Raw genomic sequence first — 57,671 nt, 5'->3', positions numbered from 1 at the left:
GGATATCGGGGCGCTCGACTATGCCGAGCTGAGTCACTACGTCGATCCGCGAACCACAGGCCCTGAGGGGCGTGTCAGCAGGCTCGACGAAGTCTACGAGCTTCTCCGGCCAACGGGCATGCGGCTGAACATCGAGGCAAAGAACCTCGAACGACGCTACCCGATGATGGCCGAGACAATCGCAGCCTCTGTCGCGGCCTCCGGCATGGCAGACCGCATCGTGGTGAGCGCATTTCACCACAGGTTGCTCCTCGATCTGCGCAACCACGCACCGGGCCTCGCGCTCGCGGCGCTCTATGCGGACGGCCTCATTCGTCCGTGGGACTATCTCGCGGGCATCGATATCCAGGAGGCGCATCCGCACTTCACTTCTCTCCGCGACAAGCAAACCGTTGTCGGACTACTGGAAGCAGGAATTACCATCCGTGCCTGGACTGTCAACGATTCAGCCCTCTGGTACGAACTTGCGAAATTGGGAGTCCACGCGATTATCACAGACTTCCCGGTGTCTGCACGAGCTGCCATCGGGCGACAAGGAGAATTGCTCTCCGCCCAACGCTCGTAGCGTGCCGCCCGGAGCGCCCTAAGCGCGATAGCATTTAACCCCGAATCCGCCTTAAAGGATTGAAGCGCGATTTGAAGGGTTGCGCAATGCGCATAGGGAGCCCTATACCTGCTGTCATGTCTACTGACCTAGATGTGAGTACTTGAACCAGACCGGTGACAGGTGCCGCGATCTAGAAACGCACTTGGGAGTCAGCGTAATGTTCGGGCACTACAGATCTCGCGAGAGCACCCTCCACTACACACCTGGACGCGGCAGCTAACCGAGGCGGACATCATCTGAACCTGTTTGGTCCATGCGACGTTGCTCCATTTGATGACGCCACCACCACTGCCGCCCCAGCCGCACCCGCGGGAACCATCGTACTTACCCCACATGTTGCCGCGGCCAGGTAGGTAACGGGCTTTGTACCCTTTTCCACTATAGGCAGCCCGCGCCCCGGGAGTTGAGGACGACAGCCCAGTCGTACCTGACTCTCGTATCTGAGGAGATGCCGATCACCTAAGAACCCGCTCTGAGGTCTACCAAGTGCCCGCTCCTGGCACCACCCAGCGTTCCAGCAACTTGAAAGTGCTGCTCTACTCGTGCCGAGAACGACCACAAGCTGGTGCGTCTCTCCTTCTTCGCTGGCAAAGGAGATCTCGCCGAGAATTGCCGGCTGGCTATTTCCATCGAGTACTACTGCAGGCACGGCCGGGCCAAGGCCCGGCATAGCCGCAATGTCGCTGGCTTCCGCACCGATGATAACTTCGCCAGCTAGACGTGCGTCAGAACCAACTCATCGCGCGGGCCCGGTTAGGTCGCCATTCGCCACCAGACGCGCTGAGGCCCCACCGAGGAGTTCCCTTGCCAGTATCGAAGATCTCCGAGCTCAGACCGCGCGTAGGGGACTGTCAGCACGTACTCGCCGGGGGCCGTTGCAGGCTGGTTAGTGGCAAGCGCTCCCAGTGCGGTCGATTGAATGTTCACCACCTGGTTGAGGGTCGGGGTATCAAGCCCCGTGACCCGAATCGTGGTTTGTTGCGGTGCTGTCTGTTCAACACTTATCGCAAGACCCCTACCAACCTGATAGGTCCCGATGGTGGCGATAGCATCTGTGACCTCGGAGCCTTTGTGCAAGTAGGTCTGGACGCCGGTGACGGTGATTGTTCCCATCAATTTCGTAGGTGTGAAGACCCAACGTCCTTGCCCGTCAGCCACGACACTCTGGCTAAACGCCTCACCTCGTTCATTGGTTACCGTGAGATCGATACGAGCATGTGGGGCTCCGGATCCAACGAGTCTGGGGTAGACGCCCACCTCGATGCCATCTGCTGGTATCGCGCTTAAAGGCGACGGGGCCACCGCCGCCGACTGAGGAGGCGTGAGAGCATCAGTGGCACCTACGTCTGAAGGCGTTGCATTGTCGTTTAGAATCGGGTCTTGGCTTGCAGCTTCTGTTTCGCTTGAAACCGCCGACTCACTATCCGCAGCAGCGTCTTCCTGATCGTTGGCCGCGTTGTCATTCTGATCCTCAGCGGTTTGTTCGGATCGTTTTGCATCGATGGACGTTGGAGTTCCCGGTAGACGACTAATCGGAGCGGTTGTGGGTGCTGCTGCCGTCGCAGAGAGAGCAAGGGTCGCAGCAAGGGCTCCCGCCGAGATCAGCGCCATGGGCGTCGTAAATGACTTGATCGCGCCTGCTTTAGCGAGGCTGCCCTCGGGGGACAATAGTGAAGGCTGCGACGCAAGTGCGGCCGCGAAGCTTTCAGCTGCAGCAGGTGATGAAGCTCCCGATTGAAGCCATGCTACAAACTGTTGAGCACCCACTCCACCGAGAATTCCTGGCAGCAATACAAGCGCGAGGCGCGAGTGGACTTCCTCGGATTGCCCCGCAAGGATTGAGCACCTTCTGCAGTCTACGAGGTGGGCGTCCAGCTTCCTCTTTGCGGCGGCGCTAGCTTTTCCACGCGCGAGCTGCGGGAGTTTCTCAACAACCCGCCTGCACCCCTCGGGGAGATCTGATTGAGGTTCAAGATTCGCTGCAATCCATGCTTGCTTGAACCCTTCTCGCGCGCGAAGCAGCAGTGCTGAGGTGCTGTTCTCGCTCATCCCGAGGAAGACGCAGAAGTCTTTTACAGGGAGGTCTTCCACCTCTCGGTACCAAAGAACTTCCTGCCAGCGCGTGGGGAGTGTATTGAACACTTGGTAAGTGAATGATTTCTCAAGGATGGTGTCGCCAATATCTGGCGATCCAGCTGAGGAAAGTTCAAACACGTCGTCGTTGTTGCCTGTGATCTCTGATTCGGCGTTACTCCGGGACATGTTTGTAGCAATATTTCGCGCAGTCATCATCGCGTACGCCCGGAATGCTGTTTGCGGGCCTTTCCCGGCCTGGATCTGCTGGAGGATGCGCATGAACGTCTCTTGGGCAATATCGTCCGCGTCGAACCCAGTGAAGCATCGAATCGCGACGGTGAGATTCGATGAGTGCCGTTTCCACAACTCTGCATATGCGTCATTGATGCCGCTTCGCGTGAGCTCGACAAGAGCCATGTCGGATGCGTTTGAGATGTCAATTTTAGGCATTGTTGTCTCTGTGGGTTTGGTCCAGCATAAACCCATGCTGGATGGTTGTTTGGACTAGTGCTTGAAGTATTTTCAGAGTCGCGTCAGATTCTGTGCGTCATGTGCGTCTATGTATCTGGTCGGGTGATGAATCTATCTGGTTGGTTCAGCGCCTTGCCTGTTGTGTGAGCGAGATGTCCGCGCCCCCCAGTGGAAGTTTCGCATAACCACGCCGCATGCCCGCTTGCCGGGGACCCCCCGTCCCGGCAAGCGGGCACTTTCGTTTTAGCGGGTTTCACGGGTAGCGATCTGCAGGTGAAAAGAAAGCCGGATCCGCTCCGTGAGGAGACAGACCCGGCTTTCATAGCAGGCTAGTTCCGGACTGCCTGACCTCGACGGCGTTGCAGCCACAAGCCAAGAAGCACGAGTATTCCAACTCCACCAGCTCCGAGGAAGATGGCGAAGGTGCCCATGCCACCCGTCAGGGGGAGCACAGGGCCCGTTGACTGCTCGTTCTCGATAGGCTGCTCGATCACTGTCGCGCCGAGCACATCGATGTAGCGAGGTGTCGGGTCAAGTTGATATCCCGCTGGTGCGCGAGTTTCAACGAGCCGGTAGCGGCCGTCATCGAGCGGCTTCACCAGGAACTTGCCTGGCTCTGGATCGGTATCCACGCCACCACAGTCAGCAGCTGACGTAACGACACAGTCCTTGACTGCGATCGTATCCCCAGCGGGCTGACCCTTGGAGTCGACTGGCGTAAGTTCCCACTCGGAACCTACGAGACGCTCGACGTCAGTCGTACCGGCAGCAATTTTCTCCCAAGCAAGCGAGGAGGGCAGCACCGTTATACCCGCAGGGTCGCAGTCCTCTTCGAGCGTACCTTCAGCTTCTGAGCCAGGGACAACGCAGGCGTTGTTCACGAGATTTCCCTCGCCGGTGCCAGCGGCAAGGGTGACCTCATACTCGATCACCACTCGGTTATCCTCTCCCTGGAGCAGTTCCGCAATCACCGCCTTGCCGTCAAGCAGCGTGAGACCAGCTGGGAGCGGGTCGCGCCTCGCGAGATCTACCTTATCGTCCTCGATCACAAGGTTCTTCAGGGTTTCGTCACCAGTGTTCGTCACTACGAGCCGGTACGGCACTGTGTCGCCAGACCGGTGCTCCGGGTAGTCATCAATGTCGTTCGCATCATGCCAATTACCCTGACTGTCCTGCACGTACTTCTTGAGAGTCACGGATCGCTTCGCGCCGATCTCAAACTTGCTTGACGTGCGCATAATTAGCTTTGTTCTATCCGCCCGCGCTTCGGCCGTGTTGACAAAGACATCTTGATACGAAGCGCCTTCAGTGACCACTGGAATCGCGAATTCGTAACTGGCTCCTGGCACCAGCTTTGGACCTACCACCCGAATCGCCGTAGCGTCCGCCATAAAACTTGTCGACCAGATACTTGAACCGCTTGGGTTCCCGGCTTCACCGTTGCTTGGGTGGGCAGGATCAGCATCGATTGAGGCGGGATCCTTCGACGTGTAGTACACCGTTGCCCCAGCGGCGACCACGGGTCCACTCAACTTGTATGTACCGTGGAAATCAGTTCCCCGATGATCTCCGTTGTAAGGGAGAATATCGATGGTGTCAGTGAACGCTTGGACGCGCGAGTCGGTTGAACTAAGTCGCACTGTCCACAAACCATTGGCGACACCATTTTTCTGAGGCACAATCGATTCGGCTGCGGTCTTGGTAATCATCGTGATACCGCCATCAACAATTCTGGTCGACGCACTGTCTTTCGCAGTCATGCATTTGTCTTGGTTTCGTAAATCCTTGACCGTACAAGTCGCGGCAGCTAGCGCCTGATTGGTAAACACGTCCCCGGGTTCGGCCGTACCAGAGATACGCGCTTTGAACGTCACAAAATAGTCAGTGTTCGTTCGCGCGTCTGGCAACGTCCAACTAATCACGCCAGTTCCGGTTTCTACAGCAGTGGGCTCAAGGGAGGCGCTGCCCTGCAAATATTCAACACCGTTCGGCAGAACATCCTGCAGTTGAATATTCGCTATCACCTGGTCCGAAAGGGATTCAGCGCGGACTCGAAGCGTGTAGTCAACGGTTGCCCCGGGCAAAACCTCTCCCTGAGCCACGGACTTCTCAACGACAGGCTTTGCGGATACGACTCGAAGCACATCTCGGCCGGGCCCGGCGAAAGGGTAGCGCAACCCTGGGGTAAGAACACCATACCCAGGGTGCTGATCCGCTCGTGTCTCACGCGTACCCGTAAACCATTCGTCCCAATGGTAACCAGAATCATCCGTTATTTTGAACGACGTCCACGACCAGATATCTTGTCCAACCCGGACATCATCTTTAACCTTCGAGTCAACGTATAAGTCCGCCCCATGGGAACTGCGCTGTTGAACAGACGCAAGAATGCCGTGAGGGACATTCACTCGGACGGCCTTTACAAGACTCAAGTCCGAAGGAAGTGTCTGAGTCCACCCTGTGGTTCCTCCGCAGTCAACAAAGGTATTGGGGTTATAGTTCGGGTGATTGGGGTTGAGGTTGTTGTTAATCCCATTACCGATGTAATACCAATAGCGCACGTTTTGACTGCCAGCGTATGGCTGCGTGCGACCTTCCTCGTCCACCCAACCGAGCGTTGCGGACTGAAACTTCACATACTTTGTATCAAGAACCTGGCAGAGCTGCGCGTCGGTGTAGCCTGAGCGGATAGGCACAGCTACCCCAGATACAGCACGCACTGTATCCTGTGCCATGGCAAGAGACGTATTCTGCCAAGGAGCTCCCGGAAGCGGCTCGGGCAAGGTGCCCAGGACCCAGCCTCCCGTCCAGCTTCCGCGAAGTGCGGAAGCGCTGGCCGAGTTGTTCGCAGCATCATCGGCTACAACAGCACCGCTTCCTGGCGCAACGTAGTTAATTTGCGGAACGGTAAGGGAGATATCTCCAGGACGTTGATACGTGAATGAGAACTTGATCAGCCCCGACGCCACCACATCCCATTTGGACGGGAGGTCGACGCCCGCTCCGTCTTTTGTGGGTACCTGTTGTTTCGAATAATCAATACCAGCGAGAGTCAAACGAAATTGATTGGTTCCGGTGCGAGTAAGTGAACAAGTTCCCGGAAATGAGGCCTTCCGATCTGCTGGGGCATCGGAGCTAGAGTATGGGTGTCCTGATGACCCGTAATTAAGCGGTTCACACCCCACGGCCTGAAGCTGTGTTCCGGCAGTGTTGGTTAAGTTGATTGTGTAAGTCAGAGAGCTGGGTCCGCGCTCCCCGCCTGGAGAATGCCGCAAAGACCACGGAAACATCACTGTGTCATCAGGCGAGCCAGGAGTAGCGATCGGGTTTCCGCCATCGAATTTGATGTCCATTCCAAACGGGTTCACAATATTCAGCGCAGGCGCCGTGGCGCTCACTCCCCCCACACTTCCCCGAACCAACACTTTGTCGCCGCTGGAGCCCGTGACCTCTATGCCACTCACCATCAGTTCCGCCGTGCCCTGATCTCGAGTACCGAAATTACAGATCAGCCTCGAGCCGTCTGTTGAGATTTCGGAAACAGGGTCTAGAGGCACCGAGGGATTCACGGTGTCAGTAAGGCAAGAAGCAGGCAGCTTGGTAAACGCCCCGTTTTCAACTGAGAGCATAAGCGTGACGTTGTCGACAGGATCGTTCGAAGGCGCAGGAGAATCATCATTGACGTTGTACCTCCAAACGGACTCCACTGTGTCTTTCGTCGACACTTCGTTTGGGGTACTCGCTTGCCACTCACCCTCGAGCTCGTAAACCGTGGCAGCCTGAGCAGGCTGCGACTCCACAATCCCTGCTGAGCAGACGAGTGCTGCACTTACGCTGAGAGCAACGACAGTCTTCCTCGACGCTCTCAGTTTTTGCTTGAGATATCTCGGTCGTTCCGTTCTCCGCTTTTGCATTCTTTCCCTCCGCACACTTGTCATGCTGTCTGCTTGTTCCGTTTTAAAGTGGGGTGTCAGGGGAGAGGGAGGAAATAGGCCTCCGCTCCCCCCCCCTTGACAACGCTCGGCGCTCCTACCGGAGCTCAGTGCTGTCACCCACCACAGCCATGAACTACTCCTGGATGGAGGTCTTACGACGGTTCATCAGCACCAAGCCGGCAGCAACTGCGACTGCAGCAACACCACCTGCGATGATCAGGAACTGACCCGACCCACCGGTGAGCGGAAGCTCAGGGACTTCCTGCTGCGTGTTCAGGATCTCGACGTTATCCGATACGGTCGTCTCGCCCTTCTTGACGGTCACTGCAGTGAACGGGTTGTCCGGGAGGACGTAACCGGCGGGAGCAGCGATCTCCTTGAGGACGTAGCAGCGCTGCTGCGCGTCGATAACGGGGTTCTCGCTGTCGCTCACGAAGAGGCCAGGGATCGAGATGACACCGGTACCTGCCGAGGTGAATGAAGTCTCACCTGCAACGGCGATTGCATCACCGGTTGCTTCAGCAGCCGAGCAGTCGTCTGCGTACGGGTCAACTGCGTTGTACACCTCGAACGTTGCGCCGTTCAGGCGACCCTCGGTACCAGTGGTGCCGGCGGCACGCTTCTGAACTTCGAGGCTGCCCCAGTTGCTCTTGACCTCGTTCGAAGGTACCGGCGGGTTGGTGTTCGGATCGAAGCCGGGGTTGTTCGGCCACAGCTCAGCCTGGTTAGTGATCGTACCGTTGCCGAGTTCGGTGACGGTACCTGCGAACACGACCTGGATCTTCTTGCCGGCCTGGGCGTTCGGGCCCTCGTTCAGCCATGCAAGACCTGCGGCGGTGAAGTTCATCGTAACCTGCTGGCCATCAACAGTGAGCGTGTAGTACGACGCATCAAGTGCCGCACCATCGACGGTCACAGCCATGTCAGCGGGGTCAACCGGGGTGAGGCGTGAATCAAGGGTGTCTCGGATAGCGAACCCAGTCCAGTCCTCGCCCGTGGTGGGGATCGGAGCGGTAACCGGGAACTTCACGACTGAGCCAAGGCCCATGTCCTGCTGCGGGTCGATCGTCTTCTCGATCGATGCTTCGCCGTTCTTCGGGTATGCGTGTACGTCGTATACCCAACCGTTTTCGTGCGGCATTGGGACCGTCACGATGAACGGCGCTGCCGAGTCAATGATCTGTGCCGGAGCATCAGTCTCACAGACCTGGTACGCGCCAATCGGGAGTGCTACGTTTGCTGCACCCTTAGCGTCAGTACCGGGCAGAGTGATTGCGCTACCGAGCTCGTAGCCTGCGGGTGCCGTGCAGTTATCGCCAGGGGTGAGGCTTGCGACAGCGTCCCAGTTCGATGCCACGGAGAGATCAACTGCTACGCCGTCCTTCAGCAGGGGGTAAGCGGTGAAGATCACACCTTCGACTGGATCGGTGAAATCACCGTCAGCAGGAGCCTCGCTGATGTCACCTTCCTTCGGGGTGACCTGGTGCAGGTACTTGTGTACCGTGAGCGACCCTGTGCGGTCGAAGTCGATATCCCCGAAGCTCTGCGGTGCAGCAACTGCTGCGCTGCTGGTTCCGAAGAGAGCGGTCAGCCCGATGGCGGCTGCGCCAATCGTTGCGGCGATCCGCCGCGGTGTGTTTCGTTCAGTCAACTGAACGTCTCCTTCCTAATAGAGAGTGCCCCTCTGGCTCTCGGGAAATTGACGCAGCTGCATTCAACAGCGTCCCCCATTGAGACCATACAGGTGGTAGCAATCTGACGCGCGTTACGTTTTTGTTACCTTTTTGGAGATGCGCGCTATTGGGCCTTCAGCTGCAGGTCACATTAATGTAGAGGTCAAACAAAAATTTCAATTATTCATTGCATAGACTGTGTTGTTTCAGTGAGTTCGCCCGTCGCGGCGCATGCCGCGACTGTCAATGAACCCCCGCTGTACGACGTATCCAGCAATCACCAGCACCCCGCCCGCGCCAATAACGGCCCACCAGGGGGTCCCTGGGATAGTCGGTGCTTTGCCCGCGGCAGCGAGATCTCGAGATGGCGTGGGTGTGATTCGTTTGCCCGTCACCACGATTCGATGGCTGTTGACCCCCAAAGGGGTACAGGTGATAAGTGTGACAAGGTCTTCGCCTTCTCGAGCGCGGAGCGAGCTCGTCTCGGTAGGTTCGATGACTTCCACTTCGAAGACTTCATAGGTGAACACCTCACCCATCACTTCCACGGAGAAAGTGTCACCCCTTCGCACTTCGTTGAGGTTCGTGAACATGGTGGAATTTGCGAGCCCGCGGTGAGCGGTAATCACTGATCTGGTACTGGGCCCGCCGACGGGAAGGTGGGATCCTTCAAGGTGCCCGGCCCCTTGAAGGAGCGTCTCGTCCAACGTCCCGTGATAGACAGGAAGATCCACGTTGATCGCAGGAATCCGGATTCGGGCCATCAGCCCGTCATCGCTTGCCCGGAGCATCTCGTTGTACTTGAGATCAGTGCCGGCAAGATTGCCAGTGCCTACGGGTACATTACCGCCCGCTTCAAGCTTCACTCCGGCGGCGAGAGCATCGTTGTATGCCCTTGCGAACTCAAGCTGCTCGGCCTTCCCAGGGTTGAGGCTCTCAAGATCAAACGTGGTATTTTCGATTACCTTCGACTGGTTGTACGAAGACAGCCAGGATGCGGTCATTGGATAGAGGGCTGTGACCATGCCACCGATAGCCAGGACGGCAATACTCCAGGACAGGAGGCTCGGACGCCAGCGCTTCGATTTGCTTGTTGGTTTCTTCACACAGTTCCTCTAGACCTTGAGTGATGGTTGCTTCTCTTAGATATCAGACAATTTGCTCCCCAGTAATCTGACGTGAGTTTGCTGCGGGTCGACCTGCTCAATGAAACAAAGGGGACCTGGGCGCCCTGCCGGCTCGATCTGTGCATTTTGGGATCGGTAAGATGGCGCAAACCGACGGCGCGGGCACATCCGGCCAAGGGCCCTTCACGAAGTCCTCTGGCCGGTCTGCTGCGGGGGTCACGCACTGATCCACGGCTTACTCGCCGCGACGAGGACCTGGCGAAAGTTCACCGCGAGCAGGCAAAACATGTAGCACTCGAGTACGCCCAAGACCACCACGAAAGAGACCCGGCCTCCCCGTTCTCTCGAGGCGCGTCAGTGTTGCGAGAGTACCCCTGATCAGGGATTTACGTGCCAGCCGGAGTCGATTCGGGAGGCACACAGCAAGGGCGCTGAAGCTGAACGAAACGATTTACTACAGGCGTCCGTGACTCCGACCGCGCTCGCCTCCGAGACGGACATAGTTGCCCGGCGGGAGTTCGAGAGACGCATTACGCATCTATGCGTGGCCTGGTCCCGCATTCAAGCCAGCGGCAGGATAGGCGTCGCACAGCCATTCGTGCTGAAGACCCGCGACTTCCCACGGGTAATCGAGGCTCACTAGAACACGCCCGCAGCTACTCTTGAAGAAGCTACAGAGTTGAAGCAACTCGAACAGGAAGCCTGACCCGATAGGTCAGGGGTTCGAATCCCTTGGGGCGCACGTCTGAATCCCCCGTCGCGGAAGCGGCGGGGGATTTTTCGTTTTCCTGCTTCCGGCTTCGGAAGCCGACGGGCCTGCGAATTCGCAGGTTGCCGGGTTACCGGCCAGAATGTGTGTGAAGGTCCGGGCAGGTCATGACCGTCCGCCCCACCCAGTAGGTAGCCAGAGCCCTTCAGTAGCGTCCAGGCCTGTTCCGCAAAGCTCGGGGCCGGGGTCAGGATCTAGGGTCGAACCTGAGTTTCAGAGAGGTGGAATTGGCACGGCGCCGCTTGAACGGTCGCTGTGACTCATATCGGAGCGCGCCGGCTGCGGCATCGGGAACCCTGTTCTCGCCCAAGGAAAGACAGGCCGCTACGAGTAAGTCGGTTTTCAACGCAGCGACATGGTCGGCATGTCTAAGACGGTCACTCCTCGATCCAATGGCGGCAGCGTGGGGTGATCTCTCTCGCCGCTACGCTCGGCGCCGGATCCCGGATATCTCAATCACAACGACGAGAGCCACCATGATCGCGGCAGCGACAAGAGCCGTCAGCTGCGGGGCTGCCCCCAGCACCGATGCGAGCGGGCTCAGGCCGATAAGCGCGGCGCCGCTGACGAACATCCAGCCATATGGCCGCCTGAAGTGCGGGCGGAGCACCAGGGCCCACACCCCGAGTAGGAACACGGCGATCGGGCCCGCAAGCAGGACAGAGGTGAGCGTGCTGCCCACCTGCGCGTGCCCGACTTCGTAGTCAAGTAACACCTTGACTCCTGCCGAAAACGCGCCTGCCGCCGCGAACACGAAGTAGTGCCCGAACCCGAACACCAAGCCGCTTTGACGGCTCTGCAGCCACGCGCTCGCATCAACCGAAAAGTAGACCCACCACATTCCGGCGGCGAGAAGAAACCCGCTCACCCCGATGAGCACGAGATCAGCAAGGTGCGTGACTTGTTCGGCGGCACCCGCGGCAGCGGTCACCGAAGCGAGGACAGACTCGGCGAGCACGATCAGCGTAAATGATCCGAACCTGTCAACGATGTGACCAGCGTTCCACGGCGTGGTTCCTGCGCTCTCTGCGTAGACCGGCACCGCAAGTTCAGCGAGGACGAGCACGCAGAAGATGATCTTCGCCAGTGAGTCCGGGACGAACGCAAACAGCACCCAGAACACCTGCACCGCACCGATGCCGCATGCGAACCGCAACGCTGTGCGCCGCATTGATGGGTGGCTTTGAGCCGCTCTGATCCATTGGGCGACAAGCGCGAGACGCATAACAACGTAGCCGCCGATGATGAGGCCGAAGTCACCGTCGATCATGGCTGGTGTGGCGCCGACCGCGAGAACAATCGCACCAGCCATTTGCGTGAGGGTCAGCACGCGGTACAACCAGTCATCGGCGTCGAAGGCGCTCGCGAACCACGTGAAGTTCATCCACGCCCACCACACCGCGAAGAAGACCATCAGGTAAGACACAATGCCCTCGCCAACGTGCGCACTGGTCTCGGCCTGGAAGAGCTGCGCTGACGCGAGCGACACTGCGATCGCGAACACGAGGTCGAAGAACAGTTCGAGGGGGCTCGATGACCTGAACATTTCGAGGGGGTCCCGTGGCCGCATCTTGCGAACTCCGAGGCGGCGAGTGTGTTCGACAGCGCCCATACGCATCCCCTCAAGTCAAGCTCATTGAATTCTATGCAGGAGCTGGGCATCGCCATAGCTAGGCGAGGCTACGGGTGAGGGTTCTCGCCCTGAAAGATGGTGCCACCGGCTACGCCCCCACTCATCCTCAGAGGCCGCTCGGTATCCCCAAAGACCTGCTGCAGTTGCATGTAAAGCGTCAGTCGCAATGTCTCCCCGCTCACCACATCTCACTAGCTGAGCTTGGTCGGTACCTCAAAAACTGCCTCATGCCCCGGCTGCCGAGCAATTGCACCTTCTCTGCCGGTGGGCGCGTATCGCGCAACTGAACGGCGAACTGTCGAGAGCCACATGCACAGGCTCATGAAGAAGGCGAATGTTGAAAAGCGGCGCGACTTGGGTGGTGTCGACGCGCTTCGATCCTTCTCCTGCCCTGAGTAGCGGATACAACCGGCCACGCGCCTGCAGGCCCGGCATGGGAAGCGCAGCGAGCTCCGAGTTGACCCCCGACGTGAGTGGATACCTACAATAACGACGATTCCGAATCCTCATGATCCTGCAGGACTGCCCGGCCGCGCGGGACATGCGCGGCCGGGATGACTTGTGGCTCACCGAGGTGTGCGGGGTTGTCGGCTCACGCCGGGGGTCACTTCCAGTTAAGCCGCTATAGACGGCACGGATGCTGGCCAGCGCGCTAAGTGCGTAGCTCAGGGTGAGTGATTCAGTACTCAGAGCTCAGACATTGCACGTGCGAAGCCGGTATGCTCGTCCGCGCTCACCCGTGACGTGCGTTGGTCACAGCTGGCTGCGACGGGTCACACCGAGCCCGCGAGACTCCTCTCACGCTCACGCAGGTCCTTTCGAAGAATCTTTCCCGCACTCGACTTCGGAACTGCGTCGATGAACTCGACCCGTCGCACCTTCTTGTATGGCGCCACGCGCTCAGTCACGAACTCAATGACGTCGGTCTCCGCGAGCGCGCTCCCCTCGGCCCGCACAACGAATGCTTTGGGCACTTCCTCGCCGTCCTCCGCTGTCACACCGATGACGGCGGCGTCCGCGATCTCGGGGTGCGTGAGCAGCAGCGCTTCAAGCTCAGCCGGCGCGACCTGATAGCCCTTGTACTTGATGAGTTCTTTCGCGCGGTCCACGATTGCGTACCAGTCGTCTTTCGACCGCACCGCGATATCGCCCGTCCGCAAGAACCCGTCCTCAGTAATTGACTCGGCAGTCGCTTCTGGCTTGCCGAGGTATCCGACCATCACGTTCGGCCCCTTCACCCACAGCTCTCCGGGCTTCGTCAACCCGTCTTCGCCGTATTCGGTGAGTTCCTCGCCTGTCTCGGTGTCGACAAGCTTGCACACGACGTTCGGAATCGACAGGCCGATCGACGATCTTGGAATATCGGTGCGCTCGGCAGGGATGAGGTGCGAGACGGGGCTCAGCTCGCTCATGCCGTAGCCCTGGAGCACTTTCGTGCCGAGCCGGGCGGCTGCTCGCTCGGCTGTCGCGCCGTCGAGCGGCGCGGCGCCCGAGAAGAGCGTGCGCACGCTCGAAATGTCGTACTTGTCGACGATTGGGTGCTTTGCGAGCGCGACCATGATCGGTGGGGCGACGAAGACGTAGGTGCACTCGAACCGTTGGATGTTCTCGAGAAACTGCACGAGGTCAAACTTTGGCATTGTCACGAGCGAGGCCCGCGTGTGCAATGCGATGTTGAGGAGCACGGTCATGCCGTAGATGTGGAAGAAGGGAAGCACTGCGAGCACCCGATCGTCGCCGTTCAGATCCATCACGTGACGGCTCTGTTCGACGTTTGCGACGAGGTTTCGATGCGTGAGCATGACTCCCTTCGGGATCCCTGTCGTACCCGACGAGTACGGCAGCACGGCGATAGTTGTCGCCGGGTCGATCGTGATGTCTGGGGCGGGCGCACCGGTTGTCAGCAAGTCGCGAAGGTTCGGGTGGCCGGCGGCACCGTCAAGTACGACGAGTCGCTCGGCGGGGATCCCGACAGCCGCTGCCGCCGCCTGCGCTTGTGGGAGAAGCGGGGAGACTGTGAAGAGCCAGGTCGCTTTCGCGTCAAGAAGTTGCTTCTCGATTTCGGCGGGCGTGTAGAGCGCGTTCAGTGTCGTGACTGTCGCGCCGGCGCGCAGCGCTCCGTGGAAGACTGTGGCGAACTCAGGGATGTTGGGGCTCAGCAGGCCAACGACAGATCCTGGCCCGACGCCCTGCGCCGCGAGCGCACCGGCGACGGCCTCAATCTGGTCGCGCAACGTGCCGTACGTGGTCTCTGCCCCCGTCGCCGGATTGATGAGCGCGATCCTGTCGAGTTCGTCGGGCCGCAGGCTCCCAAACAGGTAGTCAAAAATACTGAGGTTCGGGATCTCGACGTCTGGATGGTGGCTCTTGAACATACGGCTTCTCCTTTGAATGGCGTGTTGAGCGTCGCTGACGATGATCGCTTGCGCGCTGTGCTGGGCGTGGAGACGCAACCGTTTCCTGCCCGTGCCTGCGTACACGCACAGTCTGGCGCGGCTTTCGCTCCCCGGCCAGATGCCAGGGCTCAAGATTTTGGGCCCCGCATTGTGCAGCGTCACAATTCTGCACCTCGGCGGGGTTAGACTCGCGGCATGGTCACGACGGAGTCCTCGAAGCGGCAGACGGCGACGCGCCCAGCGCCAGCGTGGTTTCTGCTACAAATATCGGCACGGCGTGAGCGCCTCGTCTCCCGTGTTGTCGAGGAGATCGTCGCGAACGAAGCCGTCTATCGCGATCATCGCGTCGGAGCGGAGCTCTACGAAATCGTCGAAGCGAACGTTACCGCGCTCATCGCCGAGTTGTGCGGCGGCCCAGAGTCGGCGGCTCCCGCGCAGTGGGCAGGGCGCGCAAAGGCGGAGAACGGGATATCGATGGCGAGCCTGTTGCACGCGTACAGGCTCGCCGGCCTCGCCGTGCTCAGCGATATCCGCGAGGTGACGGCGGGCACGAATGACACAGACGCCGTCTTTGGGGCTGTATCTGAGCTCTGGCAGATCCTCGACAGGTATTCGATGCTCGCGGTCGAGGCGTACCGCGAGGTTGTTGACGCGAAGGAGCGCCGAAGCGGCCAGTCGAGCCGACTGCACCTCCTTGCCCTCCTCTCGGGCACCGCGCACCCGGCTGATTCGGAACAGCTGCTTGGGCTTCCCACGCCTGGCTGGTACACGGTGCTCGTCGCCGCGCTTGGGGGCTCGGGCTACGACGCTGAACCGGCGGCCGGGATCACAACCCGCGGCGCGACTGTCGTGTGGACCTTCGACGCTGGGATGCACACGGGTATCGTCGGCGCGCGCACCCGCGATCTCCTCGAGGCAGCCCTCGAGGAGATCGCTGCGAGCACAGTCACTCGAACGGGCGCGAGCCGCCCCTTCGAGCGGCTCGCCGAGGCACCCCTCGGGGCAGTCGAGGCCCGGCGTGCGATGCGGTGCCTCGCGCCGGGCTCGCGCACACTGAGCCGCTACGGCGATCTGCCACTCGAGCTCGCAATTTCGGCTGGACCGGACGTCGCCCAACAGCTCACAGTGTCGGTGCTTGGCGGCGTGCTTGCACTCGGCGAGGCAGGCTCCCGACCGCTCCTACGAACGCTCGAGGCTTGGATCACGGCGGGTGGTTCGACAGCCAAGGCGGCGCGAATGCTGCACTGTCACCGCAACACAGTGCTGTACCGAATGCAGCGAATCACTGAGCTCACGGGCCGCCGGTTAACGCACCCTGCGGAATCGGCTGAGCTCGTTGTCGCCCTGCGCGCGCTGAGGCTGCAGGGCGACGCGGCGGCCGAGCCGGCCGAGTTTAGCGGCTAGAGGTAACGCTCGCCGCTTCGTCGAACACCTCCGTGCCAAACAGATTCGCCATCGTCACCGCTCCGAGATCAGGCCGCTCGGCGGCCTGAATCCCTGCGAGGGCGGCGAGCTCGCCTGTCGCGCGCGACTGCCCGAAACCGGAGGCGGCAAGGGACACACCGGTCCGCCGATTTGTAGCCGCCACACGCCACTTGTCGTCGCCCCAGTGCGGAGCCGCGGCGAGGATGCCGCGAAGCGCCGGCACCGCACCGACGAGCGCGAGGCCCGCGGTGGCGAGCGGGCTGCCGAGTGTCAGGTAGGTGCGAATGCGCGCGCCCGCAGCGTCGAGGAGCAGATTGTCGGGGAAGTCAGTGCGCAGGTGCGTCCGGGCCTTTACATCGATCTGGATCCTGCGCCGTTCGCGATAGTTCAGCACCGGCGCAGTCTCGGGCGCCGCATACACTGCAGTCCCGGCGAGAGCCGCCGTCCACTCCACTGCTGCTGGCCCGTGGACCTCCCCCGTGCCGAGGAGCACGGAGATGTCGATGTCGTCGCCGGGTCGCGGATCGGTTGCCGCGGCGAGAATCGTGCTCGCCCCGGGCGCGATTCCCGCGCCGAGAACGAGCGTTGCGACCCCGGCCGCCGAGCGGAGCGCGGCGAGGTATGCCGTGTTCGCCGAGGTGTCGACGTAGGGCACGCCCGTCAGGTCGCGGGCGATCGCGGGATCCTCGCGGCCCGAAGCGTCAATGACGACATCGCAACTACGCGCGACTTCCCGCATCCGCGCGCGACCCGCCTCGCTCGCGAGGTCGAGTTGCACACCGCTTGGCCCGTTCGGAGCTCGGCGGCTCCCGCGCAGGGCAACGTGTCCCCGCGCTTCGAGGGCCGAGGCGACAGCTGTCCCGACTGCCCCTGTGCCGCCGAGGACGAGCGCCCTCATGCGTCACCCGCGACGCTCGCGCGCCGTCCAGCGAGCGCCAGGTAGGCGCGGCTGAGCGCCGGTACCGCCACAGTGACGGCGGCAGGTACGACGACGGTCATCACAGCTGCGGTGACCAGCAACTGCGGCCAGTCTGCGAGCAGCGGCTGCAGAATCGCCTGCGCGATTGCGACGAGCGGGAAGATCGCAAGCCAGGTAATGATGAGGCGGGCGACGAGTGGAATCGGGGGCATAACATTCTCCAAATGATCGTTTGGAAATGACAATATGGGAATCTCGACGAATCTGCAAACGCTCGTTTGGAGTTGGGGTACCCTGGAGTTATGGCCTGGGACACCGAACAGACACGACGGCAACTGCTCGACGCAGGATCAACGCTTTTCGCGCGCCACGGCTTTGCCGGAACAACGATGGACGCCATTGGGCGCGAGTCGGGAGTCAACAAAGAGCGCGTCTATTCGTACTTCGGCTCAAAGAGCGGATTCTTTGCGGCAGTGCTCGACAACGAGCTTTCCGACATGCTTGCGGGAATTCCAATCGAGGGAGAGGGGCCCGAGGCCGTCGGCAATTACGCGCTCGCACTCTTCGATCGCCTTGAGGCGCGCCCAGGCCTTGCGCGCCTCCTGGCCTGGGAGAGCCTCGAACTTACCGAGGCCGTCGCACTCGAATGCCGGTCACTGAGCTGCCAAGAGCTCGCCACTGGCCTCGAGGCGGCACTCCCCACCCCCGATCTCGAGCACGCCGAGCAGCTCCTGCTCTCGATCGTGACACTCGTCGTCGGATGGTGGACCCTGTCGCGAGTCGCAGACACGATCCTGACCGGCGACACCACCCCGGAGACCCGCCGAGCAACCCTTCGCGCCGACGCCGAGGCGCTCGCTGGGGTGCGACGCTAACCCCGACCCCATTCTGTGAAGCGCAACCCGGCTAGGCTTGACCCATGCGCATCGCTACCTGGAACGTGAACTCGATCCGCACTCGATTCGGCCGCGTCGTTGACTGGCTACAGCGCGAGGATATCGACGTCCTCGCGATGCAAGAGATCAAGTGTCGCCCCGACCAGTTCCCAGCCGAAGCCTTCGAGCAGGCCGGCTACCACCTCGAGATCAACGGGCTCAACCAGTGGAACGGCGTCGCCTTCGCGAGTCGGCACGAAATGACCGATGTGGCACGGGGCTTTGAGGGCATGCCCGGCTTCGGCAAACCCATCAAAGGCCAAGAAGAGGTTCAAGGTATCGGCCCGAACGGCCTGCCACTCGAAGCCCGCGCGCTCGGCGTCACAGTCGGCGACCTGCGCCTCTGGAGCCTGTACGTGCCGAACGGCCGCGCGCTCGACGACCCTCACCTCGAGTACAAGCTTGAGTGGCTCGCCGCGCTGCGAAACAACACCGAGGCATGGCTCAACGAGGATCCTGACCTGCCACTCGCCCTCATGGGCGACTGGAACATTGCGCCGGTCGATGCCGACATGGGCGACCCCAGCTTCGTCCACGGCCGCTCGACGCACATCTCACCCGCTGAGCGAGCCGCGTTCGAATCGTTCGCTCCGCTCGTGAGCGACGTCGTGCGGCCGATCGTGCCCGAGGGGTTCACGTTCTGGGACTACAAGGCAGGCCGCTTCCCGAAGAACGAGGGGATGCGCATCGATTTCATTATGGGGTCGCAGGCATTCGCGGATACGGTGACAGGCGCGAGCATTCACCGCGATGAGCGCCGCGGTGATGCGCCAAGCGACCATGTTCCGGTCGTCGCCGAAATCGACCCAGCCCTTCTCGGCGGCACGTTCGAAGACGACTACGACCGCCCAATGGTCTTCTAGGCACGCGCTCGCCCCGGCCCCAGATTCGATTTTTCGGGATCGGGAATAGTTCTCAGCATTCCCCGTTACATTTACATGCAAGCGCATATAAATGTGCGGACGGGGCCTCCCGGACACCGCACTCGCGCACCAGACCGCACCAACCCCCAGGAGCACACAATGGAATTCGGGATCTTCTCCGTCTCTGACGTCACCCGCGACCCAGTCACGGGAGACACCCCGAGCGAGGCGGCACGCATCAAGGGCCTCGCAACAATCGCGAAGCACGCAGAAGACGTTGGGTTTGACGTCTTCGCGATCGGCGAACACCACAACCCGCCGTTCTTTTCCTCGACCCCCACGACGTTCCTCGCCTACATTGCGGCGCAAACGAAAACCCTGAAGCTCTCGACAAGCACGACGCTCATCACCACAAACGACCCCGTGCGCATCGCCGAAGAGTACGCGATGCTGCAGCACCTCGCTGACGGCCGCATGGACCTCATGCTTGGCCGCGGTAACACCGCCCCCGTCTACCCGTGGTTCGGCAAAGACATCCGCTCGGCGCTGCCGCTCGCGCTCGAGAACTACAACCTGCTGCACCGCCTCTGGCGCGAGGACGTCGTCGACTACGAGGGCAACTTCCGCACACCGCTGCAGGGCTTCACCTCAACGCCGCGGCCGCTTCACGACGTACCACCCTTCGTCTGGCACGGCTCGATCCGCACCCCAGAGATCGCCGAGCAGGCGGCCTTCCACGGCGACGGCTTCTTCTCGAACCACATCTTCGCGCCGTCAGCCCACTCGCTGCGCCTCGTCAACTTCTACCGCCAGCGCTACGAGCACTACGGACACGGTAAGGCGAAGCAGGCGATCGTCGGCCTCGGCGGGCAGGCGTACGTCGCAAAGAACTCGCAAGACGCGCTTCGCGACTTCCGCCCATACTTCAACGAGGCGCCCGTCTACGGTCACGGCCCGTCGCTCGAAGACTTCATGCACCAGACGCCACTGAGCGTCGGCAGCCCGCAAGAGATCATCGACAAGACGCTCTCGTTCCGCGAGATCTTCGGCGACTACCAGCGCCAGATGTTCCTCGTCGACCACGCCGGGCTCCCCACCGACACTGTGCTGAAGCAGCTCGACCTGCTCGGCTCGGAGGTGCTGCCGGTGCTGCGCGCCGAGCTCGCGAAGCTCCGCGACCCCGAGGTGCCTGAGGCTCCCTCGCACGCTGATCTCATCAAGGCAAAGTACGGTGACGCTGCACCCCGCGAGCCGCGCCCGAACCCGAACCGCGGCGACAACGTCACCGGCGGCTCACCCTACCAGGACAGCCCAGCGAAGGCCGGCTCGGCCTTCGGCCTGTAGCCCGCAGCCTGCACCTGCTGCCCCACGCGCCCACCACACTCTGAGAGGATCACGACAGTGCGCAGTCATAGAACCGATATCCGGCTCGCAAACGAGACCTGGGAGTCACTTATGACCGCGCACTCGCGCCTCTCGAGCGACTTCAGCGCAAAGCCAATCTGGGGTGAAGCCAGCATGCGCGAGTACGACGTGCTCTACACGCTCGTCAAACGCGGCGAGGCGATGCGCCTCTGTGACCTTCAGGAAGAGGTGCTGCTCAGCCAGCCAGCCCTGTCACGGATGGTGGATCGCCTCGCAACCCGCGGCCTCGTGCTGAGCAAGCCGGATCCAGAGGATGGCCGCGCGAAACTCATCGAGATTAGTGACGAGGGGGCGCGCGTGCAACGAGAGGTTGGGCGCGCGCACGGGCGCGACATCGGCCAAGCCATGCGCGCGCTCTCGCCCGACGAGCTCCGCGAGCTCCAACGCCTCACCCAGAAACTCATCGCTTCACGGTCCGAATGACCGCGAGCGACACAACCCGAACTTTCGATTGCAGAATGCAGGAGAGCCCAATCATGGCAGACACCAAACAGCTCGTCATCGTTAACGCCGGAACGAGCGACCCCTCGACCACTCGCCTACTTGCAGACCGCGCAACCACGAAAACGCTCGCAGAGGCGAAGCGCCGCGGCATCGAGATGGAAGCCCGCGTCATCGACCTTCGCCCGCTCGCAGGCGACATCATGGCGGCCCTCACCACACAGCTCGTCTCAGCGGAGCTTGAGCGCGCGTCAGACATCCTGCGCGACGCCGATGCGATCATCGCTGCGACGCCCGTGTACAAGGCAGCCGCGAGTGGCCTGTTCACTTCGTTCTTCCAGGTGCTCGACAACGATCTCCTCATCGGCACGCCTGTACTCCTCGCGGCCACCGCAGGAAGCCCCAGGCACTCCCTTGTCGTCGACGATCAACTCCGCGGCTTCTTCTCCTACCTGCGTACGGTGACGGCCCCGACGTCGCTCGTCAGCTCGCCTGACGACTGGAACAGCAGCGAGTTCGGCGGGCGCGTCGACAGGGCGGCGACTGAGCTCATGGCACTCGTCGCGGGTGGATTCCGTGAGAACGCGCGCGGCGAGGGCTGGGACTCCTATCAGCACTCCTACGGCAGCGCCGGTGGAACCGAGCTCGGCATCAACCTTGACTCAGATCTCATGCGGTTGGCGGCTGGCGGGCGCTAACTCGCGTCTCCCACGCACTACCGGAGCTGCGAGGCCCAGAGCTTCGTCGCGCACCAAATCCGAGCTCTCCACCCGCGGCCGACCTGGCCAGGGTGGAGAGTTTTCCACAGATATCGCACTTCACCCCCCATCCTGGCCACAACAGGCGTAGCGTAAAAGCAACTCGATCGCGGCGATAGGAGGGCATCCTTGGAATATCTCGATACGGTGGCGAGCCTGCTCGGAATCGCCCTCGCGGCCACAACCCTCGGCGGGCTCATGACCCAGGGCTTTCGCCGCCTGGAACGGCGCCTTGCGACGAGGCTCGACGAGGCCGTATCGGGGCTTGATGCGAAGCTCACTCGCCAGATGGTGACACTCTACGTGAGGCTTTCGGGGCAAGCCGACACTCTCGACGCAAAGCTCACCGGTTGGCTCGGAGCGGTCGGCGCGAGAATCGACACACTCGACACAAACGTCACCGCAAGAATCGACGCACTCGACACGACCTTTGCTCTGCGAACCAACGCACTCGACGAGAAGTTCACACGCAGGATCGACGCACTCGATGCGACCTTCACTGCACGGCTGGACGGCTTCGAGGAGACCTTCACCGCACGGCTCGATGGCTTCGAGGCGCGCCTCATCGCCACCGATGCACGCCTCGAGAAGCTCGACGATCGCGTGTACGTGCTGGCTGCTCGGCTCGGGCAGGTCCTTGAACAACGCGATGCGGCGCACTCGCCGGTGGCACCTGGCCGCTAGCTCGCGTCTCCCACGCCAACAGCCTGGGCTTCGGCAATCTCCGACGGCACCGAGCCTCCGTCGCGCTCTTCGCCGATGTGAGCGAGATGCTTTCCCATCAACGCGAGCACAAGGATCGCCATGACAACCGCCGCGGCGCCTATCCAGTATGGGGCAGGCGCACCGAGCGCTGCCGCAACAGGGCCGGCGATGGCGGGCGCAACCGCTCCACCGATGAAACGCACACTCGAGTACGTTGATGAGGCGACACTTCTTGGCAGGTCAGTGGCCTCCATAACCGCCTCGGTCAGCGCAGTGTTCATCACACCAAGCAAAAGCCCACTCACGATGACGAGCGACACAAGAGCTGCAAGCGAAGCAACACACACGCCAAGCAACACGAGGCAGACCGCGAAGAGGCTGAGCGCCACGAATAGCACGGGCCGAAGCCCCAGCCTGCGAGTCAGCATCGGCGCGACGACGACCGAGGTGACGGCGAGCGCGAGGCCCCACCCAAAGAACACGAGGCCAAGCTCGTGCGCCCCGAAGTCCAAGCCGGCCGCCTGCGCCGCTGCCTCGACAGGGTACGGACTGTAGGCGAGCAGCGTGAAGAACCCAAAGTTGTAGCAGACCGCGACGAGCGACAGCGAGAGCAGCGCGGGGTTACCGAGCGCCCGAAAGCTCGCAGTCACCGACGGTGCCGCCGCGCGGGCGGCCGAGCGCTCAGCCGCGCTCTGCTTGGGGAACCGCAGGAGCACGAGGATGGCGATGAGAGCAATCGCCATCAGGATCGCCGTTCCGAAGAACGGACCGCGCCACGAGATCTCGCCAAGCGCTCCACCAACGAGCGGGCCGACAGCCATACCGACGCCCAGGGCCGCTTCGTACAGCACGATTGCCTGCCGCGATCCGCCCGACGCTGCTCCCACAATTGCGGCGAGAGCAGTTGAGAGGAAGAGCGCGTTGCCGAGCCCCCACCCTGCACGGAAGCCGATGATCGCGTCGACCGAGCCTGCGAGACCCGCGAGGCCCGCGAACACGACGATCAGTGTCAGCCCGGCAATCAGCGCCCACTTCACGCCGATTCGACCCGAGACCCAGCTTGTGAAGAACATCGCGATGCCTGTCACGAACAGGTAGCTCGTGAAGAGCAACATGGTTTCGCTTTGGCTCGCGTTCAGCGCTTCACTGATCTTCGGCAAGATCGGGTCTACGAGTCCGATTCCCATGAACGAGATCGCGCAGGCGAATGCGATTGCCCAGACTGCCGTGGGCTGCCTGAACAGTGATGTGCGGGGCTCCGTTGTATTCGTAAGCGTTCCTTTGTGAGTGTGGGTTGGTTGGGTGTAGGTGTTCGTGGTCACTGCGCTCCGGTGAAGGAGAGCAATGTTCGAACGGCGCCTCCTGCTAGACCTCGTCAGCGATCTGGAGCATCAGTTCGGCAGCGCGGGCGAGCGCTGCACGGTCGGGTCCATCCAGCCGACTCAACGCTGGCACGATGAGCGCGGCAGCGCCTTCGCGGTAACCAGCGAGCGCTCGCACGCCTGCCTCGGAGATGCCGACGAGGGTCGCGCGCCCATCGCTCGCGTCGGGTGAGCGAACGATCCAGCCTTCGCCTTCGAGCCGCTGCACGAGCGTGGTCATACTCGGCTGCGTGACCCGCTGCGCGAGCGCAAGCTCCGTGACCCTGGCAGCGCCGTCTCGTTCGAGGTCGGCAAGCACGCGCCACGCGATCGATGAGTATGTCACGCCAGGGATCCTGCTCGCGGCCCGAGTGAGGCGGGCGGCCGCACGGGCAAGTTCGAGCGCGAGCGGACCCTGGTCGGGCGTCGGATTTGGCTGGTTGAGTTCGGTCACGGTGCAAGTATACAGAATTTACATAATAGCGCTATGTACTATTCGCCTCGCTGGCTGAGCGCGCGCGGAGCGCCATCGCGTACGATCGCCACATGAGCGACCCCACCGACGACGCACGGCGCGACCTTCTCGTGACCCCAGCGGAGCTCCACGACATCCTCCAGACCCAGGCGCTCGCGGGCGACGGGCCACGAACCAGAGTGCTTGACGTCCGCTGGACGCTCGCGCAGCCTTCGGGCCACAGCGACTATCGCTCCGGGCACATCCCGGGCGCTGTCTACGTCGACCTCGAGTCCGAGCTCTCCGCGCACGGCGGCGCCGAGCTCGGGCGGCACCCACTGCCGGGGGGCGAAGCGCTCACGCACTCGGCCCGTCGCTGGGGCCTCCACCCAGACGACTCGGTTGTTGCATACGACGGGGGCGGAAATCTTGCCTCTGCGCGATTGTGGTGGCTATTGCGCGACGCAGGCTTCGATCGCGTTCGACTGCTCGATGGCGCGCTCCCAGCATGGATTGGGGCCGGATTTGCACTCGAGACTACAGAGCCTTCTCCTGACCCGGGAACCGTGATCCTCACCCCGGGCCACCTCCCCACGCTCGCGCTCGAGGACGTCGGGCAGTTCGCTCAGGAACACGTGTTGTTCGACGTGCGTGCGCCAGAACGCTACCGGGGTGACGTCGAGCCGATGGATCCCATTGCGGGACACATCCCTGGGGCGATCAACCTTCCGACCTCTGAGAACCTCGACGATGCCGGCAGGTTCCTTCCCACCGAGGCGCTCCGGGCAAGGTTCTCACTCGAAGCAGCAACCGGGTCTGGGGTCGGATTCTCCTGCGGCTCTGGCATCACCGCGAGCCACGCGCTCTTTGCGTTCGCGCTGACTGGCGGGAACGGTGCACTCTTTCCGGGATCATGGTCGCAGTGGGCGAACACCCCTGACATGCCCGTAGCAACCGGATCAACACCGTAGTCCGTGCTCGGCTAGCCGAGCACTACCGTCGCCAGGACGAGTATGGGAATGCAGCCGAGCGTCGTCACAAACACGGTGTCTCGCGCGACATCCTCGCCGACGCCGAACCGCTGTGCGTAGTTGAATACGTTCTGGGCTGTCGGCAGGGCTGCGAGCACCACGACGACGAACGTCTCCTGCGCTCCGAGCCCAAACACTGCGGTCGCGAAGAACCAGGCGAGCGTGGGCATCACGAGCAACTTCAAGGCGCTCGCGAGAATGACCTCTCCTCGCCTGCCGCCGGCTCCCAGCACGCGCTGGCCGTGCAGCGAAACGCCGTAGCTGATGAGCAGCACTGGCACACACGCGTTCGCGATGAGCTCGATCGGCGCGAAGATAACCTCGGGCAGCTTGATGCCGAGCACTGAGACGAGCACTCCAAGCGCAGATCCAACGATAATCGGACTCACGAGCGCCCGCGCAATCGCACTCACTCGAAACCTCCCGCCGGCCGAGACCTCAAGAATCGAGAGCGCAACGGGGGTCAGCACAAGCAGTTGGAAGAGCACGACGGGGGCGGGAAACGCAGCGCTTCCAAGTAGGTAGAGCGACAGTGGGATTCCAATGTTGCTTGAGTTCACCTGCCCCGCCGAGAGCGCACCGATCACCGCTTCGCCGGCCGGACGGCGCCACACGACACGAGCAAAGACCGCGTAGGTCACGATCACCGCGAGCGCTGCGATCGCAGAGACTGGCAGCAGCGAGGAGAACAGCGCGTCAACGTCGGCGCTTGAGAGCACGACGAAGAGCAGCGCTGGCGACAGTACCCAGTAGACAAGCTTCGCGAGCACCGCCCGGGACGAGACGTCAAGGACGCCAGTCCTCCCGAGCACCCAGCCGATGAAAATCGCAAACCCCACGACCACAATACCTGTGAGCGCGTCGAGCATGGGCGATCCTCCGTGGGTGGCCGGTCTGTTGCCAGCCTACTCGGCCGCGCGGTGGGCTGCGCATCCCGTGGGCGCCCAGTCTTCAGCGATGCGCTGCTAGCTGCTAGCCCCCGAAGACGCCGAGCTTGCCGTAGTGCGCGGCGAGCAGGTAGTAGACCGTGAGGCGCTGCTTGCGGCCCGGAACCCTGTCGCCGACGATGGCAATCGCCTCATCGATTGCGGCGTCGGACTCGGTCACGCCGAGCTTGCTCTTGACGAAGTTCTCGCGCACGAGCGCAAGCTCAGCCGAGTCGCTGTACGAGACAAGCCGAGCGTCGGCGTCCTGCAGTGCGAGCGCGTACACGCGCTCCAGCTCCGCGACAACCGCTGGGCTCGCGCCCGGGGCGTACTTCTGAATATCTTCGAGAGCGCTCATATGAACGGATCCTTCCTAGAAACTCTTTCCCCCGCCTTTGGAGGAACTGTTCTATTCTGACCCGCCTGCACAGAAAGAAACAGGGGCAAACAACGAGGGGCCTGGTTTTTGCAAACCAGGCCCCTCAGTGCTGACGAATTAGTTACCGGTGTAGTAGCTATCTGCCACTTCGAGCGCAGCGTCGATGATGTCGAGGCCCTTCACGAGGTCTTCCTCGCTGATCACGAGCGGCGGCGCGATCTGCAGGCGGTTGCCCGCAGCGAACGGCCACAGGCCGGCGTTCTTGCACGCCGCGATGACCGCGTTGTACGCGTCGCCAGCGAGCGGCTCGCGGCTGTCGCGATCCACAACGAGCTCAAGCGCCCAGAACATGCCGGTGCCGCGGTACTCGCCGACCGACTTGTGCTTCGCCGCGAGCTCGCGCAGGCGGGGCTCGATGACGCGCGCTGCGAGGTCGCGAACGCGCTCAATGATTCCCTCTTCTTCGAAGATGTCGAAGGTAGCGACGCCTGCCGCACACGCGAGCGGGTGACCACTGTAGGTGAGGCCGCCGGGGAACGCCTTGTCAACGAAGGTGTTGTGAATATCTTCCGAGACAACGACGCCGCCGAGCGGCACGTAGCCCGAGTTGACACCCTTTGCGAAGGTCACGAGATCGGGCTGCACATCGAAGCCCTGGTACGCGAACCACTCGCCGGTGCGGCCGAAGCCGGCCATGACCTCGTCGCAGATGAGCACGATGCCGTGACGGTCGCAGATCTCGCGCACACCCTTGAGGTATCCGGGCGGCGGCACGAAGATACCGTTGGTGCCGGTGACGGTCTCAAGAATGATCGCGGCGATCGTGTTCGGGCCCTCAAGCTCGATTGTGTGCTCGAGGTGCGTGAGCGCGCGCTCAGCCTCCTGCTCGGGGCTCTCCGAGTAGAACTCTGAGCGGTACTGGTACGGCCCAAAGAAGTGCACAACGCCGGCGTCGGGCGTGCCGTTCGGCCAGCGACGTGCTTCACCGGTGAGGGTGATCGCCGTCGCGGTCGAGCCGTGGTACGAGCGGAACCGGGCGAGCACCTTCTGGCGGCCCGTGTGGTGACGCGCCATGCGCACAGCGTACTCGTTCGCCTCTGCGCCGCCGTTGGTGAAGAACACCGAGCGAGCAGCGTCGAACGACTTCTCGACGATGCGCTTTGCGAGTTCGCCGCGCACGTCATTCGCCATCGCGGGCTGGATCGTCGCCATGCGGCCAGCCTGCTCCTGGATTGCCTTCACGAGGCCGGGGTGCTGGTGCCCGAGGTTGAGGTTGACGAGCTGCGACGAGAAGTCAAGGTATTCCTTGCCGTCGTAGTCCCAGAACCGCACGCCCTCGCCCTTTGCGACGGGGATCGGGTTGATCGCGCCCTGCGCCGACCACGAGTGGAAGACGTAGCCACGATCGTTCTCGCGCACCTCGCGCTGGGCGTCGGTGTCGCCGAATGCCTGCTCGGCACCGTTCAGGTCGATGTAGTCAGCCATGATGTCTGTCTCTTCCTCTCTTCCTGAATTAGCTGTTGCTCGGGAAGCCGAGGTCAACCTTCGACTGGTCCGGGTTCGGCCAGCGGGTGGTGATGACCTTCGAGCGGGTGTAGAAGTGGATCGACTCGGGGCCGTAGATGTGCGAGTCGCCGAAGAGCGATTCCTTCCAGCCACCGAACGAGAACGAGCCAACGGGCACGGGGATCGGCACGTTGATGCCGACCATTCCAGCCTCAACCTCGAACTCGAACTGACGTGCGAGGCCACCGTCGCGGGTGAAGATCGCAGTGCCGTTGCCGAACTGGTGGTCGTTGATGAGCTTGAGGCCCTCTTCATAGGTGTCAACGCGCACAACCGCGAGTACTGGGCCGAAGATCTCGTCGCGGTAGACCTTCGAGTCGGTCTGCACGTTGTCGATGAGCGAGACGCCGGTGAAGAAGCCGCCTCCCTCAAACTTGGTCTCGCGACCGTCGACGACAACAGTTGCACCCTCGGCCTCGGCGCCCGCGACGTACGACTCGACGCGCTCCTTGGCTTCCTTCGTGATGAGCGGGCCCATCTCGGAGGTGGGGTCGGTGCCGTCGCCGATCTTCAGATCCTTCATGCGGTCAGCGATCTTCTGCACGAGTGCGTCGCCGGTGCCGCCAACTGCGACAACCACCGAAACCGCCATGCAACGCTCGCCGGCCGAGCCATACGCCGCCGAAACAGCTGCGTCAGCCGACATGTCGAGGTCAGCATCGGGCATCACGATCATGTGGTTCTTTGCGCCACCGAGTGCCTGTACGCGCTTGCCGTTTGCTGCTGCGCGCTCGTAGATGTACTTCGCGATGGGGGTCGAGCCAACGAAGCTGATCGCCTTGACTGTCGGGCTGTCGAGCAGCGTGTCGACAGCAACCTTGTCGCCGTGCACGACGTTGAGCACGCCGTCGGGGAGGCCAGCCTCACGGAAGAGGTCGGCGATGAAGACCGAGGCTGAGGGGTCGCGCTCAGAGGGCTTCAGCACGACGGTGTTGCCGCAGGCAATTGCCGAGGCGATCATCCAGAGCGGCACCATGACGGGGAAGTTGAACGGGGTGATTGCTGCAACAACGCCAACCGGCTGCTTGACCGAGTGCACGTCGACGCCTGTCGAGACCTGCTCGTCGCGCTCGCCCTTCAGCAGGTGCAGGAGGCCCGACGCGAACTCAACGTTCTCGAGGCCACGGGCGATCTCGCCCGCCGCGTCCGAGAGCACCTTGCCGTGCTCGCTCGTGACGATCGCCGCGAGCTCGGGGGTGCGCTGCTTGAGCAGCTGGCGCAGGTTGAAGAACACGTCTGCGCGCTTGGTGAGGCTTGTCTTGCGCCACATCGGGAGCGCCGCCTGAGCCGCGGCGATTGCCTGCTCGACAGTTGCGACCGAGGCAATGCCGAGCTCGTGCTGCTGCTCGCCGGTCGCCGGGTTGTAGACGGGCTGAGTGCGCTCAGCCGCTTCGACCTTCTCGCCTCCGATGACGTGGGGAATGTGCGCCATTTCTGTGTTCCTCTCGAGTATCGCTCGCATTCGAGCAATGTGTTCGGGCCGCAATGCCCGCATGCATGCAAGTCTTTCAGCGAATTACTCCGTAGGCACCCGGCAAAGTATCGCCAATTCCGCAAAGTTTCGTACACTTTGTATGTGAACGCACTCGCAAGCCCCCTCCCCTCGGTCCGCGATGTCCTCGGACTCGCCGAACTCACCGCGGGTGCCCCCGAACTCGTCACCGGAGAAGTGGGCCTCGATCGCGGCGTGCGCTGGGCACACGTCGTCGCAGGCAGCGACGCCCCCGCGCTGCTCGACGGCGGCGAGCTCGTACTTACGACAGGGGCCGGCTGGCCAGACCCCGTAGGCCTCGGCCGAGGAGAGGCCGCCCCAGCCGGCGCCGATCCTTCGCGCACCACCTCCTCCCCCGAACAGGCCGCGGCCCTCGGCGCGCTCGTGACCGCCCTTGTCGATGCCGATCCTGCAGCGATTGTGTTTGAGCTTGGGGCACGATTCGGCGAGGCTCCCGCGCCGCTCGTTGCGGCCTGCGGCGAGCGAGGCATCCCGCTCATCGTGCTGCACCGGGTCGTCAGGTTCGTGCAGATCACGCAACGCGTGCACCAGCGCGTGCTCGCTGCACAGAACGAGGCACTCGAGGCACGTGCCGAAGTGCACGCGATGCTCACCGAGCTCGGACTCAACAGAAGCCCCGTCGACTACGTCGTCGACAGGATCGCCGCGACCCTCGGCGCCCCTGTCGTGCTGGAGGACGCAGGCCACCGTGTCGTTGCCTGGTCAGGATCAGATGCAACCGTGCTTGACCACTGGGCGGGCGCTCAGGCGGCAGGCGACTCCGACCCGTCGCTGCCTGCGGGCACAACCCGCGTTCCAGTTGAGGCACAGGGAAACCGCTGGGGGTGGCTGACTGCGTTCGACGGCCCCCCACATGCGGCTGGGAGAGAGACAGTCCTTGAGCTCGGGGCGTTCGCGCTTGCACTCGCGCGGCTCGCCGATCCTGACGGTGAAACCTGGCTCGACCTCAGCTCGAAGCGCTTGCTCGATGCGGCCCTATCCGGGAGGTTCTCGGGCGAGCGTGAGCTCTCAGCGCAGCTCGCATCAGGCGGCCTCCCCGTCGAGGGTAGGGCGCTCATTGGGGCCACCCTCACGGGGGCAGGGGACTTTGGATCGCACGAGTCGCTCGAGGCGGCGATCCTCTCGACAGCGCTCCGGCGCGCTGTCGCACCCGAGGGCCGGGTACTCCTTGCGCCGGCGCCCGAAGGGGTTGCAGGGCCACGCACGCTGCTCGCGCTACTGTCGTTCCCGCAGAACGACCCGCGCGCGAGCGCGTCACTCACTCCCGCTACTCACCCGCTTGCAGAACGCCTCGCCCACGAGCTCACGATGATGCTCCCCGAGCCGACTCCGGCGAGCTGGCACGCACACCTCAGTGTCGGCGTCGGGGCCTCGCGGCCGCGCGCACTCATCGCCTCGCTCGAGCGGGTCGCCGCCGCAGGCGCGGTCCCCGTCGGAGGTGCGCGAGTTCGGCAGGCAGGGAACGCTGCCACGCGCGTCACGGTGCAGCTCGCGGAAGCCAGGCCACTCGCCTACCTCGTGCGCGGACTGGCGGGGGTGCCAGAACTCGAGGAGTTCGCAGCCGTTGCTCTTGGGCCCCTTGTCGAGCACGACGCTGGTGCAGGCGCCGGGCACTCTGGAGACCTTGTGCGGGTGCTCGCCGCGTACCTCGCGCACCCAACGAACCGCTCACTCGCTGCGCAACGAGCGAGGCTGTCGCGGTCGGTGTTTTACCAGCGGATCGCCCTCATCGAAGAACTGCTCGGCGCCGACCTCGCCGATGGCGAAACTATCGCAGCGCTCACTGTCGCGCTCCTCGCACGCGACCGCACCTAGCCCCTATCACGCGAGCGGGGAGCCGCCACTCCACAGCGCCGTGTAGTCGTGACCGAGGTCGCGGACGAGGCGGCGAAGCGCTGGGAGCGAGAGGCCCATAACGCAGCTCGGCGCCCCCTCGATCTTCTCGATAAACGCGCCTGCGAGCCCGTCGATTGCGAAGCCCCCGGCCAGCTCGAGTGGTTCGCCTGTCGCAACGTAACGTGCGAGCTCCGTATCGGTGACGTCTGCGGCGAGGGTGACTGTCGCGGTGTCAACGCTGCCGACGGCGGGAGCCCCATCGAAGTCGGCAAGCTGGAGCCGCGCTGGGTCACCGTCAGCTGGGCCAGCCGTGCAATCGATGACCCAGTGCCCCGAATGCAGCGTTCCGGTACGGCCGCGGTGCTGCTTCGAGCGTTCGAGCGCGACGTCGGGGACGTGTGGCTTGCCAAGAACCTCATCGCCAAGCAGAAACATCGAGTCACCGCCAAGTACGAGTCCGCCGCCGAGTGCGGCGATCTCGTCAGCGTAGCGCCGCACCACGTCCTCGGCTTTGAGCCGCCCCAGGTACTCGGTGAGTTCGGGAGCGGTGAGCGGACGGTCGAGCTCGGCCTCCCGCGCATGTACCTCCGCTTCCTCATCAACTTCGGGCGAGAAACAGGCGGGCTCAATCCCTGCTCCGCGCAGCACCGAGAGCCGTGCGGGTGAGGTTGAGGCGAGGATCAAATGCATACGCGCAAGCCTATGCAATACATACTGAATTCACCCGGGGGAATCGCGAAATGTCTGCAGTGCGGGTTACCGTTGAACCATGAAGCTTTCACGCAGGGCCACACTTGTCACGTCCATTCTGCTCGCTGGCGGGCTCGCGCTCACCGGGTGCAGCTCCTCCTCCACCCCCGCCGACGGCGGCTCGACAACCACTCAAGAGCCCGCTGCGAAGGGCACCCCGCTCACGCAGGACGACTTCGCGCAGCGCATCGCAGACGCCCAGTTCGCGGCGGGTTCGGTGCACATGTCAATGCAGATGGGCGATTCAGTTGAGGGCACTGTCGAGGCAGACGTCGTCATTGATAAGGACCCGAAGAAGGTCCAGATGCAGATGAAGATGAACACTGGCGGCATGGATGGCGACATCCGCGTTGTCGACGGCACGATGTACATGAATATGGGCTCGCTCTCAGGCGACAAGTTCCTTGACATGTCGACGATGCCGGGCGGCGCCGGCGACATTGGCGCGATCCTCGATCAGGTCAACCCGGGCTCCCAGGTCGAAGGCTTCGGCGAAGCCCTCACTGACTTCAAGGCAGAGCCCGAGGGGCCAGAGATCGACGGCGTCAAGACCACGCAGCTGACGCTCACCCTCGATACACGCAAGATGTTCGAGGCGCAGCCGCAGGAGGGCGTCGACATCGACGCACTCGTTTCGACTATCGGCGAGTCGATGGTCTACGACATGTTCGTCGGCCCCGATGACCTTCCGCGCCGTATCGTCATGCCGAACATCGGCGGGCTTGGCACCGGTACGCAGGAGTACACGAAGTGGGGCGAGCCTGTGAAGGTCGAAGCTCCCGCGAAGGACCAGATCGCAGACGCGTCGTCACTGCAGGGCTAGTTTCACACCTCAGATCAGGGGCCAGGGAGATTACTCCCTGGCCCCTTTTTCTGTGCCCTGCGCGATCAGTTCGCTGGCGTGGGAGAATAGTCTTCATGTCTGAACAGCGCGAGGGCACGCCCCTCGAAATCGGCTCCGAGATCGAGCTCGAAATCACCGGAATTGCACATGGCGGCGTGAGCGTCGCTCGCCACGAGGGGCGCGTGGTGTTCGTCGCCGACGCGATCCCCGGCGAGCGCGTGCTCGCGCGCGTCACCGATCAAAAGAAGAAGTCGTTCGCCCGCGCCGCCGTCACGCGCGTCATCGACGCTTCAGAAGATCGTCGCGAGCACGTGTGGGAAGAGGCTTCGCTCGAGCGTGACCCGGCAGAGCGCGCTGGCGGCGCCGAGTTTGGCCACATCGACCTCGCGCGCCAGCGCGTACTGAAGGCTGAAGTTCTCGTCGACTCGATGGCGCGCTTCGGCGACATCGAGCTCGCTGGCGAAGATGGCGAAGACTTCCGGGAAACCCTCGCCGAGCTCGTCGAGCCGGCCGACGGCGACGACGAGGCGAATGGCCTCGGCTACCGCACGCGCGTTCGCCTCCACGTCGATCCCGAGACCGGTGCTGTCGGCCCCTACGCGGCTCGCAGCCGCACAGTCGTCCCGGTGTCATCACTGCCGCTCGCGACTGCAGGCGTCAACCAGATTGCGCCGCTCACTGAGGCAATGCAGGGTCTGCAGACGATCGACCTTATCGACCCCGCGAACGACGACCCCCGCATGCTCATCACCGAAACCGGGCAGAAGGAGCGTCGGGGCGAGAAGGACCTCGTCGCCGAACTCGTCGAGGATCGCGGCTTCATCGTACGCGCCGGTGGCTTCTGGCAGGTGCACCGCGAGGCACCCGCGATGCTCTTCGGGGCGGTGCACGACGCGATCTCCGACCTCATCGAGGCGGGCCAGTTCGACCCCGCGGCCGGCAACCTTGACCTGTATGGCGGCGCCGGCCTGCTCGCGGCCGCTGTGGCCGAAGCTGCAGGGCCTGGGCTGAAGATCACCTCGGTCGAGTCCGATCCCGATGCGACAGACAATGCCGCTGAGAACCTCTCCGAGATCGTCGGGGCCCGCGCGCTGACTGCTCGCGTCGACAAGTATCTCCGCGAGCTCCTCGATGCGGCAGCGCCTGTGCGCGATCGCCTACGCCGCGGCACTATCGTGCTCGATCCGCCGCGCTCGGGTGCGGGCGGAGACGTCACTCAGCAGCTCGCCGAGCTTGCGCCCGAGAACATTGTCTACGTCGCCTGTGACCCTGTTGCGCTGTCTCGGGACACGAAGTCACTGCTCGACTCTGGCTACGATCTGCTTGAGCTTCGCGCCTTCGACATCTTCCCGCACACGCACCACTTCGAGTCACTCGCGGTCTTCAGCCGCGCCGAGTAGTCGCTGTGGGGCGCTGCGACGCCCCACAGCTCTCTCACCACCGAGCCACAGCCACAGCCACAGCCACAGCGTATGTAATCTGCAGACCCAATGCCGGTTTCGCTCGAATTGGGCATTGCACGTGCAGATCGCGGGCTATGAGGTGCCCGGCCGAGCCGTGGGTCAGGTAAAGAGGGCTTTACGGCTGTTGACGCCAAGCTTCTGCAGCACATTCGAGACGTGCGTCTTCACAGTTGGCACTCCGACGAACAGCTCCTTCGCGATCTCCGAGTTCGTGTATCGCTGCAGCATGAATCCGAGAACCTCCTGCTCGCGGGCTGTGAGCGCCGTACGCTGAACGCGCTCCGCAAGGTTTCTGGCGCTAACCCCGGTGTCCGTTGTGACGTTCCACACCCTGCTGCCGCGAGCCGTCGCCCGGACCGTCTCGACGAGCCGCCCCTCGGGGTGATCCTTCGTCAGGAAGCTGTCGGCGCCCGATAGAAACGCGAGCGTTGCGTCTGAATGGCTGGTGTACGACGTGTACATCATCACGCGCGGCCCGAGCTCGATCGACTTGATCTCACGGCAGAGTTCAAGCCCGTCGCGCACGCCTCCGAGCCGCAACGGAAGAATCACCAGATCCGGTGAGGTGTTCGCGACTGCGGCGAGCGCCGCGCCCGAATCCGTCGCCTCTGCGACGACGCTGAGATCCTCGTGCGCACCGAGCACGGTCGCCAGCCCGAGGCGCACGATCGGGTGGTCCTCGACGATCACGATCTTGACCAAGCTCGTCACGCGCGGCCCTCGTTAAACAGTGTTTCCGGGCACCACTCGCGCGGGATCGTGATCCTCGCCGTAACAAGCGGGTTCACCGCCTGACTCACCTCAGAACGGACGATCAGGCTCGCGGTGCGGTAGGCGTCTTCCCAAGTAAGTCCCCGCCAATGCTGGATCAAGTCAACCGCAGCAGCAAAGCCCGTGCGAATGGCCTCTTCTATGGTTGCCGCGCTCGCAAGCAAGCTCAGCCCGCCCTCGTGCCGCACCGCTGGCAGTTCTCCCGCATACACTTCTTCGCCTTGAAAAACAGCCCGTTCAACACGCAGACGTACTCGACCGGCGATCTCGACGCCAGTTCCGCCAAGTTCGCCGTCACCTTGCACAGCATGCAGATCACCTACGGCAAGTAAGGCGCCGTCGTGGCGAGCGCGCAAGAAGAGGGCGGTGCCGGCCTGGAGCAGGCGAGTATCGAGATTCCCGCCGTGTGTACCCGGCCAAGAAGAGCCAATGGGTTCTCCACTCGGAGCCACGCCAAGCACCCCAATCATTGGCGTCAGCGCGACAGGGGTGACGGGAGTCACCCAGGCGTGCCCGTCTCGTATCGGCACAAGGCGAGTGCTTGGCACGCTGATTCGGTCGCCAAGCACGCCCAGACCCGGCGACAGCGCCATGATGCCTTCATCAGCAAGCTCTATGGCCTCGACCACGACGCAAATCATCGCCCCCGCGCGCACTCCTTCGACGTACACCGGCCCGGTCGCACGGTTGAAATGGGCCATATCGATGTGAGGTCGTAGCACTTGTTCCGAGATGATCTGTCCCGCGTAGCAGTCCTGCGTCTCGCATTCGAACGGCTCACCAATCGCGACCACAGCGACCGGCTCACTGTGAGCTGAGAACGCCGTGATCGCGGATGTCGCAGGGATGCGGCGCATTAGGCCCAACCGTCAGGGACGAGGCCGAACGCTGACACCAGCGAGTAAACAAACGCAAGGCCGAATACCAGGATCAAGAGGCCCTGAACGATCGGATGCGACATCCATCCCGCATGCCACGCAGGCTCCTGGTCACCATGTTTGCGGGCTCGGTGCAGCATGAGCACGGGCACAATAGACATGATCGCACCCGCGAAGCCACCGGCGTAACCAAGGGCCGACACGAAACCAGCGAGGTTGAACACCCCAATCAGGAACGCAGGAATCGCGACAATCGCAATCGCGGCGACGCGGTAGCCAGGTGCGCCCTCGGAGGGCCACTTGAACCGGTCAAAGATGTTTGTCATCAGTGTGAGTGCGATCGCCCAAAATGAGGTCATCATTGCAAGGACGGCGAAGATGTTCGCCAGATAGTATGCGGCGGACCCAAGTTCTTGTCCCCAGGCGACAGTAACCACCTCGGTGATGCCTTCGCGGCCCATCATGCCAAGCGCAGCAAGCGGAACTAGCGCGAGGAGGAATCCCGTTGCACACATACCAACGACGATCGCTCGAGGCAACGCGCGTGGGTTCGTTTCTGCGAGGCCACGCGCGAGTTCAGGAACGGTGTACTGAGCGATGAACGCGAACACAGCAAGGTTCACAATTGGAATGATGAAGAAAGGCTGCACGTAGGTGACGTTCGCAATATCGATGCCGGGGCCAACGAACGTCCAGCCACAGAGCACAAGGATCAGCACGAGCATCGCAATCGTGATCGCCTGCTCAGAGCGGCCAGTCGCTTGGAGTCCAAACCAAACGACAAGCACACCGGGGATGAAGAAGAGGAGACTGCCGACCGCTTCGGGCAGGCCGAGCAGCTCAGAGAGGATCCTTCCGGAGCCCGAGGTATACGCGATGAGCGCGCCGAGTCCATTCACTGCGACTCCCGCGAACACCAACCAGGACCCCACATTGCCCAGGTACTTCTTAGCGAGTCCGGCAAGCTGCAGCGGCTCCTTCGTTCGCAACGCAACTTCGGCAACGTAGAGCATAGATGCCGTGGTGAGAAAGCCGGCGACGATCAGGGCTATCAGCAGCGCTGGAAAGCCGCCACTGCGCGCGCCGTAAGGAAGTGCGAGAATTCCCGCGCCGATGTTCGCGCCGAAGATGATCGCAACACCCTGCCAGAAGGTAATCGCGGTGCTATGCGTCTTGGCCGTCGCCGTCTGGGCGCCTGCGCCCGACTGGGTAGCGGTAGTCATGTCTTTTCTTTCTGATGTTCAATATGTTGGGCCCACGCGACAACGCATCGCTGTACAAGATTCGATGGTGTGTCAATGGGCCACGACCCATGCAGCTCCGCAGGGCACGATTCACCATATGGGCTGAGACCAGTGGTCTCTTCATCCTCATGGGATGAATTCGGCAGCAAATCTCATCCCCCTGGACTGATCTGCCGCCAAACGAATAATCCTAGCCTGGGTGACGGGGCACGCCTCGCCACGGAACAGCCCCGAACCGTCCACGAGCACGAGAGCGCAGATACCGACAACCATGAACGATTCAGCCCGGCGATCACAGATCCTCACCGCAGCCCGTGCCCAGGGGCTGCTCCACGAAGAGCACTCGCCGCTCGTGGCGTTCCTCGACTGGGAGCGCGTGCAGCTCAACGTGGAGCACCTGCTCGGCGCCTTCCCACGGGACATCCCGGTACTCCACGCGTTCGCGGTGAAGGCGAATCCGCTTGTGCCTGTACTTGCTCGGCTCGGGGAGCTTGGCATGGGAGCCGAGGTCGCGAGCGATGGCGAGTTGAGCGCTGCGCTGGCGGCCGGAGTCACTCCTGACAGGCTCGTGTTTGATTCCCCCGCGAAGTCGTGGGGTGAGCTGCGCCGGGCGCTCGGTCTTGGCGCGGCTCTCAATGTCGACAACTTCCAGGAGCTCGCACGCGTCAGGGCGCTACTCGCGGACGCCGGATCAGATTCAGAGATCGGAATCCGCCTGAATCCGCAGGTGGGTGCGGGCTCGATCGCCGCAATGAGCACGGCGAGTGCACACTCGAAGTTTGGTGTGCCGCTTCGCGATCCTGGAATGCGCGAGCAGCTCGTCGAGGCATACCTTGCCTCACCGTGGCTACGGAGGGCTCACACGCACGTCGGATCGCAGGGCTGCCCGCTCGAGCTCATCGCCGAGGGTGTGAACGAGCTCGTCCGCTTCGCCGACGAGGTGAACGCGCGTGCCGGGCATGCACAAATCAGAACCCTAGACATCGGCGGCGGTCTTCCCGTCGACTTTGCAACTGACAACCCAATCTCAGCGTTCGACGACTACGTCGCCGCGCTCGAAGAGGGTGCCCCCCGACTGTTCTCTGGCGACTATGAGATTGTCACCGAGTTCGGTAGGAGTATCCTCGCGAAGCATGGCTTCATCGCAACGTATGTCGAGTACACGAAGCAGGTTGGTGGCCGCAGGGTGGCGATCACTCACGCGGGTGCACAGGTCGCGACCCGCACCGTGTTCATGCCCGATGCGTGGCCGCTTCGGGTTGAGGGGTTCGATAGCGCGGGTGGTTCGAAGCCGTCAGCTATCACAGAGGTGCAGGACGTCGCTGGTCCGTGCTGTTTTGCGGGCGACCTCGTTGCTCGCGGCCGCGAGCTTCCGCTTCTTGAACCCGGCGACCTCGTTGCGCTTCTTGACACCGGCGCCTACTACGCGAGCAACCCGTTTCACTACAACTCGCTCCCGGTTCCGCCGGTGTACGGCATCGAGAATGCAGGTACGGCGCCCGAGTTCACTGAGATCAGGGGCGCCGTACGGCACGAGCTGCAGGTCGTGCGTTAGCGGAGGGATGTCCGTCGGTCGACTGAACGCGCGCCCCACCAGGCAAGCACCACGCCGAGCACGAGCGAGACGAAGAGCACTCCGAGGCCGAGGACGCTCGGGTCGGCTCCCGCCGGGTCTCCAGGTTTCAGCGCTGCGAGGAAGTCCTGGAACATTCCTTGCGCGACGAACGTGCCCGCGTCTGGGCCGCCGATTCGGATGCCGAACGGTATGAACAACATCGCCGCGAGCCCGAGTAGCTGCATCACGAAGTAGAGCACCACGGTGAAGATCACTGGGGCTGCGAACCCCAGGTGGTTGAAACGGCCCTCGGCGCCAATTGACATGAGCGCGGCGCCGGCTATCACTGCGAATACGAGCTGCATGAGCAGCGCGACCACTACGAACCAGGCGAGCCCTGGATCGACTGTCGTGAGCAGTTCACGGATGAAGTCTGCCGGCGCGACGCCCTTCGACACTGCGAGGGCAACCGCCGCGAGTGCGAGCAGGGCGGCAGTCAGCGCGGCCGCGACAAACGAGACGAGGATGCCGTAAAGCACCTTTGCCGCGAAGATTGTTCTGCCCCTCACCGGCAGAGTCATCGTGAAGTAGCCCTGCGCGCCGTACATTGTGCGCCAATAGCTCGCGACGAGCACCGCCAGCACGACAGGCGTGAGCGCGATCGTTCCGGCTATGCCCGCGCCGAGCCCGAGCCCGTCGAGAACGGGTACGCGCAAGATCGCGATCGCGTACCCCATCAGGATCACGATGAGCAGTATTCCGACTGTGGTAAGAAGCGTCTTGCGGGTTGTAATGAATTCCTGGCTCAACAGCTTGGCGATCATGCTGCGTACACCTTTCTGAAGAGCGCGTCGAGGCTCACGCCGTGTTCTTCGCGGAGGTCGTCTGCGGCGCCCTGGAGAAGCACTTTGCCTCCCCGAAGAAACACAACCGAGTCGACGATCGACTCGACATCTTGGATGAGGTGGGTGGAGACGAGCATGAGCGCGTCGTCAGCGAAGTTCGAGAGGATCCCGCGCAGGATCACGTCGCGCGACGCCGGGTCGACGCCCGAGATCGGCTCATCGAGAAGGTACACACGCGCTCGGCGACTCATCGCGAGCGAGATCTGGAGTTTCTCCCGCATGCCTTTCGACATCTCTTTCAGGCTTCGGTCCCACGGGAGGCCGAAGAAGTCGACCATCTCGCGCGCCTTGGCGGTGTCGAAGTCTTCGAAGAACCTCGCGTATTGAGCGATTGAGTCGGCGGGTTTGTGGGAGTCGGGTAGGAACGACGCGTCTGGCAGGAAGGACACGAGCGCCTTGGACACCGCGCCGGGCTCACTTCCCGCGATCTGCACACTGCCCTCCCACTCGGCGAGGACCCCAGCAAGGATCTTCAACAGCGTAGTCTTGCCGGAGCCATTGTCGCCCATAAGTCCGACAATCTGGCCGGGCTGCAGGCTCAGGTCAAGGCCGGCAAGCGCCGGACGGCCTCGGTATGCCTTTGAGAGGCCCCTCACCTCGATCGCGGGTGACGACGGTGGCAGATGGTGCTCACTCATCGGGTGTCCTTTCGGTCTGCGCTGCGTCGGAGGCTTCCGCCCAGCGTTGTTCAAGCAGTTGCACAGTCTCAGGAAGGGTCATGCCGAGGCCGTTGGCGGTCGCGACGAACGCGGTTGCCTGGGCTGCGGCGAGCGCGGTACGCGCACTGGCGATGGCGACCTCGTCGCGGGTCACGAATCTGCCCGCCGTTCGTTCGGCGAGTGTGAGGCCGAGCCTGTCGACCTCGCCGAGCGCCTTCTGCACGGTGTTTGGGTTCACCCCGAGTTCGAGTGCGAGTTCGCGCACCGAAGGAACTTTGAGGCCCGTCGGCCATTCCCCCGAGGCGATCCGTCGCCTGAACTCGTCGACGAGCTGCGCCCAAATGGGCCGGGAATCGTCGAGTTGCATGCTGTGATCCTTCCTTCGACGGGGCTAGCACCCGTCATGTACCACTGTATTACGACAGTGGTACAGATTGCAAGCCGCGTTGCGGGTAGCGTGGAACCGTGACCGCGCTCAACCCATCAGCCCCCTGCCCGTGCGGCTTTGGCGACCCCTATCTGAAGTGCTGTGGCCCCATCCATGGCGGGAGCACAGCCCCCACCGCCGCCCAGCTCATGCGGTCCCGATACAGTGCGTTCGCCATCGGCGACGAGGCGTACCTGTTGCGCACCTGGCATCCGGGCACGAGACCGAGAGAGCTTGAGCTCGATGGGACCACACGGTGGCTGCGACTCATCGTCGAAGAGGCCGAGCTTGGCGGACCGTTTGACGACACGGGGTACGTTACGTTTTCCGCCATCGGTAGAACCCCGGAGGGGCGCTTTGAGCAGCGCGAGCGCAGTCGCTTCGCGCGCGAGCACGGCAATTGGTTCTACGTGGACGGCATCGAGCCACCCAACTAGCGGGGCAAGGCGCGCTAAACGCCCCCGCGAACAGCCTCCCGCAGCGAGCCGAGCATGCCACAGAGACGCTCAATCTCGGGCTCACTAATCGCGGAGGCCTCAGCGACGCTGCCAGGCAGGTGCATGAGCTGCGCCTGCAGGTGACGACCAAGCTCGGTGCAGAACACTCGCACCTGGCGGCCGTCGTTCCCCACACGCTCGCGGGAGATAAAACCGCCGGATTCGAGCCGTGTGAGCAGCGGCGAGATTGTGCCCGAGTCGAGCTCAAGCTCAGCACACAACTCAGTCACCGGCCTCCCGTCGCCGCTCCAGACCGCCCGCATCGTCAGATACTGCGTGTAGGTCAGGTTGAACGGTTGTAATTCTTTCCGGTACGCGGCGACCATCGCCCGCGATGCTGCGTAGAGCTGAAACGTCAGCTGATCGGCAAGCTCGATCTCCCGCTCGCCTTGGCCGAGTTCTGGCACGGCACTCCCCCTTCTGCCGTCTGCGTCCTCGCAGGCCCCCCGACCCGCAGAAACAGACTTTACGTGTGCCCCCGAGACTACCGGTGGCACACGCGTTTGTCAGCTTTGAAGCACTCGTTGCGTTGTGACCTCTGGCCGAAGGTCGAGCCTGCGCAACAGTTGCGCGTTCAGCGCGACCACGACTGTGGAAAGCGACATCAATATCGCGCCGACCGACATTGGCAGCACGAACCCGATTGGCGCGAGCACCCCTGCAGCAAGCGGCACCGATAGGAGGTTGTAGCCTGCCGCCCACCAGAGGTTCTGTCGCATCTTCCGGTAGGTGGCCTTCGACAGCTCGATCACTGACACGACCGAACGCGGGTCGTCACTTGCGAGGATCACGCCGGCCGATGCGATCGCGACATCGGTACCGGCGCCGATCGCGAGCCCAACATCTGCCTGCGCGAGCGCCGGCGCATCGTTCACGCCGTCGCCGACCATCGCAACACGCTTGCCTTCGCCTTGCAGCTTGAGCACCTCAGCGGCCTTGTCTTCGGGGCGGACCCCGGCGAGCACCCTGTCAATCCCGAGCTCGTCGGCGACGGTGTTCGCAACCGCCTCAGCATCGCCCGTGATCATAACAACTTCGACCCCGAGCTTATGCAGGGCACGAACCGCGTCACGCGACTCCGCGCGAATCTCGTCGCTCAACGCAAGGGCACCAATCACCTCACCGCCGCGCAGCACATGCAGAATGATTGCGCCGCGGCTCCGCCATTCCTCGGCAACGTCGAGCTCGCGCTCACCCTCTTCCTGCAGCATGTATGGCCCACCAACACGCACGACAGAACCGCCCACCGTCGCGGTCACGCCAACCGCAGGAGAGGACGAGAAATCGGCAGCGGCGGGTACGTCGAGCCCCCGATCGCGCGCAGCTCGCACGATGGCCTGAGCGAGCGGGTGCTCACTGTCTCCCTCCGCGGCTGCGGCGAGGGCGAGGACGTCGTCCGCCGCGTATTCGCCCGCAGGCTCGACGCTCGTGACTGTCGGCTCGCCCTTCGTGAGTGTGCCCGTCTTATCAAAGAGCACCGAATCCACGAGGCGCATACTCTCGAGCGCGAGGCGATCCTTCACGAGGATTCCGGCGCGAGCCGAACGCTCAGTCGCGATTGAGACGACGAGCGGGATCGCGAGGCCAAGGGCATGCGGGCAGGCGATCACAAGCACGGTAATCGTGCGAACCACAGCGTCGTCCGGGTTGCCGACGAGCGTCCACACGATCGCCGTGACGACGGCAGCGGCGAGCGCGAACCAGAAGAGCCAGCCCGCGGCGGTATCTGCGAGCCGCTGGGCGCGCGACGATGAGTTCTGCGCCTCCGTGACGAGGCGCTGGATCCCGGCGAGCGCGGTATCGTCGCCGATCGCCGTGACTTCGATCCGCACACCGGAGTCAGTCGCCACGGTGCCGGCCGACACATGCTCGCCGACGCCGCGGCCTACTGTGCGAGATTCACCAGTAACCATCGACTCGTCAAACGATGCCCGCCCATCGACAACTCGACCGTCCGCGGGGACGCTGCCGCCGGGCCGCACGACGACCACATCGCCGACGCGGAGCGCGCTCGGCGACACCGTGACGATCTCGTCCCCCTCGACACGCTCAGCCTCATCCGGCAACAGCGCGGCGAGCGAATCGAGCGCCGACGTCGTCTGCGCGAGGGAGCGCATCTCGATCCAGTGGCCGAGCAGCATAATCACGACGAGGAGGGCGAGCTCCCACCAGAAGTCGAGCTCGTGGTGAACGATGCCAAGGCTCGCAGCCCAAGAGGCGAGGAACGCCACAGTGATTGCGAGCGCGATCAGGAGCATCATTCCGGGCGTGCGAGCCTTGATCTCATCTACTGCTCCGGTGAGGAACGGCTTGCCGCCCCACACGTACATGATGGTGCCCAGGATCGGCGACACCCAAGCCAGCCACGTCACTTCGGGGAGGCTGTACCCAACGATCGACGCGAACATGCCTGACAGCGCGACTGTCGGGATCGCGAGCACAAGCATGATCCAGAACATGCGCCGGTACTGCGCAACGTGCCCCTCGTGGCCGCCGTGGCCTGCATGTCCGTCGTGGCTCTCGTGGCCGCCCTGGCCGCTGTGACCGGCGTGCGCGTCATGGCCTGCGTGGTCGCTAGAACGTTCATGGCCTTCGTGACCCGCATCCGCACCAGTCTCTCCGCTCGCGTGCCCCGCTTCGTGGGTGTGCGGCGTATCGTCGGCGTGCTGGGCGTGGTCCACATGATCGATGTGCTTCGTCGGGTGGTTCTGCTGGTTGTCCATCCTGACTCCCCTCGGGTTGCTTCTGGATCACTCTAAACATACCCCCCAGGGGTATTAATTACCAGAACCAATGTTCACCCGAGACTATTCCCGCCTAGCCGCGGCGGCTACCCCTCGACGACTACTCCAAAGTGAGATGCGAACGCGTCGGCCATGAATGCAACCTGCTCACTCGTCATAACTGCACCACGAAGCCCCTCAAAGCCTTCAAGCGCGTGAAACTCGAGGCCACGCAGGTCGAGCGCCTCTCCGTGAGCCTGCGTGAGCGACAGCTTCTCGGTCACACAGTCAACAAAGGCCACCCTCGAAATCTTCGCACCGCCGAGATCGACCTCGTCGAACGTGCAGTCACGAAACACCACATCATGAACAACCGAGCCCCGCAGATTGATCCACCCGACCTTTGCCCCAGAAATCGTGACCCGCCGCACCTCTGCGTCACTCATGTCGAGCGCGCCAACTCGTGACTCCTGTAATTCGGCATCGCGCCAGGTACTCCCCGGGGCCGACAACACAGGCACTGCCCACTGCGTCAGGCGCGAATCGATAAAGCGGGCTCCGCGGAGATCCACCCGATCACCCGAGAGCCCCACGACTTCGCTCTCCATGAGCGTCATGCCCGCGAGCGAATTCGTCACTGTATCGACTTCGATCCGCCTGCCGTCCACATCAGCGCCCGCCGTCAGATCCGCGGCAATGCCTGGGGCAAGATGCGCGAGCACGAGTGGTTCGACCCTCGGAGTATGTTTCACCTGACGTTTCACCATGCAGCCAGGCTAGGGCAGACCACTGACACGCAGACGTGCGTTACAGCATCCTCACGAAATGCAGAACGGGCTCCTCCCGGCATGTGCTGAGAGGAGCCCGCGCTACGCTAAACGCCGTTCAGGTACTAGGCGGTGCGACGTCGCCAGATCATCAGCGAAGCGCCAGCAAGCAGCAGCAGCGAAGCGAGCCCGCCGACGAGGATCGGGAGCGGGCCACCGGTGTGCGGCAGCTCGTTCACACCCGGGGTGCCCGGGTTCTCAGCGCCCGGAACCTCAGTCGCTGGGATGTCGATCACGACGACACCAGCGTCCCAGGTTGGGTCGATGCCCTCGGTCGCGTTGACCTCGCCAAACTCGTACTCGGTCGTGAGATCCGTGTTGCTATCGCCAAGCACGATCGTAGCGGTGAAGCCAGTCTCCGGGTCAGCGTTCGAATCCACAGCGCCATTCGAGCCGACTGACGGCTTCGTGAACTTGTAGATCTTCTGCTGTTCCTTGGTGAGGGTGAACTTCACCTGGTACTCGCCAGCGTTCAGGTCATCGAACTTGTAGCGCCCGTTCTTATCGGTCGTGGTCGTCGCAATGACTTCCCCGTCCTTAAAGAGCTCCACGGTGACGCCCGGAAGCACCTTCTCGGAACCGTCCTGGACGCCATTCTTGTTCGCGTCGATCCACACCACGTCACCGACGGCATAGGTCTTCACAACCACACCGGCGTCCCACGTCGGATCGATGCCCTCGGTCGCCTCAACGGTGCCGAAGGGGTAGTCCTTCGTCAGGCTTGGGTTCGAGTCGTCGAGCACGATCTTTGTCGTAAGACCGGTCTTTCGGTCGGCATTCGAGTCCACTGCACCGTTCTCACCGATCACGTGGCTTGTGAAGGTGTAGACCTTCTTCTGCTCGTCAGTCAGCGTGAACCGAACCTCGTATTCACCAGCGTTGAGGTTGTCGAACATGTAGTGACCGGTGTCGTCAGTCGTGGTCGTCTTGATGACTTCCCCGTCCTTCAGAAGCTCAACGGTCACGCCAGCAAGGATCTCCTCATCAGCGTCCTGGATACCGTCACGGTTCGCATCGATCCACGTGAAATCACCGATCGCGTAAGTCTTCAACACCACACCGGCATCCCACGTCGGGTCAATGCCCTCGGTCGCCTCGACAGTGCCGAAATCGTAGTCCTTGGTGAGGTTCTCGTTGCTGTCACCCAGGACGATCTTCGACGTCAGGCCGGTCTTCGGGTCGGCATTCGAATCGACAGTGCCGTCCTCGCCAGCAAGCTTGTCAGTGAAGACGTACCGCTTCTGCTGTTCGGGCGTAAGCGTGAACTTCACCTCGTACTCGCCTGCAGGCAGGCGATCGAACATGTAGCGGCCCTTGTCGTCTGTCGTCGTCTCCTTGATGACCTTGCCATCCTTGATGAGCTCAACGGTCACGCCGGCAAGGATCTCCTCATCAGCGTCCTGGATACCGTCACGGTTCGCGTCGATCCACGTGAAATCACCAATCGCGTAGGTCTTGCGGATCACGCCCGCGTCCCACGTCGGATCAATACCCTCTGTGGCCTTCAGCTCGCCGAACTTCGGATCCTTGGTGAGGTTCTTGTTCGTGTCGCCGAGCACGATTGTCGTGGTAAGCCCAGTCTCGGGGTTCGCGTTCGAATCAACCGCGTCGTCGGATCCCACGGTCTGCTCAGTGAAGCGGAACTCCTTCTGCTGCTCCTCAGTGAGAGTGAACTTCACCTGGTACTCGCCAGCAGACAGGTCGTCAAACCGGTACAGGCCTTTCTCGTCGGTGACAGTTGAATCAATGACCTTGCCGTCCTTGATGAGCTCAACGGTCACGCCGGGGAGGATCTCTTCGCCCTCGTCCTGCACGCCGTTGTTGTTCTCATCAATCCAGGTGTAATCACCAATCGCGTAGCTCTTCAGCACAACGCCGGCGTCCCACGTCGGGTCGATGCCCTCGGTTGCCTTCACCTTGCCGTGCTCATAGCTCTTTGTCAGGTTCTTGTTTGACTCACCAAGCACGATCTTGGTGGTGAGGCCGGTCTCGCGATCCGCATCCGAATCGGCGGCGCCGTTCTTTCCTGAGTTCTGCGTCGTGAAGGTGTACAGCTTCTGCTGCTCCTCCGTCAGCGTGAACTTCACGTGGTACTCACCCGCAGGCAGCTCGTCGAAGAGGTAGCGGCCCTCGGTGTCGGTCGTCGTGGTCGCGATGACCTTGCCGTCCTTAATGAGCTCAACGGTCACGCCAGCGAGGATCTCCTCGTCGGCGTCCTGGATACCGTCGCGGTTCGCGTCGATCCAGGTGAAATCACCGATCGCGTAGTTCTGGCGGTCGTTGTACAGCACGACCTCCTTCGCGCTGTCGTCGGCCTTGAACCCGATCTCGAGGAGCTCGTCTGCCTTCTTGTACCCGCCAGGGGCAACGTCTTCGCGGAGCCAGTACGTTCCGGGCTTCTTGACGACGGGTGTGCCGCCCTCCGCGGTGACAATCTTGCCGTTCTCAACGCGCAGGTCGGTGAGCACAACAGTCTTCTTGTCGGCGTCGAGGACCGAGAAGACCGCATCCTCGTCGGTAATGAGCTTTGTGGCGTCCGCGCTATCGCGCTTCAGCAGGCTCAACGGGTAGTCGTTCGTCGGGGTGATCGTCGCACCGGAGGTTCCGATGAGGTTCGTGACACCGACGTTTTCCTTGGCGCCAACGAGCTTGACCTTGAAGTACAGGCTCACGGTCTTGCCGCTCTCGAGCTTGCCCTTCGGCACGGTGAGAGTGTTGCTTGCCTTGTCGTAGATCGCCTTCAGCTGCGAACCGGGGATGTTGTACTCGTTCGTCGCGCTGTAGTTGCTGCTGTCGAGATCCCGCTCTGCAACGAACCCGAGGAACTCGAGCTCCTTCGGCAGTACGTCAGCAACGTCAAACACCATGCTGTTGAAGTTGCCGTGTGGCTCGAGCTCGACCCGGTACGTGAACTCGTCCTTGATGAGCTCGCCGGACTTTTCGTCGACCTCAGCGCGGAAGTTCGTCGTGAAGTCCTTCCCACCGCTGCCGGGAACGTAAACGTGCTTCCGCACCTCCATCTCGTCGCCGTAGCTCGTTGCCTTCGTCGTCGACGACGACGTGAGCGTGTACTCGAGATCGCTGCCCTCGTAGCTAGCCGAGTTCTTGACGCTCAGGGTCTGCTTGCCCTTCAGCACGTAAGTCGACAGCTCGAGCTTGATGCTCCAGCCGCCGAGCAGCTTCCCGTCGGCGTCCTGTTCGGCCTTGAGCTTCGCCGTGAACGCGTCGTTCGGTTCAATGACGAGCTGCTGCTTATCGTCGATGGAGAGGTCGAACATCGTGCCGTCGAGCTTGTGTCCCCCGTAGGAGCCAGTGATCGACTTGGCGATCTCGGGGAGCGTCGCCGCAGAAACGTTGAAGATCTCGTGGTCGACCGCATCGATGATGCGCGACTTCGCCGCGTCGCCAACCTTTGCTCCGACCTTGAAGGTGTACGGGACGGCGACCGAGGTGCCCTCCTCGACGGTGATTGGTCCGCCGGCGGTCGTCTTGGAGAACTTCTGGTTGTCGTCGATCACCGCGCCGTCGAGGTCCTTGGGCGTCGTAATGACGGTCGTCGCCCACTTAGTGACCGATTTGTCGCCGCCGTAGATGAACTTCGCCTCGTTGTCGGCGCGGAACTTCAGAACGTACTGCGTCTGATCGGCAGGATTTGCCGGAAGCTCAGGAAGCTCCGCGGCAACCTTGATGGTGTACTTCTTTGTGGCGTCCTTGCCGATGTTGACGTAGAGCCGCTGGCCGTCAAAGAGGTATGTATTCACGTACTCATCGGCGGCGATCGCCGTCTCGATACCGCCGGTCAGGCCGGTCGCCTCCGTGAGCGGAATGGCGTTGCCGGCGGCGTCGGTGAGGACCGGCGCGCTGCCTGTCCACACTGCGGGAGCGTGCAGGTTGTCACTGATGACGACGTTCTGCGCGAGCTTGTGCTTGGGGTTGTCCGCGAAGTCTTTGAAGACCGTGAGATCTGCGCCGAGCGTGTAGTCCAGCTTGATGGGCTCGTCGAGCTTCGCGCCGCCGACGAGCTCGTCGGCGAGCGCAACGTCGCGCGGATCCACGGACTTCGTGAACGCCTCGCCTACTCCGGGGCTTGGAGCGGCCTTGACGTTGCCCTGAAGCGTGATGCCCGCGCTCTTCTTCTCGCCCGCGATGGTGACGTTGTTGTTCAGGGTGACCTTGTAGTCGCCACCCTTGTCTGCATCGATTGCATCGTGCTGAGCCTGGAGCGCGGCCTGGATCTTCGCGAGCGCGTCAGAGTCTGCGATCTTCGCCGCGTAGGTGAACGTGTAGACGGAGTTCGCTTCGGCGTTGAACTCGTAGTCGAACGACGTGCCCGAGATCGAGGGGAGGCCGTCGATTGCGGACTCGACGGGGCTCATCCCGTTCTCATCTCGAACCACCTTGGTGCCGGTCAGGGAGGCTGGCACGAGCGCAAGGCCCTCGTCGAGCGCGTCCGAAAGCTTCACCGTGCGAGCGTCCTTGCTCGAGACGCGAACCGTGTAGGGAAACTCGGTGTCGAGCACGCTCTGGTCGATGGTGACGACGCCATCGTCGCTGACTGTGTGCGGGATCGAATTGATCCCCACGCGCTTGTCCGACCAGGTCTCGGTCTTCTGCGGCTTGTTGTCGGGCGTGGTGACGATCACGGTCTGCGTGGTCGGGTCGCCGTTGATGCCCCACTCGAGCTCACTCACGCCAACGTTCTCGAGGGTGTCGAGGGTGAACTTAACGCCGAACGAGCCCTGGTTGATCCCGCTCGGGAACGGGTTCTTAAACTTGACAACGAGCTCGCCTGCGTCGTTCATCGTGAGCGATTCGACAACCTTGTTGCCCGGCTGCACAACGAGCGCGGACTCGGGGATCGAAATGCCCTTCGGCAGCGTGACTCGGGCTTCCTCGCCGTCGTCCATCACGCCGTAACCGAACACGAGGTCGTAGGTCTGGCCCTCGACAAGAACGGGAAGGCCGTTGTACGTCTCGCCTGACTCGGGCTGTTGCACCGAGAACTTGCCGCCCGCGGCCATCGCCGGTGCGCTGAAGCCACCGACGACAAGCAGCGCAACAAGTGCCCCCGCTAACCAATTTATGAAAATGCGCGCGCGCGAACGCGGCGCGATGTACTCAGACATCGTCGCTTCCCCCCAGAAACAAATAAAAGAGGGACGCGCAATACACACACGCGTCCCTGCGTAAGGGCCACTCAAGCAGCCCCAGAATTTGGTTTCGACCTGCCCAAACAGGTCTGAATCCCCCGTCGGAAATCCTATCGGGCTGACGCGTGGCAGCGCCAATTGATGACTGTGCACGACGCGCCCGAAGAAGTTATCTTGAATTCACGAAGCGCAGTCCTGTGCAGCGGAGAACACCATGAAGTGCGAATGGACCTCCCAGCAAACGCAAAGAAGCGGGTGGGAACTCAGGGCTCCCACCCGCTTCTTTCTCGCATTACTCTGCCGAGACAGAGGCCTTACTCAGCACTGTTGCGCTGCCGCACGCGTGTGCCCACCAAGGCCACCGCACCGGCAAGCAGCAGTGCGCCTCCGCCAAGCAGCCAGCCCACCGGCAGCCCGCCGCCAGTACCAGGCAGCTTCCCGCCTGTCGGGGGCTCAGGTGTGACCGGCGGAAGCACGAACTCGTTCACCACAGTGAGCTCGATGACCTCGTCAGCAGCAACCGTCGCCGCACCGACCGCCGCATCGCCGGCATTCGGGGTGATAGTCACGGCGCTCGCGCCGCCAGCGTCGGTTTCGCGCAGCTCACACTCCGCGCCGGCAGGCAGCTCCTCATAAGTCGCAGTGAGGCCGCCGGCCTTAGACAGCTCACGTTCGGCGCCTTCCGGCACCTCGATCTCGACTGTCTCACCATCACGCTCAACCGAGCAGGTGAGCGCAACTGTGAACACCTTGTCGGCGGCGAGGCTCGCGCCGTCACCAGCGATCTGCTTTGTCACCTGCAGGCTCCCGACATCAAAGGTGTTTACGACCCGAAGCTGGAGTGCGTCTCCGCCACCGATGGTGACGGGACCCGTGATTGCCTCCCCCTCGGCAGTTAGGATTTCGCTCGAGGTCGCCCCGCCAGTGACAGTCTCAGTGAGGCCGCACTCGGCGCCGACAGGCAGGCCTGTGTAGTCGGCTTCGAAGCCGCCCTCAGCGGTGAGCTCGCGCTCCGCGCCGCCAGGCACCGGAATCGAAGTGTCGTTGAACGTGCACTCAAGGCTCACCTCGAACGGGCCAGCGCCCCAGCGCTCAGCGCCGTCGCCGACAACTTCCTTCGTGACGTGCAGGTCTCCTGCGTCGAAGGTGTTCACGACAGCGAAGGTGGCACCCTCGTCGGACCCAACTGTGAGCGACTCAGGCGTGATTGTGGGCTCCTGCGAGGCACCGCCTGTCGCCGTCTCAGCCACACCGCACTCGGCACCAACAGGGAGCTTCTCAATTGTGAGCTTCTCGCCCGCGAGCGCCTCGGCCTTTGTCAGCTCCAGCGCGCCAGCCCAGACGGTCTTGCCCTCGAACGTGCACTCGACTGTGAACTCGAAGACTGTCGCGTCTGGCACGAGGGAGACGCCCTCGCCCACAAGCTGCTTCTCGATCTCGACCTGCCCAAGCGGCATGACGTTCGTGAGCTGCAGATCGAGCGCCGCTTCACCCTCGGTGACGGTGATCGTCCACGATCCATCCTCATTCGGCGCGACGACCTCACCGTTGAGCGTGAGGCTTGCGGCGCCGCCCTGTGCGTCGAGTTCCGTGATTGTGCACGTCGCGCCGACAGGGAGGTTCTGCACGAGCCACTTCAGCCCGCCTGCGGTGAGCTCTGCTTCCGCAACAGGGAGCTCGAGCTCCTCGCCAAGGAACGTGCACTCGGCCTTCACCGGGAAGGCGCCGTAATCAATCGCCTCTTGGTCCTGGTTTTCAGCGCCCTCAACCTGCTTCTGAATCTCGAACGACCCAACCTCGTAGGTGTTTGTCAGGGTCGCGACGGGCGTGGTCTCGTCCGCGCCAACGGTCACCTTGACGGCTTCTGAGGAAGTCTCGCCGTTCGCGCCCTGAACATCGCGCAGCTCACACTCGGCGCCCCACGGGAACTGCTCGTCGAGCGTCACGACCTCGCCGGCCGGGACGGTGACCGAGATCGGGTCAAGCGTGACTGCAGCCGCGCCCTCGCGTGCGGGAACCGTGCACAGGACCTCAACCTGGAACTCGTCGGGAGCGAACTCGGCACCTGGTCCAGTGACGAGCTTCTCCACGGCAAGCGGGCCCGTTGCGAGGGAGACGCCAACGCGAATGCCCTCGGTGGGGAGGACGCTTGATGTGCGCCCGTCGCCACCGACAGTTTGCCCACCGACAGCAATCGAGTTCCACGCGACAGTGTCAGCGGTCATCTTTGGAGACTGCGCGGGGGTGCGCGTCTCAAATGTGTATGCGAGGCGCTCGCCAGGTGCAAGCGGCTTCGCAGTGAAGTCGAATACCGTCTTCACGTGGAACACTGTCGCCGGGTCCACATCTGCGGTGAGCGGCTGCCAGAAGCCGTCGCACTGCACTGCCTCGCTCGGCTTCAGGTCCGCCGTGCATGCTGCGCCAGCAGAACTCGAGTAGAACTGCGTGAAAGCGACGTCGTCGCGGTACCTCTGCCCATCGGGTGCGGTGTCGCTCACGATCGCCGAGTTCCCGATCCACGCAGGCTGCCACTCAGATTTGCGCGGCAGCAACACAATGGCGCCCTGGTCATCAACGCGCGGAAGCGAGTCGATCGTCACGACGGTGTCCATCGGCAGCGTACCCGTATTCTGCAGTTCCTCGCGCCAGGTCTCCTTACCCAAGGGCTTGGTCACCGGAACACAGTTGCTGAACGAGTACTCCTCGGCGAACTGCGGCTGGCACTCGCGGCCGGCGGTCGGGTTTGGCACGTCGGCGATCCCAAGCTCGGTGTCGTTGGCACGCACGTACTTCTTCCCACGCAGCGCGCCCGACTCAGTCGGGTACACCTCAGTGTCGGCCCAACACTCCTTGCTTTCATGCTCAGACGCGAAATTGCAGCTGTTGAAGTTCTGATGCGGCGACACCACGGCGAATCTGTTCGTCACCGCGTTCTCTGAACCGGCGACCAGACCTGGACGGAACATCATGTTCGCGGTGATGGTGTAGGCCTCTTCGGGGTACATCACCGTGCCCTGTGGGAACTCGAACTTCACACCGAAGATCTCGTCGCCTGGCGCTGCCGGACTGTCGAGGGTCTCGTCAAGGAAGGTGACGGTGATCTTGGCAGGGTCGATCGGCATCACCTTCGTAGCTGACGGGTACAGCGGGTTGGTGAGCTCGAAGCTGAAGTACTTCTCAGGATCCATGTCGGGATCGAAGACGAGCTGCGGCTTGCCTTCGGCAACCGGGAAGTAGTCGATGATGAACGGATCCAGAATGCCGCTCTCCTCATTCTCGTCCGGATCAGTCGAACGCTTTGACGTGTTCGTCGTCTTCAGCTTGAAGGGAATAACCTCGCCTGGGCGCTGGGCGCCGACCGGGGTTTTCTCGACTGCGACCTCAATGCCGTCAGACAGATAGGTGACTCGAGCTGTCGCATCTTCGTGAGCTGTCAGCATGGGCCCGGAACCCCCCGACTGCTTTACGAAGCTCTCGGTGTCAGCGTCCACGGTGTTGTTGAAGAGTCCACCTGGCGCGTTTGCCGGCTCACCGGGAGCGCTGATCGCGGCCCCTGAACTCGGCACAGGCTCTGTCGGAGTTGAAACAAGATACGCGCGGCGCTTCACATCAAGCGAAATCTTGACTTCGGGGTTCGCGGGGTTCTCGAAGGCGACGCGAGCATCTGCAGCACCCACACGCGTATAGGTCAGTCGAATGCCGCGGATCTTGTCGAAGTCGGCGTCTGCGACGTTTGCCAACAGCGCAGCGCGGGCGCCGTCGATCTTGCCGCCAGCAGCAGCAACCGGAACGTCTGACCCTGCGACCCAGCCCGCTCCCTGCGGCGTGAAGTTCAGTCGGTTTCCGGCCTGTTCGCTGAAGTCTCCGTAGAGCACCTCGGCCTGCACGTGGGTGATCGGCGCCGGCACAGCGAGGGTATCGCCCGTGAACCCGACGAATCTGAAGGCGTTCCAGAAGCTCTTTGCTGAGGCCTGACCCGCAACGCGGTTCTCGCCGGAGTCAGTCACGACAAGCTTGTCTACGCGCCCCGTACCGGTCGGGCGCGCGGTGAGGTTCATCTGAATCGCATCCCACTCTTCAGCGTCGTACTCGGGTTCACCGGGGATGTATTCGACGAGCTGCTGGTCGGGCGCGAATCCCTTTGTCGTCTGCACGGCGATGTCGAATGTGTCGAGCTTGATCTGCGCGTCATCCTCTGCCTCCGCGTGCGATCCAGTCGGTGCACTCGGGAGACCGCAGAGATCGCAGGCGAGCGCAATCGCGCCGTTCTTGACAGGCGAATCGACTGTCGTGACTGGCGCCCCGCCGTCACGGTGCGTCTTTCGCAGTTGCAGGTCCATGACGAGCGTGGAAGTTGCGTTACTGAGGATCGAGTTAGTGTTTCCCTCAGCGTCGGCCTTGCCTTCGTGATGTAGCTGCACCTTGACCGTGCTGGCGAGAGTTTCACGCCCGGCAGCAGTATCGGCAAGCGCGACGGCCTGTCCCGGCGCAAGTCGGGTTTCAACCCCAGCGGCGTCCGTGAGCACCACGACGGTCTTGTCGGGGTCTGCTCCCGCGACGTTGTTCGAGGCCGACACGATGCGGCTGACATTGAACACATCGAATGGGTCTGCGCCCCCGGGGCCCGCGTCAATAATGTCGAGCTGTTCGAGCTGGGTCACCGAGGTGTTCTTTGCGACCAGAGTGACACGACTCGTCGGGTACTGATCCTGTGGAACATCCGCGGGGGGCACCCCGAGCGCGCCGCCTGCCCACCCCTTGTTCAGGGTCACAGTGACGGGCCTGTCGATGATCGAGATGATGTCACCGTCGTCGTCGTGACCAAGCACGGTTCCATCACCATCAACGGAGGTACCGCTCGCGATGTTGTTCACATCGCCTTCGGTCTCAGTGTTGAAGATCTCGGTTCCCAGTACTGGCTCACCTGCGGGTGAGCGCTTTGAGTCGCGAAGCTCCCACTCGAGGTCGATCGCGCGCACGCCTTCCGAGCTCGGGCTCGCGCTGTTGGTCTTCGCAACGCCTGAGCCAACGGCAGGGGCCAGCGGGTCGCTCGACGCCTCGCGTGCGGCGGCATTCTCTTCGAAGATGAGTCGCACCGCTGTCGTCGAGACCTGCTCAGCAGGGGTGAGCGCAAGCTCAGGCACGCTGCCAACAAATGGCAGCTTACCCGCGGCAGCAGAGATGGTGTTCCACGTGCCTGTCGAGGCATTCCACAGCTGCACGTCGGCGACCTGGTCCCACTTGAGCGACGGATCGAGCTCGGGCGTGATCGTCTTGATCTTTACCAGGTTGAGCGCGTTGTAGACGCTCTTCTCGATGGCGTCACTCGGTCCCGCGGCAGGGTCAAAGACGCCGCCAGGTGCGAGGCGGGAGTCAGAAATAACCATCTGGTCAACGCCTGTGCGCCCACCTGTCGACCAGTACAGGCGCGATGTGGCGTGCGCACCCGAACGCGACGGCAGGATCTGATCGGCGGGATCAATCCATCGCTTCTCGAGCAGATCATGCACGCCGATAATTGGGTTGTTGATCTGCAGTTCGTTGCAACTCTCGGGGGAGACGCCAGGCTCGACGCCTACTCCGCCGGTCGCGACTGAGGCCGAGCAGTTTTCAACAATCTCGTGCTGACCGCCTGGAGCCTCGACAGGGGGAAGGCCTTCCTTGAGCTCGGACGTAAAGTTCGGCTGCACTGTGTTTCCGGGCGCGAAGCCAGGATCTTCGTTCTCGAAGTCAAACTGGAGACCGCCGATGCGATCACGGAGCTCCTCGGGGATCGTCATCGAGAAGCTCGTGGCACCGACGATGTTCTCGGCACCTTCAAGGACCTTCCATGCGCCATCGACCTTGTCGTAGTAGCGGATGGTGAGCGTCGCGCCCGCTGGCACGTCGGTCTTGGTGATCTGCTTGGGCTGGAATGAGTCCCAGAACGAGGAGCTCACTGGAGCGCTCCCGGGGTCGCTCGGGTCGCTCAGCGCAGGATCAGTGACAACGATGTGGTGCGCGTTGGCGTTCGACTCGGGCTTCTTCAGCGTCGTCGGCAGTTGCACTGTGGCTGTCTCGCCCTTGTAGCCCCACATCTCGCCGGGGTTGACCTTCTTGACAGTCTCGAGTTCGAGATGCTGCTCAGCAAAAGTCAGCGTGTCGTCGGCGTCGTTGTTTGCTTCGCCGTTCTCGTTGGTTCCGGTGACTGCAATCTCGTTGACAACCTGGGCGTTTGGCTCCGAGTCTTCGGTAGCCACGACATCGAACTTGATCTCGCTCGAACCGCCCGAGGTGATCGAGCCAGGAGCCGGGGAGGTGAATGTGACTTCGAAGTAGTTCAGCGACTTGAAGTCGCCTGGAAGCTCTGGGAACGGCTGCCCGTCCTGCAGGGTAAATGTCGCAGACTTTGTCATGCCGTCAGTGGCGATGTACTCCAGCGTGAGTTCGCCGCCTGTGGCCGCGCTCGGGAACTGGACGTTGCTTGTGAAGCCGGTGAACTCCAGCATCTTCGTGCCGTCGACCTCGCCGAACACGCCCGATGCGGGCTCGCGGATCGTGAGAGTTTCGAGGTCGACGAGGCTCGTGTTGGTGCCGGAGATCGTGACGCCCGTGGTCTCGCCGGCGAGCAACTCGTCGGTGTCGAATTCCTTGGCCGCGCCGACGGAGAGATCCTCCACCGCGATTGTGTAGTCGGCTTCATTGTCGGCGGTGTTGTTCTTGTCGCCGAGGGTGACCTCGCTCTGAACGTCGTTGAGAACCTTGGTCGTCTCGGTGAGCTCAGCGACGCTGTCGCGCTGTTCGAGGTTCAGTGTGAAGCCGCCACCCGCGTTCACTGGGATCTTTGAACCATCTGCTGCGTGGAAGGTGACTCGTACGCCCTTCGCGTCTGCGCTCGGCGGAGCGTGGGGCATGTCGCTCGACTTCAGTTCGAACGGAACCCAGTTCCCGTCGATGAAGTACTCAACGGTTGCCGTATCTGTCGCCCCCTCTGGGAAGGTGAGGGTCTCCATCGCGGCGATCTCGAGGTGGTCGAATGGGTTGGGCGATGCCGTCGGATCGATGGGGTCCGTGAGCGACAGACTGTCGACGCCGGCATTCGAGGTGTTTGTGCCGTTGACCGTGAGCTGCGTCTGCTGTCCTGGCTTCGCCTGACCGGCTTTCGGGTTGTAGGACTTCTCGACATCGGTACGCAGGTCTAGTTCGATCACCGGGGTCACTGCCACGTCGTCTGAGACCTTCTCCGCATTATCGGCGTCGAGGGTTGCCGTGTTGACGATCGGCTTCGCGGGCTCGACGTACTCGAGGTCTTCGCGCAACTTCACCTGGATCGTTATGACCCCGTCTGTGTTGTCGACGAGACCGACGGTGCCGTCGCCGAGTTCTTCGGTGAACGTCACCGTGACACTGTTGCCATCAACTACGGGAGGGGCGGCCGAAACGTTCGACACTGCGACGCTGCCAGGGATGATCTCGAACTCTGCAGGAATGAGGTCCGAGAGCACCGCGTCGCGGCAGCCGAGGTCGGTGATGGACGAGCAGCCGACTTCGATGCGGTACTCCATCGTTTCGCCTGGTTTGAGCGTCGTGGCCGAGGCGGTCTTCTTAATCTCGAGCACGCTTGTCGTCTCGGCAGCAAGTGCTGCCTGTGGGGCGGTGACTGCCATGCCGAGCGTCAGCGCTGCGCCAATGGCGAGCGCTATGCCCCGAAGGCCTGATCTTTTTGCTTCTCGAAAACGACCCACGTTGTCCCCATCGCTCAATACTTCACACGA

General features: G+C 62.6%; 40 protein-coding genes (1 of these 40 cut by a window edge). 14 read left to right on the top strand and 26 right to left on the bottom strand.

The window, feature by feature from the left end:
- Positions 1-565, top strand: the 3' portion of a protein-coding gene (locus tag ACF07D_RS14065; protein WP_391505325.1) for a glycerophosphodiester phosphodiesterase. It extends 182 nt beyond the left edge of the window; 565 of the gene's 747 nt are visible here — the last part of the coding sequence; the start codon falls outside the window, past its left edge; the stop codon is at positions 563-565.
- A gap of 795 nt (positions 566-1,360) precedes the next feature.
- Here the strand turns inward: ACF07D_RS14065 and ACF07D_RS14060 are convergent.
- The 6 genes from ACF07D_RS14060 to ACF07D_RS14035 form a co-directional block, all read right to left on the bottom strand.
- Entirely contained in the window at positions 1,361-3,100 is a 1,740-nt protein-coding gene (locus ACF07D_RS14060; RefSeq protein WP_391505324.1) for a sigma-70 family RNA polymerase sigma factor, read from the bottom strand.
- Positions 3,101-3,483: 383 nt separating this feature from the next.
- Positions 3,484-6,879, bottom strand: coding sequence for a SpaA isopeptide-forming pilin-related protein (locus tag ACF07D_RS14055; RefSeq protein WP_391505323.1), 3,396 nt, complete (start codon positions 6,877-6,879; stop codon positions 3,484-3,486).
- A 343-nt stretch (positions 6,880-7,222) separates the two neighbouring features.
- A complete protein-coding gene (locus tag ACF07D_RS14050; protein ID WP_391505322.1) occupies positions 7,223-8,740 on the bottom strand; it encodes a SpaH/EbpB family LPXTG-anchored major pilin in 1,518 nt (505 codons plus the stop codon).
- A 228-nt stretch (positions 8,741-8,968) separates the two neighbouring features.
- Positions 8,969-9,868 carry a class C sortase gene (locus tag ACF07D_RS14045; RefSeq protein ID WP_391505321.1) on the bottom strand — a complete coding sequence of 300 codons (900 nt, stop codon included), beginning with the start codon at positions 9,866-9,868 and terminating at the stop codon, positions 8,969-8,971.
- A gap of 1,214 nt (positions 9,869-11,082) precedes the next feature.
- Positions 11,083-12,270, bottom strand: coding sequence for a low temperature requirement protein A (locus ACF07D_RS14040; RefSeq protein ID WP_391505320.1), 1,188 nt, complete (start codon positions 12,268-12,270; stop codon positions 11,083-11,085).
- Positions 12,271-13,064: 794 nt separating this feature from the next.
- Complete coding sequence (locus ACF07D_RS14035; protein WP_119281834.1) at positions 13,065-14,666, bottom strand: AMP-binding protein; 1,602 nt, start codon at positions 14,664-14,666, stop codon at positions 13,065-13,067.
- Positions 14,667-14,882: 216 nt separating this feature from the next.
- Here ACF07D_RS14035 and ACF07D_RS14030 point away from each other — a divergent pair, with 216 nt between their 5' ends.
- The gene (locus ACF07D_RS14030) at positions 14,883-16,091 is read left to right on the top strand and encodes a PucR family transcriptional regulator (protein ID WP_391505319.1); all 1,209 of its coding nucleotides are present in this window, start codon (positions 14,883-14,885) and stop codon (positions 16,089-16,091) included.
- Here ACF07D_RS14030 and ACF07D_RS14025 read toward each other — a convergent pair.
- The gene (locus ACF07D_RS14025) at positions 16,081-17,010 is read right to left on the bottom strand and encodes an NAD-dependent epimerase/dehydratase family protein (protein ID WP_391505318.1); all 930 of its coding nucleotides are present in this window, start codon (positions 17,008-17,010) and stop codon (positions 16,081-16,083) included. The two genes, ACF07D_RS14030 and ACF07D_RS14025, sit on opposite strands and share 11 nt — an antisense overlap.
- Positions 17,007-17,243, bottom strand: a complete 237-nt coding sequence (locus tag ACF07D_RS14020; protein WP_391505317.1) for a hypothetical protein — start codon at positions 17,241-17,243, stop codon at positions 17,007-17,009. The genes ACF07D_RS14025 and ACF07D_RS14020 overlap by 4 nt, the downstream gene beginning before the upstream one ends.
- Positions 17,244-17,333: 90 nt before the next feature.
- Here ACF07D_RS14020 and ACF07D_RS14015 point away from each other — a divergent pair, with 90 nt between their 5' ends.
- The 6 genes from ACF07D_RS14015 to ACF07D_RS13990 all read left to right on the top strand — a co-directional run bounded on the left by ACF07D_RS14015 (position 17,334) and on the right by ACF07D_RS13990 (position 22,137).
- Complete coding sequence (locus tag ACF07D_RS14015; protein WP_119281838.1) at positions 17,334-17,906, top strand: TetR/AcrR family transcriptional regulator; 573 nt, start codon at positions 17,334-17,336, stop codon at positions 17,904-17,906.
- A 44-nt stretch (positions 17,907-17,950) separates the two neighbouring features.
- The gene (locus ACF07D_RS14010) at positions 17,951-18,829 is read left to right on the top strand and encodes an exodeoxyribonuclease III (RefSeq protein WP_391505316.1); all 879 of its coding nucleotides are present in this window, start codon (positions 17,951-17,953) and stop codon (positions 18,827-18,829) included.
- A gap of 159 nt (positions 18,830-18,988) precedes the next feature.
- Positions 18,989-20,173, top strand: a complete 1,185-nt coding sequence (locus ACF07D_RS14005) for a CE1758 family FMN-dependent luciferase-like monooxygenase (RefSeq protein ID WP_119281840.1) — start codon at positions 18,989-18,991, stop codon at positions 20,171-20,173.
- A gap of 57 nt (positions 20,174-20,230) precedes the next feature.
- Complete coding sequence (locus ACF07D_RS14000; RefSeq protein WP_391505315.1) at positions 20,231-20,677, top strand: MarR family winged helix-turn-helix transcriptional regulator; 447 nt, start codon at positions 20,231-20,233, stop codon at positions 20,675-20,677.
- Positions 20,678-20,730: 53 nt separating this feature from the next.
- Positions 20,731-21,393, top strand: a complete 663-nt coding sequence (locus tag ACF07D_RS13995) for a CE1759 family FMN reductase (protein WP_391505314.1) — start codon at positions 20,731-20,733, stop codon at positions 21,391-21,393.
- Between the two features lie 189 nt (positions 21,394-21,582).
- Positions 21,583-22,137 (top strand): hypothetical protein, encoded by a 555-nt coding sequence (locus ACF07D_RS13990; RefSeq protein ID WP_391505313.1) that lies wholly within the window; start codon positions 21,583-21,585, stop codon positions 22,135-22,137.
- Here ACF07D_RS13990 and ACF07D_RS13985 read toward each other — a convergent pair.
- Both ACF07D_RS13985 and ACF07D_RS13980 read right to left on the bottom strand, forming a co-directional pair.
- Positions 22,134-23,480 (bottom strand): MFS transporter, encoded by a 1,347-nt coding sequence (locus ACF07D_RS13985; RefSeq protein ID WP_391505312.1) that lies wholly within the window; start codon positions 23,478-23,480, stop codon positions 22,134-22,136. The two genes, ACF07D_RS13990 and ACF07D_RS13985, sit on opposite strands and share 4 nt — an antisense overlap.
- 43 nt (positions 23,481-23,523) lie before the next feature.
- On the bottom strand, positions 23,524-23,973 hold the full coding sequence (locus ACF07D_RS13980; protein ID WP_119281845.1) for a MarR family winged helix-turn-helix transcriptional regulator: 450 nt from the start codon (positions 23,971-23,973) through the stop codon (positions 23,524-23,526).
- Positions 23,974-24,065: 92 nt separating this feature from the next.
- Between ACF07D_RS13980 and ACF07D_RS13975 the strand changes: the two genes are divergently transcribed.
- Entirely contained in the window at positions 24,066-24,944 is an 879-nt protein-coding gene (locus ACF07D_RS13975) for a sulfurtransferase (RefSeq protein WP_391505311.1), read from the top strand.
- An 11-nt stretch (positions 24,945-24,955) separates the two neighbouring features.
- Here the strand turns inward: ACF07D_RS13975 and ACF07D_RS13970 are convergent, their stop codons facing one another.
- The 4 genes from ACF07D_RS13970 to ACF07D_RS13955 all read right to left on the bottom strand — a co-directional run bounded on the left by ACF07D_RS13970 (position 24,956) and on the right by ACF07D_RS13955 (position 29,307).
- Complete coding sequence (locus tag ACF07D_RS13970; protein ID WP_391505310.1) at positions 24,956-25,873, bottom strand: AEC family transporter; 918 nt, start codon at positions 25,871-25,873, stop codon at positions 24,956-24,958.
- A gap of 103 nt (positions 25,874-25,976) precedes the next feature.
- Complete coding sequence (locus ACF07D_RS13965; RefSeq protein WP_391505309.1) at positions 25,977-26,288, bottom strand: DUF2853 family protein; 312 nt, start codon at positions 26,286-26,288, stop codon at positions 25,977-25,979.
- Positions 26,289-26,426: 138 nt separating this feature from the next.
- Entirely contained in the window at positions 26,427-27,794 is a 1,368-nt protein-coding gene (locus tag ACF07D_RS13960; RefSeq protein ID WP_119281850.1) for an aspartate aminotransferase family protein, read from the bottom strand.
- 28 nt (positions 27,795-27,822) lie between these two features.
- Positions 27,823-29,307 carry a CoA-acylating methylmalonate-semialdehyde dehydrogenase gene (locus ACF07D_RS13955; protein ID WP_391505308.1) on the bottom strand — a complete coding sequence of 495 codons (1,485 nt, stop codon included), beginning with the start codon at positions 29,305-29,307 and terminating at the stop codon, positions 27,823-27,825.
- Positions 29,308-29,451: 144 nt separating this feature from the next.
- On the opposite strand from ACF07D_RS13955, the gene ACF07D_RS13950 reads away from it, so the two are divergent.
- Entirely contained in the window at positions 29,452-31,203 is a 1,752-nt protein-coding gene (locus tag ACF07D_RS13950; protein ID WP_391505307.1) for a PucR family transcriptional regulator, read from the top strand.
- Between the two features lie 6 nt (positions 31,204-31,209).
- Here the strand turns inward: ACF07D_RS13950 and ACF07D_RS13945 are convergent, their stop codons facing one another.
- On the bottom strand, positions 31,210-31,914 hold the full coding sequence (locus tag ACF07D_RS13945) for a Maf family protein (protein ID WP_391505306.1): 705 nt from the start codon (positions 31,912-31,914) through the stop codon (positions 31,210-31,212).
- Positions 31,915-31,993: 79 nt separating this feature from the next.
- Between ACF07D_RS13945 and ACF07D_RS13940 the strand changes: the two genes are divergently transcribed.
- The gene (locus ACF07D_RS13940; RefSeq protein WP_391505305.1) at positions 31,994-32,797 is read left to right on the top strand and encodes a hypothetical protein; all 804 of its coding nucleotides are present in this window, start codon (positions 31,994-31,996) and stop codon (positions 32,795-32,797) included.
- A gap of 95 nt (positions 32,798-32,892) precedes the next feature.
- Positions 32,893-34,218, top strand: a complete 1,326-nt coding sequence (locus ACF07D_RS13935; RefSeq protein WP_391505304.1) for a class I SAM-dependent RNA methyltransferase — start codon at positions 32,893-32,895, stop codon at positions 34,216-34,218.
- A 162-nt stretch (positions 34,219-34,380) separates the two neighbouring features.
- Here the strand turns inward: ACF07D_RS13935 and ACF07D_RS13930 are convergent, their stop codons facing one another.
- The 3 genes from ACF07D_RS13930 to ACF07D_RS13920 are packed head-to-tail and all read right to left on the bottom strand — an operon-like array spanning position 34,381 to position 37,153.
- Positions 34,381-34,992, bottom strand: a complete 612-nt coding sequence (locus ACF07D_RS13930; RefSeq protein WP_391505303.1) for a response regulator — start codon at positions 34,990-34,992, stop codon at positions 34,381-34,383.
- The gene (locus ACF07D_RS13925) at positions 34,989-35,909 is read right to left on the bottom strand and encodes an acetamidase/formamidase family protein (RefSeq protein ID WP_391505302.1); all 921 of its coding nucleotides are present in this window, start codon (positions 35,907-35,909) and stop codon (positions 34,989-34,991) included. Before ACF07D_RS13925 ends, ACF07D_RS13930 begins: the two co-directional genes overlap by 4 nt.
- Positions 35,909-37,153 carry an aromatic amino acid transport family protein gene (locus ACF07D_RS13920; protein WP_391505301.1) on the bottom strand — a complete coding sequence of 415 codons (1,245 nt, stop codon included), beginning with the start codon at positions 37,151-37,153 and terminating at the stop codon, positions 35,909-35,911. Before ACF07D_RS13920 ends, ACF07D_RS13925 begins: the two co-directional genes overlap by 1 nt.
- 292 nt (positions 37,154-37,445) lie before the next feature.
- Between ACF07D_RS13920 and ACF07D_RS13915 the strand changes: the two genes are divergently transcribed.
- Positions 37,446-38,729 (top strand): diaminopimelate decarboxylase, encoded by a 1,284-nt coding sequence (locus ACF07D_RS13915; RefSeq protein WP_391505300.1) that lies wholly within the window; start codon positions 37,446-37,448, stop codon positions 38,727-38,729.
- Here the strand turns inward: ACF07D_RS13915 and ACF07D_RS13910 are convergent.
- The 3 genes from ACF07D_RS13910 to ACF07D_RS13900 are packed head-to-tail and all read right to left on the bottom strand — an operon-like array spanning position 38,726 to position 40,660.
- The gene (locus tag ACF07D_RS13910; RefSeq protein WP_391505299.1) at positions 38,726-39,553 is read right to left on the bottom strand and encodes a hypothetical protein; all 828 of its coding nucleotides are present in this window, start codon (positions 39,551-39,553) and stop codon (positions 38,726-38,728) included. The two genes, ACF07D_RS13915 and ACF07D_RS13910, sit on opposite strands and share 4 nt — an antisense overlap.
- Positions 39,550-40,272, bottom strand: a complete 723-nt coding sequence (locus ACF07D_RS13905) for an ABC transporter ATP-binding protein (RefSeq protein ID WP_391505298.1) — start codon at positions 40,270-40,272, stop codon at positions 39,550-39,552. The genes ACF07D_RS13910 and ACF07D_RS13905 overlap by 4 nt, the downstream gene beginning before the upstream one ends.
- Entirely contained in the window at positions 40,265-40,660 is a 396-nt protein-coding gene (locus ACF07D_RS13900) for a GntR family transcriptional regulator (protein WP_391505297.1), read from the bottom strand. Before ACF07D_RS13900 ends, ACF07D_RS13905 begins: the two co-directional genes overlap by 8 nt.
- A 98-nt stretch (positions 40,661-40,758) precedes the next feature.
- Between ACF07D_RS13900 and ACF07D_RS13895 the strand changes: the two genes are divergently transcribed.
- The gene (locus ACF07D_RS13895) at positions 40,759-41,157 is read left to right on the top strand and encodes a YchJ family protein (protein WP_391505296.1); all 399 of its coding nucleotides are present in this window, start codon (positions 40,759-40,761) and stop codon (positions 41,155-41,157) included.
- A gap of 14 nt (positions 41,158-41,171) precedes the next feature.
- Here ACF07D_RS13895 and ACF07D_RS13890 read toward each other — a convergent pair whose 3' ends face one another.
- The 5 genes from ACF07D_RS13890 to ACF07D_RS13870 form a co-directional block, all read right to left on the bottom strand.
- Positions 41,172-41,624, bottom strand: coding sequence for a MarR family winged helix-turn-helix transcriptional regulator (locus ACF07D_RS13890; RefSeq protein ID WP_119281862.1), 453 nt, complete (start codon positions 41,622-41,624; stop codon positions 41,172-41,174).
- Positions 41,625-41,723: 99 nt separating this feature from the next.
- Positions 41,724-43,940 carry a heavy metal translocating P-type ATPase gene (locus tag ACF07D_RS13885; RefSeq protein ID WP_391505295.1) on the bottom strand — a complete coding sequence of 739 codons (2,217 nt, stop codon included), beginning with the start codon at positions 43,938-43,940 and terminating at the stop codon, positions 41,724-41,726.
- A gap of 107 nt (positions 43,941-44,047) precedes the next feature.
- The gene (locus ACF07D_RS13880) at positions 44,048-44,707 is read right to left on the bottom strand and encodes a pentapeptide repeat-containing protein (protein WP_391505294.1); all 660 of its coding nucleotides are present in this window, start codon (positions 44,705-44,707) and stop codon (positions 44,048-44,050) included.
- A 125-nt stretch (positions 44,708-44,832) separates the two neighbouring features.
- Positions 44,833-49,893 carry an SdrD B-like domain-containing protein gene (locus ACF07D_RS13875; RefSeq protein ID WP_391505293.1) on the bottom strand — a complete coding sequence of 1,687 codons (5,061 nt, stop codon included), beginning with the start codon at positions 49,891-49,893 and terminating at the stop codon, positions 44,833-44,835.
- Positions 49,894-50,231: 338 nt separating this feature from the next.
- Entirely contained in the window at positions 50,232-57,641 is a 7,410-nt protein-coding gene (locus ACF07D_RS13870; protein ID WP_391505292.1) for a DUF5979 domain-containing protein, read from the bottom strand.
- Positions 57,642-57,671 lie beyond the last annotated feature (30 nt).

It is taken from the genome of Leucobacter sp. NPDC015123, from assembly GCF_043080205.1.
GTDB classification, from domain to species: domain Bacteria; phylum Actinomycetota; class Actinomycetes; order Actinomycetales; family Microbacteriaceae; genus Leucobacter; species Leucobacter aridicollis_A.
Note: the sequence above shows the minus strand (reverse complement) of the source record. Positions and strands in the feature narration are given on the sequence as shown.

What these genes read in the sequence shown, in the direction of transcription:
- ACF07D_RS13910 (WP_391505299.1), bottom strand. Translation starts at nt 39,553, where the DNA reads ATGATCGCCAAGCTGTTGAGCCAGGAATTCATTACAACCCGCAAGACG.
- ACF07D_RS13885 (WP_391505295.1), bottom strand. Translation starts at nt 43,940, where the DNA reads ATGGACAACCAGCAGAACCACCCGACGAAGCACATCGATCATGTGGAC.
- ACF07D_RS14060 (WP_391505324.1), bottom strand. Translation starts at nt 3,100, where the DNA reads ATGGCTCTTGTCGAGCTCACGCGAAGCGGCATCAATGACGCATATGCA.
- ACF07D_RS14025 (WP_391505318.1), bottom strand. Translation starts at nt 17,010, where the DNA reads ATGAGGGCGCTCGTCCTCGGCGGCACAGGGGCAGTCGGGACAGCTGTC.
- ACF07D_RS13900 (WP_391505297.1), bottom strand. Translation starts at nt 40,660, where the DNA reads ATGCAACTCGACGATTCCCGGCCCATTTGGGCGCAGCTCGTCGACGAG.
- ACF07D_RS14015 (WP_119281838.1), top strand. Translation starts at nt 17,334, where the DNA reads ATGGCCTGGGACACCGAACAGACACGACGGCAACTGCTCGACGCAGGA.
- ACF07D_RS13875 (WP_391505293.1), bottom strand. Translation starts at nt 49,893, where the DNA reads ATGTCTGAGTACATCGCGCCGCGTTCGCGCGCGCGCATTTTCATAAAT.
- ACF07D_RS13915 (WP_391505300.1), top strand. Translation starts at nt 37,446, where the DNA reads ATGAACGATTCAGCCCGGCGATCACAGATCCTCACCGCAGCCCGTGCC.
- ACF07D_RS14005 (WP_119281840.1), top strand. Translation starts at nt 18,989, where the DNA reads ATGGAATTCGGGATCTTCTCCGTCTCTGACGTCACCCGCGACCCAGTC.
- ACF07D_RS13905 (WP_391505298.1), bottom strand. Translation starts at nt 40,272, where the DNA reads ATGAGTGAGCACCATCTGCCACCGTCGTCACCCGCGATCGAGGTGAGG.
- ACF07D_RS14030 (WP_391505319.1), top strand. Translation starts at nt 14,883, where the DNA reads ATGGTCACGACGGAGTCCTCGAAGCGGCAGACGGCGACGCGCCCAGCG.
- ACF07D_RS13940 (WP_391505305.1), top strand. Translation starts at nt 31,994, where the DNA reads ATGAAGCTTTCACGCAGGGCCACACTTGTCACGTCCATTCTGCTCGCT.
- ACF07D_RS14040 (WP_391505320.1), bottom strand. Translation starts at nt 12,270, where the DNA reads ATGGGCGCTGTCGAACACACTCGCCGCCTCGGAGTTCGCAAGATGCGG.
- ACF07D_RS13925 (WP_391505302.1), bottom strand. Translation starts at nt 35,909, where the DNA reads ATGCGCCGCATCCCTGCGACATCCGCGATCACGGCGTTCTCAGCTCAC.
- ACF07D_RS13935 (WP_391505304.1), top strand. Translation starts at nt 32,893, where the DNA reads ATGTCTGAACAGCGCGAGGGCACGCCCCTCGAAATCGGCTCCGAGATC.
- ACF07D_RS13920 (WP_391505301.1), bottom strand. Translation starts at nt 37,153, where the DNA reads ATGACTACCGCTACCCAGTCGGGCGCAGGCGCCCAGACGGCGACGGCC.
- ACF07D_RS14035 (WP_119281834.1), bottom strand. Translation starts at nt 14,666, where the DNA reads ATGTTCAAGAGCCACCATCCAGACGTCGAGATCCCGAACCTCAGTATT.
- ACF07D_RS13970 (WP_391505310.1), bottom strand. Translation starts at nt 25,873, where the DNA reads ATGCTCGACGCGCTCACAGGTATTGTGGTCGTGGGGTTTGCGATTTTC.
- ACF07D_RS13880 (WP_391505294.1), bottom strand. Translation starts at nt 44,707, where the DNA reads ATGGTGAAACGTCAGGTGAAACATACTCCGAGGGTCGAACCACTCGTG.
- ACF07D_RS13965 (WP_391505309.1), bottom strand. Translation starts at nt 26,288, where the DNA reads ATGAGCGCTCTCGAAGATATTCAGAAGTACGCCCCGGGCGCGAGCCCA.
- ACF07D_RS13960 (WP_119281850.1), bottom strand. Translation starts at nt 27,794, where the DNA reads ATGGCTGACTACATCGACCTGAACGGTGCCGAGCAGGCATTCGGCGAC.
- ACF07D_RS13975 (WP_391505311.1), top strand. Translation starts at nt 24,066, where the DNA reads ATGAGCGACCCCACCGACGACGCACGGCGCGACCTTCTCGTGACCCCA.
- ACF07D_RS13955 (WP_391505308.1), bottom strand. Translation starts at nt 29,307, where the DNA reads ATGGCGCACATTCCCCACGTCATCGGAGGCGAGAAGGTCGAAGCGGCT.
- ACF07D_RS14020 (WP_391505317.1), bottom strand. Translation starts at nt 17,243, where the DNA reads ATGCCCCCGATTCCACTCGTCGCCCGCCTCATCATTACCTGGCTTGCG.
- ACF07D_RS14010 (WP_391505316.1), top strand. Translation starts at nt 17,951, where the DNA reads ATGCGCATCGCTACCTGGAACGTGAACTCGATCCGCACTCGATTCGGC.
- ACF07D_RS13945 (WP_391505306.1), bottom strand. Translation starts at nt 31,914, where the DNA reads ATGCATTTGATCCTCGCCTCAACCTCACCCGCACGGCTCTCGGTGCTG.
- ACF07D_RS13995 (WP_391505314.1), top strand. Translation starts at nt 20,731, where the DNA reads ATGGCAGACACCAAACAGCTCGTCATCGTTAACGCCGGAACGAGCGAC.